41 protein-coding genes (1 of these 41 only partly in view) are annotated in these 46,657 nt (G+C 68.9%); 21 read left to right on the top strand and 20 right to left on the bottom strand.

Features of this window, described 5'->3' with window-relative positions; translation table 11 throughout:
- Positions 1-129: 129 nt before the first annotated feature.
- The gene (locus QM693_RS19345; protein WP_283353159.1) at positions 130-618 is read right to left on the bottom strand and encodes a 2-isopropylmalate synthase; all 489 of its coding nucleotides are present in this window, start codon (positions 616-618) and stop codon (positions 130-132) included.
- Between the two features lie 447 nt (positions 619-1,065).
- Here QM693_RS19345 and QM693_RS19340 point away from each other — a divergent pair, with 447 nt between their 5' ends.
- Both QM693_RS19340 and QM693_RS19335 read left to right on the top strand, forming a co-directional pair.
- Entirely contained in the window at positions 1,066-2,286 is a 1,221-nt protein-coding gene (locus QM693_RS19340) for an MFS transporter (protein WP_283353158.1), read from the top strand.
- Between the two features lie 215 nt (positions 2,287-2,501).
- Entirely contained in the window at positions 2,502-3,032 is a 531-nt protein-coding gene (locus QM693_RS19335; RefSeq protein WP_005240947.1) for a GNAT family N-acetyltransferase, read from the top strand.
- Positions 3,033-3,041: 9 nt separating this feature from the next.
- Here the strand turns inward: QM693_RS19335 and zapE are convergent, their stop codons facing one another.
- Positions 3,042-4,058: a cell division protein ZapE gene (gene zapE / locus QM693_RS19330; protein ID WP_283331884.1), complete on the bottom strand. Its 1,017-nt coding sequence runs from the start codon at positions 4,056-4,058 to the stop codon at positions 3,042-3,044.
- A gap of 34 nt (positions 4,059-4,092) precedes the next feature.
- Between zapE and QM693_RS19325 the strand changes: the two genes are divergently transcribed.
- The 4 genes from QM693_RS19325 to msrB are packed head-to-tail and all read left to right on the top strand — an operon-like array spanning position 4,093 to position 8,329.
- Positions 4,093-4,881 (top strand): pyrimidine reductase family protein, encoded by a 789-nt coding sequence (locus QM693_RS19325; protein ID WP_283353162.1) that lies wholly within the window; start codon positions 4,093-4,095, stop codon positions 4,879-4,881.
- A 23-nt stretch (positions 4,882-4,904) separates the two neighbouring features.
- Positions 4,905-6,461, top strand: coding sequence for an alpha/beta fold hydrolase (locus QM693_RS19320; protein ID WP_502942654.1), 1,557 nt, complete (start codon positions 4,905-4,907; stop codon positions 6,459-6,461).
- Between the two features lie 34 nt (positions 6,462-6,495).
- Entirely contained in the window at positions 6,496-7,833 is a 1,338-nt protein-coding gene (locus QM693_RS19315; protein ID WP_283353156.1) for a glycosyltransferase family 87 protein, read from the top strand.
- A 58-nt stretch (positions 7,834-7,891) separates the two neighbouring features.
- The gene (gene msrB / locus QM693_RS19310; protein WP_009480111.1) at positions 7,892-8,329 is read left to right on the top strand and encodes a peptide-methionine (R)-S-oxide reductase MsrB; all 438 of its coding nucleotides are present in this window, start codon (positions 7,892-7,894) and stop codon (positions 8,327-8,329) included.
- Here msrB and QM693_RS19305 read toward each other — a convergent pair.
- The 4 genes from QM693_RS19305 to hemE are packed head-to-tail and all read right to left on the bottom strand — an operon-like array spanning position 8,289 to position 13,778.
- The gene (locus QM693_RS19305) at positions 8,289-10,637 is read right to left on the bottom strand and encodes a molybdopterin guanine dinucleotide-containing S/N-oxide reductase (RefSeq protein ID WP_283353155.1); all 2,349 of its coding nucleotides are present in this window, start codon (positions 10,635-10,637) and stop codon (positions 8,289-8,291) included. The two genes, msrB and QM693_RS19305, sit on opposite strands and share 41 nt — an antisense overlap.
- A 15-nt stretch (positions 10,638-10,652) precedes the next feature.
- Positions 10,653-11,348 carry a hydrogen peroxide-dependent heme synthase gene (hemQ, locus tag QM693_RS19300; protein WP_105414618.1) on the bottom strand — a complete coding sequence of 232 codons (696 nt, stop codon included), beginning with the start codon at positions 11,346-11,348 and terminating at the stop codon, positions 10,653-10,655.
- Positions 11,349-11,352: 4 nt separating this feature from the next.
- The gene (locus QM693_RS19295) at positions 11,353-12,714 is read right to left on the bottom strand and encodes a protoporphyrinogen oxidase (protein ID WP_283353154.1); all 1,362 of its coding nucleotides are present in this window, start codon (positions 12,712-12,714) and stop codon (positions 11,353-11,355) included.
- Positions 12,711-13,778 (bottom strand): uroporphyrinogen decarboxylase, encoded by a 1,068-nt coding sequence (gene hemE, locus QM693_RS19290; protein WP_283353161.1) that lies wholly within the window; start codon positions 13,776-13,778, stop codon positions 12,711-12,713. The genes QM693_RS19295 and hemE overlap by 4 nt, the downstream gene beginning before the upstream one ends.
- A 161-nt stretch (positions 13,779-13,939) precedes the next feature.
- Here hemE and QM693_RS19285 point away from each other — a divergent pair, with 161 nt between their 5' ends.
- A complete protein-coding gene (locus QM693_RS19285; protein ID WP_037240540.1) occupies positions 13,940-14,533 on the top strand; it encodes a DUF3000 domain-containing protein in 594 nt (197 codons plus the stop codon).
- Here the strand turns inward: QM693_RS19285 and QM693_RS19280 are convergent, their stop codons facing one another.
- Positions 14,534-15,784, bottom strand: a complete 1,251-nt coding sequence (locus QM693_RS19280; RefSeq protein WP_283331890.1) for an alpha/beta hydrolase — start codon at positions 15,782-15,784, stop codon at positions 14,534-14,536.
- A 168-nt stretch (positions 15,785-15,952) separates the two neighbouring features.
- Between QM693_RS19280 and QM693_RS19275 the strand changes: the two genes are divergently transcribed.
- The 4 genes from QM693_RS19275 to QM693_RS19260 all read left to right on the top strand — a co-directional run bounded on the left by QM693_RS19275 (position 15,953) and on the right by QM693_RS19260 (position 22,150).
- Positions 15,953-17,347 (top strand): WS/DGAT/MGAT family O-acyltransferase, encoded by a 1,395-nt coding sequence (locus tag QM693_RS19275; protein ID WP_283353153.1) that lies wholly within the window; start codon positions 15,953-15,955, stop codon positions 17,345-17,347.
- 49 nt (positions 17,348-17,396) lie between these two features.
- A complete protein-coding gene (locus QM693_RS19270) occupies positions 17,397-18,683 on the top strand; it encodes a ribonuclease D (protein WP_280783333.1) in 1,287 nt (428 codons plus the stop codon).
- A gap of 149 nt (positions 18,684-18,832) precedes the next feature.
- Positions 18,833-20,041 (top strand): thiolase family protein, encoded by a 1,209-nt coding sequence (locus tag QM693_RS19265; protein WP_283353152.1) that lies wholly within the window; start codon positions 18,833-18,835, stop codon positions 20,039-20,041.
- Entirely contained in the window at positions 20,042-22,150 is a 2,109-nt protein-coding gene (locus QM693_RS19260; protein ID WP_283353151.1) for a 3-hydroxyacyl-CoA dehydrogenase NAD-binding domain-containing protein, read from the top strand.
- A gap of 51 nt (positions 22,151-22,201) precedes the next feature.
- Here QM693_RS19260 and QM693_RS19255 read toward each other — a convergent pair whose 3' ends face one another.
- The 6 genes from QM693_RS19255 to QM693_RS19230 are packed head-to-tail and all read right to left on the bottom strand — an operon-like array spanning position 22,202 to position 28,984.
- The gene (locus QM693_RS19255) at positions 22,202-24,901 is read right to left on the bottom strand and encodes a fumarate reductase/succinate dehydrogenase flavoprotein subunit (RefSeq protein ID WP_283353150.1); all 2,700 of its coding nucleotides are present in this window, start codon (positions 24,899-24,901) and stop codon (positions 22,202-22,204) included.
- Positions 24,901-25,680, bottom strand: coding sequence for an ABC transporter ATP-binding protein (locus tag QM693_RS19250; RefSeq protein ID WP_280783329.1), 780 nt, complete (start codon positions 25,678-25,680; stop codon positions 24,901-24,903). Before QM693_RS19250 ends, QM693_RS19255 begins: the two co-directional genes overlap by 1 nt.
- The gene (locus QM693_RS19245; protein ID WP_280783328.1) at positions 25,677-26,537 is read right to left on the bottom strand and encodes an ABC transporter permease; all 861 of its coding nucleotides are present in this window, start codon (positions 26,535-26,537) and stop codon (positions 25,677-25,679) included. Before QM693_RS19245 ends, QM693_RS19250 begins: the two co-directional genes overlap by 4 nt.
- On the bottom strand, positions 26,534-27,964 hold the full coding sequence (locus QM693_RS19240) for an ABC transporter substrate-binding protein (protein ID WP_280783327.1): 1,431 nt from the start codon (positions 27,962-27,964) through the stop codon (positions 26,534-26,536). Before QM693_RS19240 ends, QM693_RS19245 begins: the two co-directional genes overlap by 4 nt.
- A gap of 16 nt (positions 27,965-27,980) precedes the next feature.
- Entirely contained in the window at positions 27,981-28,208 is a 228-nt protein-coding gene (locus tag QM693_RS19235) for a 4Fe-4S dicluster domain-containing protein (protein WP_005240903.1), read from the bottom strand.
- Positions 28,205-28,984, bottom strand: a complete 780-nt coding sequence (locus QM693_RS19230; protein WP_280783325.1) for a GntR family transcriptional regulator — start codon at positions 28,982-28,984, stop codon at positions 28,205-28,207. Before QM693_RS19230 ends, QM693_RS19235 begins: the two co-directional genes overlap by 4 nt.
- A 294-nt stretch (positions 28,985-29,278) precedes the next feature.
- Between QM693_RS19230 and QM693_RS19225 the strand changes: the two genes are divergently transcribed.
- Both QM693_RS19225 and QM693_RS19220 read left to right on the top strand, forming a co-directional pair.
- Positions 29,279-30,295, top strand: coding sequence for an iron-siderophore ABC transporter substrate-binding protein (locus QM693_RS19225; RefSeq protein ID WP_280783324.1), 1,017 nt, complete (start codon positions 29,279-29,281; stop codon positions 30,293-30,295).
- 96 nt (positions 30,296-30,391) lie between these two features.
- Positions 30,392-31,789, top strand: a complete 1,398-nt coding sequence (locus QM693_RS19220) for a sugar porter family MFS transporter (protein WP_280783323.1) — start codon at positions 30,392-30,394, stop codon at positions 31,787-31,789.
- Between the two features lie 62 nt (positions 31,790-31,851).
- Here QM693_RS19220 and dxs read toward each other — a convergent pair whose 3' ends face one another.
- Complete coding sequence (gene dxs, locus QM693_RS19215; protein ID WP_283353149.1) at positions 31,852-33,801, bottom strand: 1-deoxy-D-xylulose-5-phosphate synthase; 1,950 nt, start codon at positions 33,799-33,801, stop codon at positions 31,852-31,854.
- A gap of 249 nt (positions 33,802-34,050) precedes the next feature.
- On the opposite strand from dxs, the gene glsA reads away from it, so the two are divergent.
- The 4 genes from glsA (at position 34,051) to QM693_RS19195 (ending at position 38,412) form a co-directional block, all read left to right on the top strand.
- Complete coding sequence (glsA, locus tag QM693_RS19210) at positions 34,051-35,859, top strand: glutaminase A (RefSeq protein WP_283353148.1); 1,809 nt, start codon at positions 34,051-34,053, stop codon at positions 35,857-35,859.
- Between the two features lie 98 nt (positions 35,860-35,957).
- Positions 35,958-36,920: an ATP-binding cassette domain-containing protein gene (locus tag QM693_RS19205; protein WP_283331901.1), complete on the top strand. Its 963-nt coding sequence runs from the start codon at positions 35,958-35,960 to the stop codon at positions 36,918-36,920.
- A complete protein-coding gene (locus tag QM693_RS19200; protein ID WP_280783319.1) occupies positions 36,917-37,756 on the top strand; it encodes an ABC transporter permease in 840 nt (279 codons plus the stop codon). Before QM693_RS19205 ends, QM693_RS19200 begins: the two co-directional genes overlap by 4 nt.
- Positions 37,753-38,412 carry an SIMPL domain-containing protein gene (locus QM693_RS19195; protein WP_317567526.1) on the top strand — a complete coding sequence of 220 codons (660 nt, stop codon included), beginning with the start codon at positions 37,753-37,755 and terminating at the stop codon, positions 38,410-38,412. Before QM693_RS19200 ends, QM693_RS19195 begins: the two co-directional genes overlap by 4 nt.
- On the opposite strand, the gene QM693_RS19190 is transcribed toward QM693_RS19195, so the two are convergent.
- The 3 genes from QM693_RS19190 to QM693_RS19180 form a co-directional block, all read right to left on the bottom strand.
- The gene (locus QM693_RS19190; RefSeq protein WP_005240874.1) at positions 38,409-38,867 is read right to left on the bottom strand and encodes a MarR family winged helix-turn-helix transcriptional regulator; all 459 of its coding nucleotides are present in this window, start codon (positions 38,865-38,867) and stop codon (positions 38,409-38,411) included. The genes QM693_RS19195 and QM693_RS19190 overlap by 4 nt on opposite strands.
- A 77-nt stretch (positions 38,868-38,944) precedes the next feature.
- Complete coding sequence (locus QM693_RS19185; RefSeq protein ID WP_283353147.1) at positions 38,945-40,213, bottom strand: class I SAM-dependent RNA methyltransferase; 1,269 nt, start codon at positions 40,211-40,213, stop codon at positions 38,945-38,947.
- A gap of 13 nt (positions 40,214-40,226) precedes the next feature.
- Positions 40,227-42,221 (bottom strand): APC family permease, encoded by a 1,995-nt coding sequence (locus tag QM693_RS19180; protein ID WP_025432406.1) that lies wholly within the window; start codon positions 42,219-42,221, stop codon positions 40,227-40,229.
- A gap of 162 nt (positions 42,222-42,383) precedes the next feature.
- Between QM693_RS19180 and QM693_RS19175 the strand changes: the two genes are divergently transcribed.
- From QM693_RS19175 to QM693_RS19165, 3 genes are read left to right on the top strand one after another with little or no spacing between them, the layout of a single operon-like run.
- On the top strand, positions 42,384-43,049 hold the full coding sequence (locus QM693_RS19175; RefSeq protein WP_005240869.1) for a potassium channel family protein: 666 nt from the start codon (positions 42,384-42,386) through the stop codon (positions 43,047-43,049).
- A gap of 48 nt (positions 43,050-43,097) precedes the next feature.
- On the top strand, positions 43,098-43,757 hold the full coding sequence (locus QM693_RS19170; protein WP_105414597.1) for a potassium channel family protein: 660 nt from the start codon (positions 43,098-43,100) through the stop codon (positions 43,755-43,757).
- A gap of 35 nt (positions 43,758-43,792) precedes the next feature.
- Positions 43,793-44,092 (top strand): GNAT family N-acetyltransferase, encoded by a 300-nt coding sequence (locus QM693_RS19165; RefSeq protein ID WP_105414639.1) that lies wholly within the window; start codon positions 43,793-43,795, stop codon positions 44,090-44,092.
- Between the two features lie 68 nt (positions 44,093-44,160).
- On the opposite strand, the gene QM693_RS19160 is transcribed toward QM693_RS19165, so the two are convergent.
- On the bottom strand, positions 44,161-44,841 hold the full coding sequence (locus QM693_RS19160; RefSeq protein ID WP_105414596.1) for a DUF3159 domain-containing protein: 681 nt from the start codon (positions 44,839-44,841) through the stop codon (positions 44,161-44,163).
- A 28-nt stretch (positions 44,842-44,869) separates the two neighbouring features.
- Positions 44,870-45,247: an OB-fold nucleic acid binding domain-containing protein gene (locus QM693_RS19155; protein ID WP_005240856.1), complete on the bottom strand. Its 378-nt coding sequence runs from the start codon at positions 45,245-45,247 to the stop codon at positions 44,870-44,872.
- A 136-nt stretch (positions 45,248-45,383) separates the two neighbouring features.
- On the opposite strand from QM693_RS19155, the gene QM693_RS19150 reads away from it, so the two are divergent.
- The gene (locus QM693_RS19150; protein ID WP_283331906.1) at positions 45,384-46,097 is read left to right on the top strand and encodes an alpha/beta fold hydrolase; all 714 of its coding nucleotides are present in this window, start codon (positions 45,384-45,386) and stop codon (positions 46,095-46,097) included.
- A gap of 24 nt (positions 46,098-46,121) precedes the next feature.
- On the opposite strand, the gene QM693_RS19145 is transcribed toward QM693_RS19150, so the two are convergent.
- Positions 46,122-46,657, bottom strand: partial view of a DUF3710 domain-containing protein gene (locus QM693_RS19145; protein WP_283353146.1) — the 3' portion only. Its footprint extends 325 nt past the window's final position; only the last 536 of its 861 coding nucleotides appear in the window; its start codon lies off the right edge, out of view — the gene reads right to left on this strand; the stop codon is at positions 46,122-46,124.

The raw sequence follows: 46,657 nt of genomic DNA, 5'->3' as shown, positions 1-46,657 counted from the left end.
AGAGCGCTTCCCTGACACGGAAGAGGTCACTGGTTCAATCCCAGTATCGCGCACCAGTTCACTTTCAACCGAACTGTTCACGACAGTCAGCCCCGGTCCCTCGACCGGGGCTGAACTGTTGTCCGGGTGTCAGGCGGGCTGGAGCCGGTTGGCGCCGGAGATCATCGCGCGCAGAGTCGATTCCGTGTGGGATTCACCGATTCCCATCGCCCAGCGCCGGATGCCGTCGCGCTCGCAGAGCAGGAATGTCGCGGTGCGGTGCCCGATCTCGTGCTGATGAAAAGACAGGATCTCCATCGCACACCCCGCGTCGTACAGCATCGAGGTCATGGCGGCCACCGGGCCGGGCGCGCTCGCAGCGGTCTTGCAGATCGATTCGCCGATACCGAGTGTCGCTTCGAAATCCCACATCCCGGGGCCGGTCTTCGTTTCCGACCAACTGCCCAGACGGAACGGTCCGGTGGACGGCGCGTAGACGGCCTCGAACGCGGACCACGCCATTCCGGCGGATTCGGTGCGGAGTTCCCGTGGCAGCGACTTTCCGTGGCGCGCGGCGAATGGATCGACGGCCGGTGTCGACGAGGGGAAGGATGAAGCGAAAGAAGTGGTGGTACTCATTCTCGTGGTCTTCCTGAAAGAAGGGAGGACCAACGCGTAGCTCAACGACCCGCAGCGAGGGGTCGGTCCGTATCAGACCCCGCTACGGCGGAGAACTACGAGAATGCGCTGCATGGATGACACTGTAAGCGACAACCGTCCGCAGAGACAACCCCGGTTCACGGTGTCGCGCCGACCACCGGTGACGGGCGGGTGACGAAATCGTTACCACTGCATATGGAACGTGAGGAATTCCTCATGTATCGTCGAACTTGCCATCCACCCCCCCGATGGCAATGAGCCCCAGCCATGACCCCCCATCCAAGGCTGGGGCTCAGTCTTGTTCCGGGCCCCTCACACCCCACTTTCGGACATTTCGCCCGCCGCCTCGGAGAACGCTGCACATCCCCGCAAAGTATTGGACACTCGCCCAATCGATCGGATGTCCTCTACCGAAGGCCGACTCCCATGACGGATTCACCACGCGCAGACGTGCCCGCGGACCACCGCCCGGCACGGATCGCCGCGGCGGGCGCATTCGGCCTGCAGGGTTTTCTCCTCGCGGCCGTCCTCACACAACTGCCGCAGTACCAGGACCGATTCGGGTTCGACGACACGGTCATCGTGGTCGCGGTCGTGACGGTGTCCCTCATCGCCGGGGCGGGAAGCGTCCTCGCCGAGCACCTGGCCCGCCGATTCTCCAGCAGACCGGCGCTGCAGCTCGGGCTCGCGACCATCGCGGTCGCCGGTGGCGCCCTCTGTTTCAGCCCGAACACCGCGGCGTTCTTCGTCTGCCTGTCCGTGTACGGCGCCGGGCTGGGCATCGTCGACGCCGCCGCCAACATGCAGGCGGTGTCGATCCAGCACGCGTACGGCCGTTTCATCCTGTCGTCGTTCCATGCGGTGTGGAGCGTCGGCGCGATTGCGGGTGCACTCTTCGTCGCCGCCACCTCCGCCCTCGACGTCAGCGTGGCCGGCGCGCAACTGGTGGCGGCGCTCGTCGTGGCCGTCGGTCTCGCCGTCTGCGGCCCCCGGCTCCTCGCCCGTCAGGAGCCGGTGAGCAGCGCCCCGCCGGCGACCGGCCCTGTGTCCGTGCCGGTTCCGATTCGGCCGCTGCTCGCGCTCGGCACCGCGATGGCGTTGTTCTACGCCATCGATTTCGGTGTCGGCAACTGGTCCGCCCTGTACGTCCGGAACGTTCTGCTCGCGGACGCCGGCACGGCCGCCCTGGCACTGGCCGCATACCAGTGTGCGGCTCTGGTGTCGCGTCTGACCGGCGACTTCTGGGTGGCGAAGTACGGCGAGATCGCCGTCGTCCGTGCGGGTTCGGCGGTCGGTGTCGCCGGATTGACGGTCGTCGTGCTGGCCCCGTCCCCGGCCGTCGCGATCGCCGGATTCCTCGTCGTTGGCCTCGGCGTGCCGGTCGTCGCTCCCCTGTGTTTCAGCGCCGCCGGCCGGCTGGCACCCACCGGCCAGGTGGACGACGCCGTGGCGCGGATCAACCTGTTCAACTACGTGGGCACGCTCGTGGGCGGGGCGATCGTCGGCGGCGTCGCCGCCGCGACCAGCCTGCGGATCGGGTTCGTGGTCCCGCTCCTGTTCGCGGTGGGGCTCGTCCTGCTCGCCCCCGCATTCGCCCCGGACCGGGACCGCGACAGGCAATCCGCGTGGACCCCGGATCGCGACTGACGGCAGATGTTCTACTTAGGACATGCCGACTCGGGGATGGTTCGTGATCACCGCGGCGATCGTCTACGTCGCGGTTCCGGTCTCGGCACGGTCCGCTCGTGGCGGCTCGCACACCCCAGGACGAACGAGTCGATCAAGACCGTTGCGGCAATCACCCTGCTGCGGGACAGTACGGGAATGACACTTCGGGAAGCGAAGGACGCGGTGGATCAGCTGTGACTGTCGAGATAGACCCGGCGGGGATCTGGGATTCCGAGGCGATTGCCGACGTCGCCGCGGCAACGTTCCCTCTTGCGTGCCCGCCCGGCGCGACGCAGGACGACATCGCCGCCTTCATCGACGACGTGCTGTCGGCCGAACGGTTCTCGGAGTACCTCACCGACCCGAACCGCACCGTCCTGAAGGTCACCCACGGCGGGGCGATCGTCGGCTACGCGATGCTGATCGACGGTGAACCCGCCGACCCGGATGTCGGCAGGGCCGTGACGCTGCGGCCGACCACCGAGATCAGCAAGCTGTACGTGCTACCCGGTAATCACGGGACCGGGGTCGCGTCCGCGCTGATGGACGCCATCGTCGAACGCGCCGTCGCCGCCGGGTGCGCCGGGCTGTGGCTCGGCGTCAACCAGGAGAATGTGCGCGCCCAGCGCTTCTACGCGAAGCACGGATTCACGCAGGTCGGAACGAAAACCTTTCTCGTCGGCACCCAACTGCACCACGATTTCGTGATGCAGCGGGCGCTGTGACGAGCTGGGTCAGCTCGCGGCGACCTCGAAGCGCGACAGCGCGAGCAGGCGCGACGTGGCACGCAGGTACTTCTTCCGGTACCCACCGGCCAGCATCTCCGGAGTGAAGATCGCGTCGAGCTTGGCCCCGGCCACGGTGACCGGGATGCTCGCGTCGTACAGGCGGTCGGCGAGGACCACCAGGCGCAGCGCGACCGACTGGTCCTCGGCAGGGTGCACGCCGTCCAGGAAGACGGCCGGGATGCCCTCGACCAGCTTGTTGTAGCGGGACGGGTGCAGCGTGCTGAGGTGCTTGCACAGCGCGTCGAAGTCGTCGAGCGTGGCGCCGGGGATGCTGTCGGCGCGCTCGGCGAGCTCCGCCGAGGAGATCGGGTCCGGGGCCGGCGGCAGGTCGCGGTGCCGGTAGTCGGGGCCGTCGACGCGGATCGTCTCGAAGATCGAGCCGAGCTTCTTGATCTCGCGCAGGAAGTCCTGTGCAGCGAATCGTCCTTCACCGAGCTGGCCGGGCAGGGTGTTCGACGTCGCCACGATGGACACGCCGCGCGCCGACAGTTCCGACAGCAGGCGGGACACCAGCATGGTGTCGCCCGGGTCGTCGAGTTCGAATTCGTCGATGCAGAGAACGCTGTGGTCGGACAGCTGCTCGACGGCCTTGTTGAAACCGAGGGCACCGACGACGTGCGTCAGCTCCACGAACGTGCCGAACGCCTTGGGCGACGGGACGCTGTGGAAGATCGAGGCCAGAAGGTGGGTCTTGCCGACGCCGAAGCCGCCGTCGAGGTAGAGACCGGCGCCGGTGGCCTGCGTCTTCTTCCCGAACAGGCCGCGTCGTCCGCCGCTGCGGATCTTTACGACCTTCTTCGCGAACTCCTCGGCCGTCCGGACCGCGGCGGCCTGGCTGGGTTCTGCGGGATCGGGGATGTACGACGCGAAGCTCACCTCGTCGAACATGGCCGGGGGCACCATCTGAGCTACCAACTGATCAGCCGGTACCACGGGGCTGCGATCGACAAGACGTGCATGCATACAAGCAGGGTATCCACGTGTTGTGATCACCAACATGCACCGTGTACATATTGCGACATTTTTCACACCGGACAGCCCGCCTGCCCGCGAGGAGTCCAGTGAATCGACCGCGAACGCGCTGCGCGACCTGTACGCGTACCCGGCGGAGACCCCGCGGCCGTGGGTCCGGGTCAACTTCGTGAGCAGCATCGACGGCGCCGTCTCCGTCGACGGGGTCAGCGGGGCGCTCGGCACACCTGCGGACAGGCTGGTCTTCGAGACCCTGCGGGAGTTGGCCGACGTCGTGCTGGTCGGGGCCGGAACCGTCCGGGCGGAGAACTACGGCGGGGCGCGCATCGACACCGAGGGCAGGCGACGGCGGGTGGCGTCGGGGATGCCGGAGGTCCCGCCGATCGCCGTCGTGTCGGCGCGCGCCCACCTCGACCCGCGGTCACGCCTGTTCACCGACACGGAGGTGGCCCCGATCGTCGTCACGTGCACAGACGCCGACCCGGCGCGGGTCCGTGCTCTCACGGACGCGGGTGCGCGAATCGTGACGGCCGGCGACGGGCAGGTCACCGGCGACGGGCTGATCGCCGCCCTCGAGCATCTCGGACTGCGCCGTGTGCTCTGCGAGGGTGGCCCGAGCCTGTTCGGGCAGCTGACCGCGGACGACGCCGTCGACGAGGTGTGCCTGACCACGGCACCCGTCCTCGTCGGCGGAACCGCGGGTCGCGTCGCCACCGCGCCTGGGGCCCGGATCACCGCGATGACTCCCGCGCACATCCTCACCGACACCGACGGCACCGTCCTCACCAGATGGGTGCGGCTGCCCCGGCCGTAGGGGAACCTGGCAGGGTGGTCGCCATGCGCAGATCGGTGTTGCTCGCAATGGTTCTCGTGGTGTGCAGCGCGTGCGGAGCCGGACCGTCCAACCGGCCGCACGTGGCGGTCGAACGCGAGGGCGGCGGCAGCGAACCCACCGCGACCGAGACCGAGAACGCCGACGCTCCCCCACCCGTGTTGCAGACCCCGAAGAACGATCTGGCGTGGACCGACTGCACGCAGAGCACCCTCGGCGCCCTGGGCCCGGGAACGACGCCGCCCGCCGGGTTGATCTTCGAATGCGGCTCGTACGAGTCAGCCGTCGACGAGAGCGGCACCCTGCCCGGCTCCTTCACGATGGGTGCGATGCGGGCACGCCTCGCCGACACCCCCGAGAACGCGGCCCCGCTGGTGCTCACGTCGGGATCGGACCGGTCGTCGACCGCAACGCTCGCCGCGCTGAGCACCGGCGGTCTCACGTCCCTGCTGTCGACGCGACCGGTGGTCGCGGTGGACCGCCGCGGCATCGCCTCCTCGCAGGAGATCGAATGCCTCACCCCGGAGCTCCGCAGCAGCCTCGCGAATCTCGGGCAGTTCGATCCGGGGACGGGCGACCAGGTCGACAAGGTCACCGCGCTGGGCCGCGACGCCACCATCGCGTGCACCGACTACCTGCAGCCACAGGAACTCGCGTTCGACAGCACCCACGCCGCCGACGACATCGAGGAGCTGCGCCGCACCTGGGACGTCGATGCACTCGGGATCCTCGCCACCGGCAACGGCAGTGCGGTCGCGCTCAGCTACGCCGCCAAGTACCCCGATCGGGTCGGCCGGCTCGTCCTCGACTCCCCCGCCGTCACCACGGTGGATGCCGCGACCGCCACCGAACAGCAGGTCGCGGGTCAGGAGGCGGCGTTCGACGCGTTCGCCCGCCAGTGCACCGCCCTGAACTGCTCCCTCGGCGCCGATCCCCGCGCCGCGATGACCGACGCCGTCACCCGCGCCGCGAACGGCCAGATCCCGCGGGTCTCCGCGAACGCCCTCCTCACCGCGGTGTCCGGGTCGCTCGCCGCGGCGGGCGGCGACCAGCAGGGCCGCGTCCGCGCCCTGTCCGATGCGGTGTCCGCCGCCCTCGCCGGAAACACGGCGCCGATCCTGGCGGCGATCGCGCAGGCCGAGGCGGCCTACGAGGGCGACGGCCAGTTCATCACCCGCTGCACCGACGGCCAGCAGTGGCCCGCACCCGACCGCGTTCGCGAACTGCAGAAGCTGTGGGGCGAGCGGTTCCCGCTGTTCGGACCGAACGCCGCCGTCGGACTGCTGGCGTGCACCTCCTGGCCCGCGACCGCGCCGCCCGCCCTGCCCGGCGAGCTGACACTCCCGGTCCTGGTGCTGAGCGGCACCGCCGACCCGGTCGTCGGGAACGCCGGGGTGGGGACGGTGACGGGTGCCGTGTCGAGCGCAGGCGCCGCGACGGCGACCCTGACGTGGCACGGCAGCGGCCACCCCGCCACCCATTCGGACTGCGCGCAGAAGTCGATCGTCACCTACGTCACGGACGGCGCGCTGCCCCCGGACGGCAGCGCCTGCCCCGCCTAGCCGACGTGTTCCGCCCGACACCCACAGGGGGTGCGTGACCGCACGTCAGAGCTTCTCGGTGTACCGTGCCGTGGTGTTCCTTCGACAACTCGAACCGCGCACCGGGCGGACTGCCAACGAGGTAATCAACTTCGCGCTGTGGCCGATCGCCGTCATGACAGTGCTGCATCGAGTGGTCGTCAAGGCGGTCAACGGGTACATCACCGACGACTTCCGGCCGGTCTACAACGCGGCGCTGGCCTTCCTCAACGGCCGCCCCGTCTACGCCGCCAACTTCAACTGGGTCGATCCGCATTACCTGTATCCGCCGTCCGGCACCCTGCTGATGGCGCCGATCGCGGTGATCGACCCCGAGAAGTCCCGGTGGTTGTTCATCATCGCCAACGCGATCGCCATCGTGATCGCGTTGTACCTGCTCCTGCGGCTGTTCGGTCTGGGATTGAACTCCATCGCGGCCCCGATCCTGCTGCTCGCCACGTTCTCCTCCGAGACCGTCACCAACACCCTCGTCTTCACCAACATCAACGGTCTGGTCCTGCTCGGCGAGATCGCGTTCCTCGTGTTGCTGATGAAGCGCAAGGACATGTGGTCCGGTGTCGCCATCGGGCTGACGTTCGCGGTCAAACCGATCCTCGCCCCACTCCTGCTGCTGCCTCTGGTGCGCGGACAGTGGAAGGTGTTCGTCACCGCGATCGGCATTCCCCTGATCCTCACCGCCGTGGCGTGGCCGCTGTCCGCGGACCCGATGGACTTCGTGCGCCACACGGTGCCGTACCTGATGGAATCGCGCGACTACTTCAACAGCGCGATCGTCGGCAACGGCAAGTACTACGGCCTCCCCACCGCCCTGATCTGGGCCCTGCGCGGCGTCTTCACCGCCATCGTGCTCAGCTCCCTGTGGCTGCTCTACCGCTACTACCGCCACGACGAGCTGTTCTTCGTCGTCACCACGTCCGGGGTTCTGCTGACGGCGTCGTGGCTGCTCGGCTCGCTGGGCCAGATGTACTACTCGATGATGCTGTTCCCGCTCCTGATGTCCGTGGTACTGAAGAATTCGGTGATGCGGAACTGGCCGGCGTGGCTGGCCGTGTACGGGTTCATGAGTTACGACAGCTGGCTGTCGAGCCGGTTCATCGAGGCCGGCCGGACCGCCGAGTACATGAAGACCACGCTGGGATGGAGCCTGATGCTGCTCGTGGTCTTCGGCGTGCTGACCGTCCGCTACGTCTCGGCGCGGCGCGAGGGGCGACTCGACCGGGGCATCGACCCGGCGTTCCTCCTCGAACCGCACGAGAAGGCCCCCGACATCTCGCCGCGGGAACCGGAACCGGACGAGCAGCCGCAGGTCGAGTCGGCCACCGCCAAGACCTAGGCCCCCGTCCCGCGCGGGCGTCGCGGCCGGAATCGGCGAAACGTATTAGCGTGGAGCCATGAGTTCGCAGCAGCAGGATCCCACGCAATCCGCCCCGAAGGTTGCTCTCTCCGACAGCGAGTGGCGCGAGAAACTGACTCCCGAGGAGTACGCCGTGCTGCGCCAGGCCGGTACCGAACGCCCCTTCGTCGGCGAGTACACCGACACGAAGACCGAAGGCGTCTACCACTGCCGGGCCTGTGGCGCCGAGCTGTTCCGCAGCACGGAGAAGTTCGAATCGCACTGCGGGTGGCCGTCGTTCTTCGATCCAGCCGACTCGGACGCCGTCATCCTCCGCGAGGACACGTCGCTGGGGATGCGCCGCGTCGAGGTGGTGTGCGGGACGTGCCACAGCCACCTGGGCCACGTCTTCGAGGGCGAGGGCTACCCCACCCCCACCGATCAGCGGTACTGCATCAATTCGATCTCGCTGACCCTGGAACCGACCGGCGAATGATCGTCGGTGGATCGAACGCCCGGATAGGCGGAAGCGCACCCTCGTAGCGTTCGATCTCGACGAGCACGTGCTGGCCCGTGCAGCCGTGGGCCAGTGAGGACGTGCCCACGTCCGGGGTCAGCACGTTGGGGTTCCCGTGCACGCAGAGGGAATCCGGGTCGGTCGCGTCGAGCGGGTCGTACCAGGCTCCCGTCGACAGCTGGACCACACCGCGCCGGACGCCCTCGTCCACCACCACACCGGCGAGGCAGGCGCCGCGGTCGTTGAACACGCGGACGACGTCGCCGGCGGTGAGTCCGCGGTCGGCGGCGTCGTCCGGATGGATTCGGAGCGGTTCGCGGCCCCGGATCTTCGATTTCTGGCTGGTGCCGCCGTGGTCGAGTTGGCTGTGCAGGCGGGTGCGCGGCTGGTTGGCGATCAGGTGCAGCGGGAACTGCCGTGCCCGCCGGCCGCCCAGCCATTCCTCGGGCTCGTACCAGCGGGGGTGTCCGGCACAGTCGTCGTAGCCGAATCCGTCGATGTCGGCGGAGAAGATCTCGATCCGCCCGCTCGGGGTGGCGAGGGGGAATTTCACCGGATCGGTCCGGAAGTCGCCGAACAGGATCAGGTCGTCCTCGGTCCGCATCCGCACGTGGCCCTGCGTCCAGAAGTCGTCGAAACTCGGGGCGGGACCGCCGTCCGCGCGGACGAAGTCTCGCCACTGCCCGTACAGGTGCTCGAGCCACTGCTCGGACGAGCGGCCCTCGGTGAACTTCTCCCCGACACCCAGTTTCCGGGCGACGGCGGCGAACGTGTCGTAGTCGTCCCGCGCGTCGGCGTAGGGCCCGACGGCGGCGTGCATGGCGACGAGCAGCGGGTCGTTGCGGGTGCAGCTGAGGTCGGCCCGCTCGAGCGACGTGGTGGATGGGACGACGATGTCCGCGTGCCGGGCCATCGGCGTCCAGTAGGGGTCGTGGACGACGATCGTGTCGGGCCGGGCCAGCGCCCGGCGCAGACGGGGAATGTCCTGATGGTGGTGGAACGGGTTGCCGCCCGCCCAATACAGCATCTTGATGTCCGGGTACGTCAGCCGCTGACCGTCGTAGTCGAACGGTGCGCCCGGGTTCAGGAGCATGTCCGAGATCGCGGCCACGGGGATGAAGTCGCGGACGGGGTTCAGCCCCTGGGGAAGCGTGGGCAGCGGGTACGGGACGGGGGCCAGCCCGGGTTCGTTCATGGAACCGTAGCCGTGGCCGAAACCGCCACCGGGTAGGCCGATCTGGCCCAGCATCGCGGCGAGAGTGACCCCCATCCACGGGGCCTGCTCACCGTGCCGCACCCTCTGCAGCGACCAGGTGACGGTCACCATCGTCCTGCCCGCCGCCATCCGCCGGGCGAGGGCGACGAGGTCCGCTGCGGCGATACCCGAGATCTGCTCGGCCCACGAGGGCGACTTCGGGACGCCGTCGGAGCGGCCGAGGAGGTAGTCCTCGAAGCGGTCGTAGCCGACGCAGTGGCTGCCCAGGAATGCCGTGTCGTGCAGGTCTTCCGTCGCGAGGACGTATGCCAGGGCGAGCATGATCGCGACATCGGTGCCGGGCACCGGGGCGTGTCGTTCGGCGGCGCCGTGCACGTCGTCGTGCAGCGGACTGAACGACACGATGGATCCGCCGCGGCGCCGGAAGGCGTCGAGTGCGTCGCGGGTGGGGTGGTCGCTGGTCCCGCCGTGATTGACGCCGGTGTTCTTGAGGGGGACGCCGCCGAAGCACACCATGAGATCGGTGTGCTCGGCGATGATCTTCCAGGACGTGGAGCGGGCGAACATCTTCCAGTGTGTGCCCACCACCCGGGGCATGATGACGCCCGTCGCGCCGAGCGAGTAGCTGTGCACCGAACGGGTATAGCCACCGAGCGTGTTCAGGAACCGGTGGACCTGGCTCTGGGCGTGATGGAACCGTCCGGCGCTGGCCCAGCCGTACGAACCGCCGTAGATCGCGCTGTTGCCGTGCGTGTCGACGACCCTGCGCAGTTCGTTCGCCAGCCGCTGGGTCAGCTCCTCCCAGTCGACCGACACGAACTCGTCGGACCCTCGGGAACTGCTGGGTCCCGGGCCGTTCTCGAGCCACCCGCGGCGCACCACCGGGCCGGTGATCCGCGCCTTGCTGCGGACCGACCCGGCGATGTTGCCCAGCACCGGTGACGGATTCGCGTCACCGGTGTACGGGTGGGCGGCGACGACGTCGCCGTCGGCGACCTCGGCCTCGAACATGCCCCAGTGCGACATGTGCTGGTAGCGGGGCGCGGTGCGCGCCCCGTCGGCGTCATTCATCGGTGCTGTGTCAGATCACGGCAGAGCGGTGATGAGCTTCTCCACATCCACCCGCGGGCCGGTGAAGAAGGGCACCTCCTCGCGGACGTGCAGACGGGCCTCGGTGGCACGCAGATCGCGCATCAGGTCGACGATGCGGTACAGCTCGGGCGCCTCGAACGCGAGAATCCACTCGTAGTCGCCGAGCGCGAACGAGGGCACGGTGTTGGCGCGGACGTCCTTGTACGTGCGGGCCGCCATACCGTGGTCGGCGAGCATCTTGCGCCGCTCCTCGTCGGGCAGCAGATACCACTCGTAGGAGCGGACGAACGGGTACACGCAGATGTAGTTACCCGGGTCCTCACCGGCCAGGAACGCCGGAATGTGGCTCTTGTTGAATTCGGCGGGACGGTGGCACGCGACGTTGCTCCACACAGGCTTGCTCGCGCGGCCCAGTGCGGTGGTGCGGCGGAAGTCGGCGTAGGTGGCCTGGAGGGCTTCGATGCTCGCCGAGTGCGTCCAGATCATGAAGTCGGCGTCGGCTCGCAGACCGGCCACGTCGTAGAGCCCGCGCACCACGACGCCCTTGTCGGCCTGACCTTCGAAGAAGATCCGCGCCTCCTTGATCACAGCTTCCCGGTCGTCCCCGAGTACACCGGGTTCCACCTGGAACACCGAGAACATGAGGTAGCGGATTTCAGAGTTCAATGCGTCGAAGTCGAGGCGTGCCATGGGTCTATCGTGCCACTCGCCCGGCGAGCCGTGCAGCCGCCGTCGTCGCAGCGGCCACACACGCGGGAACACCGACCCCGTGGAGGAGTGCCCCGGACACCTCGAGACCGTCCAGACCTGCGACTTCCTGCTCGATCACCGCCACCCGGTCGAGATGGCCGGGACCGTACTGCGGCAGGCCGCCGTGCCAGCGCTGGACGTGTACCGCGACGGGCTCCGCGGTCACCGCTGTGACGGTCGCGAGATCCTGCCGGGCGGCGGCGATCAACTCGTCGTCGGGTGTGTCGACGACGGCGGCGTCGCCGAACCGTCCGAACGAGGCCCGGACGAGAGTCACCTCCCGCTCGGCGAGGTGCGGCCACTTGCGGCTCGACAGGGTGAACGCTTTCGCGCCGAGCGCGGCGTCGGTGGCGACGAGGATCCCGGAGTTCTGCGGGAGGTCGACCCGGATCGGCAGCGCCAGCGCGACGACCGCCGAGGAGGCCAGTGGGATGTCCGCGGCGGCCGCCGACGCGCGGGGGGCGATGCCGGCGAGCAGGTCGGCGAGTTGCGGGGCGGGCACGGCGAGGACGACCCCGTCGACGCGGCCCACGGGGTCTGCCGACCAGCCGTCGCCGTCCCGGCCGAGTGTCCGGATCCGCTCGTGCACGATCTCCGCCGACGCGGCCTCCGTCAGGGCGCGCAGCAGGACGCCGTAGCCGTCGCGCAGCGCCCCGAACACGGGCCCGGGGGTCGGGGCGGGGAGGGCGTCCGCCACGGCCGCGGACAGGCTCGTGGCGCCGCGGTCGAGCGCCGCCGCGAGAGTGGGCAGGGCGGCGCGGACGCCGATGGTGTCCGCGAGACCCGAATAGACCCCTCCGAGAAGCGGATCCACCGACCGCTGGACCACCTGCGCGCCGAACCGGTCGCCGACCAGTGCACCGACGGCGATGTCCGCGCCCGGTGTCCAGTCGAAGGGCACCGTCCGCTCCCCCGCCATGCGCGCGAGCGTCCGGTCGTCGACAAGACCGCGCAGGCTGTTTCCGTCCGCCGGGATCCCCATGAGGGTGTCGGCGGGCAGCGGGTGCAGCGCGTCCGCGGACCAGATGAGCGGTCGCAGTCCCGCCGGATACACCAGCTGGTCGGAGAGGCCGAGTTCGCCGAGCAGGGCCGGGAGTTCCGGTCGCCGCGCGATGAAGGCTTCCGCCCCGACGTCGACGGGTTCCCCCGCCAGGTCCACCGTGCGCAGCTTGCCGCCGAGCCGCTCCGCGCCGTCGGCGAGGATGATCCGGGCATCGGCGCCGAGCCGTTGCCGCAGCCGGTAGGCGGCGACGAGCCCGGAGATGCCGCCGCCGACGACGAGAACGTTCGGCGACGACCCGGTCACAGGGAGTGCACCAGCTCGACCAGCGCGGTCAGCGCGCCCGGGTCGGTGTCGGGCAGCACGCCGTGCCCGAGGTTGAAGATGTGTCCCGTGGCGCCGGCGGCGAGGGCGGCGTCCGCTTCCGCGGTGATGCGGCGGACCTGCTTCTCGACGGCCGCCGGTCCCGCGAACAGCACCGCGGGGTCGAGGTTGCCCTGGAGCGCCTTGCCCGGGCCGACCCTGCGCGCCGCCACGTCCAGGGGGATGCGCCAGTCGACACCCACCACGTCGGCGCCCGCTTCGCCCATCGCGCCGAGCAGTTCACCGGTTCCGACACCGAAATGGATGCGCGGCACCTTCGCGCTCTCCACCTCCGCGAACACCCGCTCGGAGTGGGGCAGCACGAATTCCCGGTACTCGGCGAGGGACAGCGCGCCGGCCCACGAGTCGAACAGCTGGATCGCGTCGACGCCGGCGCGCAGCTGGGTCTGCAGGAAGGTGATGGTGGTGTCGGCGAGGGTGCCGAGCAGCGCGTGCCACGTCCGGGGGTCGGAGTGCATCAGCGCCTTCGTGCGCTCGTGATTGCGGCTCGGACCGCCCTCGACCAGGTACGAGGCGAGGGTGAACGGGGCTCCGGCGAAGCCGATCAGCGGCGTCGAGCCGAGTTCCGCGGTGAGCAGCTGCACGGCCTGCGCGACGGCGCCGACCTCTTCCGGCACGAGGCGCGGCAGGGCGGCGACGTCGGCGATCGACCGGACCGGGTTCGCGACGACGGGACCGGTGCCGGCGACGATGTCGAGATCGATCCCGGCGGCCTTGAGCGGCACCACGATGTCGGAGAACAGGATCGCGGCGTCGACGCCGTGCCTGCGCACCGGCTGCATGGTGATCTCGCAGACGAGTGCCGGATCGAAGCACGACTCGAGCATCCCGATCCCCGATCGGATCTCGCGGTACTCGGGAAGCGAGCGGCCCGCCTGCCGCATGAACCACACCGGGCGACGGCCGGGGGTACGGCCTTCCGCGGCCGCCAGGAGGGGCGCGTCGCGGAGCACCCGCCTCGCGGCGTACGTCGCCCGTTCGCTCATGCCTGCATTGGTGCTTTCCAACCCGCTCATCGGTCCTCGCGCTCTCTGCCTGCTCGAATTTCGGCAGCTCTCATGCTGCCATGCCGGGACTCCGCCGCCGATCGGCCCTGCTCGGCGCGCCTCCGACGAGATGTGTGGGTCCGGGTCTAACGTCCCGAGCTGTGACGACTTCGGGATCGCCCGCCGAACCGGCCGAGTTCCGCGCCGCGGTCGAAGCGATGAATTCCGCGCAGGTTCGCGCGGACATCGAGCTGGGCCCCATCCGGCCCCCGCAACGGCTCGCGCCGTACAGCTACGCCGTTGGCGCAGAGGTCGTGCACGAGGACACCGGGGTCGTCGCCGAACAGAGCGAGGGTGACGCGTTCGGCAGGCTGATCCTCCTGTTCGACCCCGAGGGTGACGAGGCCTGGAACGGCACGATGCGGCTGGTCGCCTACATTCAGGCCGATCTCGACGCCGCCGTGGCGTCCGACCCGCTGCTTCCCGAAGTGGCGTGGAGTTGGCTCGTCGACGCACTCGAGTCGCGCCACGAACCTCTCAACGCGCTCGGCGGGACGGTGACGGCGACGACGTCGGTGCGCTACGGCGACATCGCCGGTCCCCCGCATGCGCATCAGCTGGAACTGCGCGCGTCGTGGACGGCGACATCGGTCGAACTGGCGACGCACGTCGAGGCGTTCTGCGAGGTTCTGGCGTATGCGGCCGGTCTGCCGCCCGCCGGGGTGTCGCAGCTGCGGACGCTGGGCGGCAAATAGTCAGGCCGATTCCGTGCCCGCCGCGGGCACGTCGGTGGTGGCGCTGCGCGACCATTCCAGGAATCGCCCGACCGCCTGCGTGACGGAGATGCTGCGGATCGAGGGGAACACGTCGAACGCGTGCTGAGCGCCCTTCAGTTCGGCGTAGACGACGGGGTTGTCGGACACCTGCCGGAGTTCGTCGACGAAGATCCGCGCCTCGGCGACGGGGATCAGCGAATCGCTCGTGCCGTGGATCACGAAGAACGGCGGTGCGTCCGCCCGGAGGTGCGCGAGCGGGGACGCGGCCCGGTAGTCGTCGGGGAAGGTGGCGTGCTTGCCGAGCACCATCGGCATCAGTCCGGAGTGCACGCGCTGGAGGACGGCCTTGATTCCGGTATCGCCGGCGATGTCGTAGACCCCGTAGTACGGCACACACGCCTGAACCGATGTGTCGACGTCCTCGAAGCCCGGCTGCAGGTGACTGTCGTTCGCGGTGAGTGCCACCATGGCGGCGAGGTGGCCACCCGCGGAACCACCTGTGACGGCGATGAAGTCGGGGTTGCCGCCGTATTCCTCGACGTGCTCCCGGAGCCAGGCCAGCGCCTGCTTGATCGCGATCAGGTGTTCGGGCCATTTCGCCTTCGGCGACAGCGGGTAGTTGACGGCCGCGCACACCCACCCCCGCGAGGCCATCTCGAGCATGAGCGGCAGACCCTGTTGATCCTTGTTCCCGATCACCCATCCCCCGCCGTGGATCTGCAGGAGGACCGGGCTCTTCGACGGCAGATCCTGCCGGTGATAGATGTCGAGGCGGGCCCGCCGCCCGCCCGGCCCGTACGCGAGGTTGCGGACCCGGGTGACCGCCTTGTTGCGCATCCAGAACGGGTTGAGGAGTTGGCGCCACACCGGTCGCCCGGGGTGTTCGATGGCTGCGTCGCGGTCGGTGTAGTTCTCGCCGAGCGTGTCGACGAGAGCGGATTCGGCTTCCGCTCCGGCGCCCCGGCCGGTGGCGATCACGGCGGCGAGCCCGGCGGCGGATGCGGCGGCCAGCGCGAGGCCGACACGGTCGCTTCGGGTTCGTGTTCCGTGACGCGCGGCGTGCTGGGCGGCGTCGGCCGCGGTCACGGCGAGCAGGTGCGGCGCGAGTTCGGTGGTGAGCCACCCCGAGAAGAACGCGACCACCGACGTGGGCGCACCGGGCAGGGGACGCAGGGCGTTGGCGGCGAGTGCGGCGCCGACGGCCTGCCGGAGAACGAAGCCTCGGGTCATACCCCCAACCGTAGAACATGTTCTAATCGATCGGTTGCCCACCCCAGCCGGCGGACGCCGGATCGAGAACGAGACGGAGCCGCCAATCGTGGGTTAGGCCACGGCGTCGACCTCACACTTTCACGATTCAATGGACCACAATCTAGAACGTGTTCTAGTATCGGGAGCATGCAGCGACTCAGCGGTCTCGACGCGTCCTTCCTCTACCTCGAAACGTCGACGCAACTCCTCCACGTCTGCGGAGTCATCATCCTCGACGCGTCGACGGTTCCGGGCGGCTACACGTTCGCCCAGCTCAAGGCGGAACTCGGCGCGCGCACCGAGGCGATTCCCTCGTTCCGGCGCAAGCTGCAGGACTCGAAGTTCAACCTCGACCACCCCGTGTGGGTCGAGGACACCGACTTCGACATCGACCGGCACTGCCATCGCGTCGCGCTCCCGGCGCCCGGCGGCCGCGACGAGCTGGCCGAGCTGTGCGGTGACATCGCAGGCATTCCCCTCGACCGCGCCCGGCCGCTGTGGGAGATGTGGGTGATCGAGGGTCTCGAGGACGGCTCCGTCGCCGTCATGTCGAAGATGCACCACGCCGGGGTCGATGGCATCACCGGCGCCAACATGATGGCCCAGCTGTGCGGCCTCGAACCGGACGCACCACGCCCCGGCCCCGACGACTCCGCCGAGAGGGCGGGACAGGCCAGCACACTCGACATCGCCGTCGGCGGGCTGCTCGCCGTCGCGTCCCGGCCCGCGAAACTGCTGAGGATCGTCCCGCAGAGCCTGACACTGCTGCCCCGCTGGATCGGCCGGGCCCGCCGCGGCGCCGCCATGCCCGCGCCGTTCACCGCGCCGCGCACGTCCCTGAACGGCACGTTGACCAGTCACCGCAATCTCGCGTTCACCCAGCTCGACCTCGAGAAGGTCAAGACGGTCAAGGACGCGTTCGACGTCAAGGTCAACGACGTGGTGCTCGCACTGTGCTCGGGCGCACTGCGCAAGTACCTGCAGAACCGCCGGGAGCTGCCCGACAAGTCGCTGGTCGCCATCGTCCCGGTCTCGGTCCACGGAAAGTCGGACCGGCCGGGCACCAACCAGGTGTCCGGCATGTTCACTCAACTCGGCACCCAGATCGAGGATCCGGCCGAACGCCTGCTCGCGATCGGCGAGCACAACTCGACATCGAAGGAGCACAACGAGACCCTCGGCGCGAGCCTGCTGCAGGACTGGTCCCAGTTCGCCGGGCAGGCCGTGTTCGGCACCGCCATGCGCCTCTACTCGACCCTCGGCCTGGCGGAACGGCATCCGGTGGTCCACAACCTGGTGATCTCCAACGTGCCCGGGCCGTCGGTCCCGCTGTATTTTCTGGGCGCCCTGATCAAGGCGATGTATCCGCTGGGCCCGATCTTCCACGGCGCCGGGCTCAACGTCACGGTGATGTCGCTGAACGGTCAGCTCGACGTCGGCCTGATGAGCTGCCCGGAACTCGCACCCCACCTCTGGGACCTCGTCGACGCGTTTCCCGCGGCGTTGGACGAGCTCGTCGAGGCAGCGGGGAACCGGTCGTGAACCCGCCGGTGCGCTGCGGGAATCCCGAAGCGACGTAGAGTCAGCTGTCATGTCCGAAGTCACCGACGACGCCTCGTCACCCGGCCCCGCCGAAGAGCCCGGCCGGCAGATCGTTCCCCTGCTCGCACCCCGGGACGGCGTGCCCGACGTCGTGACCACGGCGGAAGGTGTCGCGAAGGCCGCGGCCGCGCTGAGCGAGGGCACCGGGCCGCTGGCCGTCGACGCCGAGCGGGCGTCCGGCTTCCGCTATTCGGCGCGGGCGTATCTCGTGCAGTTGCGCCGGGAGGGTGCGGGGACGGTGCTCCTCGACCCGATCCCCACCGCCGCCGATCTCGCCCCGCTGGCGGAGGTGATCAACCCGCTGGAGTGGATCCTGCACTCCGCGGACCAGGATCTGCCGGGGCTCGCGGAGATCGGTCTGGCTCCGGCGACACTGTTCGACACCGAACTGGCGGGGCGCCTCGCCGGGTTCGAACGGGTCGGTCTCGCCGCGATCGTCGAGCGGACGCTGGGCCTCGAACTGCGGAAGGGTCACGGCGCCGCCGACTGGTCGAAGCGGCCGCTGCCCGATTCCTGGTTGAACTATGCGGCCCTCGACGTCGAGGTTCTCGTCGAGTTGCGGAACGTGATGGCCGCGGAACTCGACGGGCAGGGCAAGAGCGAGTGGGCTGCACAGGAATTCGAGCACATCCGGCTCGCGGGGCCCCCGAAGCCCAAGGCCGACCGCTGGCGGCGGACGTCACACATCACGTCGCTGAAGACGCAGCGGCAACTCGCCGCCGCCCGCTCGCTGTGGCAGGCCCGCGAGGACCTCGCCCGCAAACGCGACGTCTCCCCCAGCCGGGTCCTGCCGGATGCGGCGATCATCGACGCTGCGACGAAGGACCCGCGGAGCATCGAGGCACTCCGGGCGCTGCCCGTCTTCGGCGGTCCCCGTCAGCGGCGGCACTCCCGGATCTGGCTGCAAGCGCTCGAGGATGCCCGGGCGCTGCCGGACACCGAACTGCCACCGAAGACCCCGCCGTTCACGGGACCGCCGCCGGCGAGCCGGTGGGCGCGGCACGACCCCGACGCCGCCGAGCGGCTGACGGCGGCCCGCGCCGCGCTGGCCGCTCTCGGCGAGGAGGTGTCGGTGCCGGTGGAGAACCTGGTGACCCCGGAACTCGTCCGCAGGTTGTGCTGGGACTGGTCGGCCCCCGAGGGCGGCGACGTCGAGTCGGCGATCGACCGGGTGCTCGACGCGGGCGGTGCCCGCCCCTGGCAGCGGATGCTGACGGTGCCCGTGCTGGCGAGCGCGCTGCTCTCCGCCGCCGAGCAGAAGGGTTCCGGCGACTGATCGACTGCACCGACGCGCGGGGTGAGCGCGTGAATTCCCGATGAGGTACCCATTAAGTTACCCGCGAGTAACGGTAGGGGTACGCTGGTCTGGAGGCCGGACGCCTGGCCGTGATCCGGAACCAAACTGCTCCATCAGGAGGAATTCGCGTGGCTCCATCCACCACAACCCAACGCAACGTCGTGTTCGTCGACGGCATCCGCACTCCGTTCGGCAAGGCCGGCCCCAAGGGCATCTACGCGGAGACCCGCGCGGACGACCTCGTCGTCAAGACCATCCGCGAGCTGCTTCGCCGTAATCCGCAGCTCGACCCCGCGCGCATCGACGAGGTCGCCATCGCCGCGACCACCCAGACGGGCGATCAGGGTCTCACCATCGGCCGCACCTCCGCAATCCTGGCCGGGCTCCCCGAGACCGTCCCCGGTTTCGCGATCGACCGCATGTGCGCCGGCGCCATGACGTCCGTCACCACCACCGCGTCGGGCATCGGCTTCGGCCAGTACGACGTGGTGATCGCGGGCGGCGTCGAGCACATGGGCCGCCACCCGATGGGCGAGGGCGCAGACCCGAACCCCCGGTTCCTCGCCGACCGCCTCGTCGACCCCAGCGCGCTCGTCATGGGCAACACGGCCGAGAACCTGCACGACCGGTTCCCGACCATCACCAAGGACCGCACCGACGCGTACGCCGTCGCGAGCCAGAACAAGTACGAGGCCGCCCGCAAGGCCGGCTTCATCGCCGACACCCTCGTGCCCGTCGCCACCCGCTCCGCCGCGGGCTGGGGCCTGGCCACCGAGGACGAGCCGCCACGTCCGGGCACCACGCTCGAGGACCTCGCCAAGCTGAAGACGCCGTTCCGCCCCGCGGGCCGCATCACCGCGGGCAACGCGGCCGGTCTGAACGACGGCGCGACCGCCGCCCTCCTCGCCGGTGAGGACACCGCGCTCGAACTCGGACTGCCGATCGGCATGCGCATTGTCGGATTCGCGTTCCAGGGCGTCGACCCCGCCGTCATGGGCATCGGCCCGGTGCCGGCCACCGAGAAGCTGCTGGCCCGTACCGGCCTGAAGATCGAGGACATCGGCCTGTTCGAGATCAACGAGGCCTTCGCCGTTCAGGTCCTCGCGTTCCTCGAGCACTACGGCATCGCCGACGACGATCCGCGAGTCAACCAGTGGGGCGGCGCCATCGCGTGCGGCCACCCCCTCGCGTCCTCCGGTGTCCGCCTGATGACCCAGCTGTCCCGCCAATTCGCCCAGCGCCCCGACGTCCGCTACGGCCTGACCACGATGTGCATCGGTCTGGGCATGGGCGGAACCGTGATCTGGGAGAACCCGAACTTCGATGGAGCCAAGTAGATGACCGACATTGCAACGGCATTCGCCGACGAGGTCGTGACCAACGCGTACACCAAGATCGTCGCCGTACCCGGCATCGAGGGCCCGGTCGCGCTGATCACCCTCGACAACGGTTTCGACCACACCAAGCCGTCGTCGTTCGGCCCAGGCGGCCTGAAGGCCCTCGACGCCGCACTGGACGAGGCGTTCGCCGCCCACCCCGTCGCGATCGCGATCACCGGTAAGCCCTTCATCTTCGCCGCAGGCGCGGACCTCAAGGGTGTTCCGAGCATCACGAACCGTGAGCAGGCGCTCGAACTCGGCCGGCTCGGGCACAAGGTGTTCCGCCGGCTGCGCGAATCGTCGGTGCCGACGTTCGCGTTCGTCAACGGCGTCGCACTCGGCGGCGGGCTCGAGGTCGCGCTGCACAGCCACTACCGCACCGCATCCGAGAGCGCGGGCGCACTGGGTCTGCCCGAGACGTTCCTCGGACTGGTTCCGGGCTGGGGCGGAACGCAGTTGCTGCCCAACCTCATCGGCCCCTCGAACGCCGTCACCGTCGTGCTCGAGAACGCGCTGAACCAGAACAAGACGCTCAACCCGAAGAAGGCCCTCGAACTCGGCGTCGTCGACGCGGTGTTCGGTTCGGCCGACTTCCTCGAGCAGTCGTTCGCCTGGGCCGCGCAGGTCCTGGCCGGCGAGATCACCCCGGCGCGTCCCGAGATCGACCGGGGCAAGGGCTGGGACGACGCGATCGCCCGCGCGAAGGCGATCGTCGAGGGCAAGACCAAGAACAACGCCCCCGGACCGGTCAAGGCCGTCGAGCTCCTCGAGCTGGCCCGGACCACCGATCTCACCGATCCCGCGGCGCTCGACAAGGGCTTCGCCGCCGAGGACGAGGCGCTCGCCGACCTGCTGCTCGCCGACGAGCTCCGCGCGGGCCTGTACGCGTTCGACCTGGTCAACAAGCGTGCCAAGCGTCCCGCAGGCGCACCGGACAAGTCCCTCGCCCGCAAGGTCACCGGCGTCGGCATCGTCGGTGCCGGTCTGATGGCCAGCCAGCTCGCGATGCTGTTCGTCCGCCAGCTCAAGGTGCCGGTCATCCTCACCGACATCGACCAGGAACGCATCGACAAGGGTGTGGGCTACGTCCACGGCGAGATCGACAAGCTGCAGGGCAAGGGCCGGTTGTCCCCGGACGCGGCGAACCGTCTCAAGGGTCTCGTGTCCGGCTCGCTGGACAAGGCCGCGTTCGCGAAGACCGACTTCGTGATCGAGGCCGTGTTCGAGAACCTCGATTTGAAGAAGAAGATCTTCGCGGAACTCGAGGAGCACATCGCCCCGGAGACGATCCTGGCGACCAACACGTCCTCGCTGTCGATCACCAAGATGGCCGCGGACCTGAAGCACCCAGAGCGGGTGGTCGGCTTCCACTTCTTCAACCCGGTCGCCGTGCTGCCGCTGCTCGAGGTCATCAAGGGCGAGAAGACCGACGACGCCACCCTGGCAACGGCATTCGCCACCGCCAAGGCGCTCAAGAAGTCGGCCGTCGGCTCCGCCGACCTGCCCGGGTTCGTCTTCAACCGGCTCCTGATCCGCACCCTCGGTGAGGTCATGAACGCGGTTGACGAGGGCACCCCGTTCGAGGTGGCCGACAACGCCATCGCCGAACTCGGCATGCCGATGACCCCCTTCACCCTGCTGGCCCTCGTCGGGCCTGCGGTCGCGCTGCACACCGGCGAGACCCTCGCCGAGGCGTACCCCGAGCGCTTCCACAACTCCCCCGGACTCGAGGCGCTGGTCGAGGCCAAGAAGTCGGCGGTGTGGAGTTACGGTGCCGACGGCAAGCAGGTCGTCGACCCCGAGGTCGCCGAACTGTGGAAGCAGGGCGACAAAGCGTCCACGTCCGAAGAGGTTCTGGAGCGCACGCGTCGCGCGTTCGCCGAGGAGATCCAGATCATGCTCGACGAGGGTGTCGTCGCCGCGGCCGAGGACATCGACCTCTGCCTGATCCTGGGCGGCGGATTCGGCTTCTGGAACGGTGGCATCACGCCGTACCTGGACCGCACCGGCACGTCCGAGGCCGTCAACGGCAAGCGGTTCCTGGCACCGGGCGTCGCGAGCGTCTGACCCGGAGGTGAGTGGCAATGTGTGCCCCGGCACACATTGCCACTCACCTGCTCAGGACACGGGGACGTGATCGGCGGCGACGAGCGCCTGGCGGGCGTACGCCCGCACGTCGGCGTCCGTGTCCTCGAGGGCCGTGGTCAGCGCGCCGACGGCGGCGCGGTCGCCGGACCACCGGCCGAGCGCGAGGACGGCGGCCTTGCGCACGTCGAGGTGCGCATCCGTCAGGGCGTCCGCCAGCGCGGGCACCGCGAGTTCGGGGTCCGCTCCGGCGAGTGCCCGTGCGGCTCCCTGCCGGATCTGCCAGGCCGACTCCCGTAGCGCCGCCGTCGCGACGGTCACGTCGTCACCGTCGCAGCCCAGACTCGCGAACGCCGTGAGCGCGGCAGCGCGCACCAGCGGGTCGCGGTCGCCGGCCAGTGCGCGCACGGTGTCGACACCACCGATCCCGATGGTGGCCAGGCCGTGCGCGACGGTGATCCGCACTTCGCGGTTCTCGTCGTGTGCCCCCGCTGCCACCGATTCCCACCGGTCCAGCGAGACCAGCGCCCGCACCGCTTCGATCCGGACGTGGTGATCGCCGTCGGACAGCGCCGTCAGGAACTGCTCCGCCGAACCGGCGTGCAGCGCGCGTAATACGTCGACCACGGCGGCCCGGACCACGGCGTCACCCGACCCCAGGTGGTCGGCCAGTCCGTCCGCGGACGGCAGCACCTCGACGAGTTCGCGCAGGCCGTCGGCGGCAGCGCGGCGCACCGTCACCGCACCGTCACCGAGGGCGTCGACGAGTGCCGCCCCGAATCCGTCGGGGGTTCCTTCCGTCAGCACCGAGAGGGCCGTGACGCGGACCTGCGGGTCGGCGTCGGCCAGATACGGTGCGAGTTCGGCGACACTCGGCGCGTCGAGTCCGAGGACCGCGACGATGGCCGGTGACGACGGCTCCTGCCGGACCGGCGACGCGATGCGCGAGCGCTCCTCCACCGGGGCACGCCCCCCGACCAGCGGCGGCTGCGCGACGGGTACGACCGTCCGGTCCACCGGCGGAAGGGAATCGAGTCCGGGCACCGGCACGAAGTACGGCTCCACCGGGCGCTTGAGGAATTCCATGTCGCCGTTCTCGCCGCGCCGCAGATTCAGGTGGTATCCCCATTCGTCGTCCCGCTGCTCCGGGAGATCCGCCCGTTCGTGGTAGAGCCCCCATCGACTTTCGGTCCTGGTGAGGGAGCTGCGGGACGCCATTTCCGCGCAGTCCCGGATGAACGTGACCTCCGCGCAGCGCATCAGCTCGTGCGGGGTGGTCGCGCCCATCCCGGCGATCTCCCCCGCCATCCGGTCGAACGCCTCGACGGCGATCGACAGCTTCGTCGCCGTCTTCGGCGGCGCGACATAGTCGTTGACGAAGCGGCGCAGCTTGTACTCGACCTGCGGCTGCGGCGGCCCGTCCGGGTTGCGCAGCGGCCGGTAGATCAGCTCGTGCGCGGCGGCCAGTTGCTCCGCGGGCAGCGCCGTCGGCGCCTCGACGCCGGGCAGGGTGCCGGTGGCGTGCGCTCCGGCGAGGTCGCCGTAGACGAAGGCGCCGATCATGTAGTTGTGGGGGACGCACGCGAGGTCGCCTGCCGCGTACAGGCCGGGGACGGTGGTCGCGCCGTGCTCGTCCACCCACACCCCGGACGCGGAATGTCCGCTGCACAAGCCGATCTCGGAGATGTGCATCTCGATGTCGTGGCTGCGGTAGTCGTGGCCGCGGTTCGCGTGGAACGTGCCGCGGGTGGGGCGTTCGGTGGTGTGCAGGATCGATTCGAGCGTGTCGAGGGTTTCCTCCGGGAGGTGGCTGACCTTCAGATAGATGGGACCGCGGGCGGATTCGATCTCGCTCTTGACCTCGCTCATCATCTGCCCCGACCAGTAGTCGGAGTCGACGAACCGCTCCCCCTCGGCGTTCACCTGGTAGCCGCCGAACGGGTTCGCGACGTACGCGCACGCCGGACCGTTGTAGTCCTTGATCAGCGGGTTGATCTGGAAGCATTCGATGCCGCTCAGTTCGGCTCCCGCGTGATAGGCCATCGAGTAACCGTCACCGGCGTTGGTCGGGTTCTCGTACGTGCCGTAGAGGTACCCCGACGCGGGGAGCCCGAGCCGGCCACACGGACCGGTCGCGAGGATCACCGCCTTCGCCCCGACCGCGACGAACTCGCCGGTGCGGGTGTTCAGCGCCGCGGCCCCGACGGCACGGCCGTTCTCCGTCAGCACCCGGACGGGCATCAGGCGGTTCTCGATGCGGATCTTCTCCCGCATCTTCCGCTGCCGCAGCACCCGGTAGAGGGCCTTCTTCACGTCCTTGCCCTCGGGCATCGGCAGCACGTACGAGCCGGAGCGGTGTACCCGGCGGACCGCGTACTCGCCGTACTCGTCCTTCTCGAACTTCACGCCGTACTTCTCGAGGCGCTGCACCATCGCGAATCCGCGGGTCGCCGTCTGGTACACGGTCCGCTGGTTGACGATTCCGTCGTTGGCTCTGGTGATCTCGGCGACGTAGTCCTCGGGTTCGGCCTTGCCGGGGATGACGGCGTTGTTGACGCCGTCCATTCCCATTGCGAGCGCGCCGGAATGGCGCACGTGTGCCTTCTCGAGCAGGAGCACGTTCGCGCCGTTCTCGGCGGCGGTCAGCGCCGCCATCGTGCCGGCGGTGCCGCCACCGATCACGAGCACGTCGCAATCGAGACGGACGGCGTCGGCGAGGTCGGGGATGTCCATCAGGTCTCCGAAGTGTGGTTCAGTGCGGCGAGCACGTCGGCGCGCGCGGCACGGGTGTCGGGGTGGTCGAGGTGGTCGCGGTCCCGGGGGTGCGGGATGTCGACGAGCGCCCGCAGCGGCTCACCGGCCCGGCCGAGCACCGCGACGCGGTCGCCGAGCAGCACCGCCTCGTCCACGTCGTGGGTCACGAACACCACGGTCGTCGGGTGGGTGCTCCACGTGTCGACGAGCAGTCGCTGCATGACGCCGCGGGTCTGGGTGTCGAGGGCGCCGAACGGCTCGTCCATCATCACGGCCCGCGGCGCCCCGGCGAGGCCGCGCGCCAACTGCACTCGCTGGCGCATGCCGCCGGACAGGTTCTTGGGCAGGAAGTCGCCGAACCCGGTCAGACCTACCTCCGCGATCCAGCGATCGGCGGTCTCACGGCGTCCCTTGCGGGGTTCGCCGCGGAGTGCGAGGGCCAACTCGATGTTCGAGCGCACCGTGCGCCACGGGAGTAGCGCGTTGTCCTGGAAGACGACGGCCCGGTCCCGGGACGTCGACTCCACCGCCGCGCCGTCGGCGACGACGCGGCCCGAATCGGGCGGCAGCAGACCGGCCAGTGCGCGCAGCACGGTGGACTTGCCGCACCCCGAAGGTCCGGTGAGCACGAGGATCTCGCCGGGAACCACGGTCAGCGACAGCGAACGGATGACGGGGTTCCCCGTGTAGGACAGGGTGACGTCGTCGAGGACCAGCGCCATGCCGGCGGCAACGGACGCTGTTGCGGTGGCGGTCATGCGCGCTCCCCTCGTGGCAGCCAGCGGGTGACGCGCCTGCCGAGCAGTTCGACTGCGCCGGACGTCGCGAAACCGAGGATGCCGATGGTGATCATGCCGACGAAGACGCCGGGATAGTCGACGATCGTGTACGCCTGCCAGGTGCGGTACCCGACTCCGAGCCTGCCGGAGATCATCTCGGCGGAGATCACACAGATCCACGCCACCCCGATCCCGACGGACAGTCCACCGAAGACGCCCGGCAGGATTCCGGGCAGCACGACTCGGGACAGCACGTCCCAACGTCCGCCCCCGAGCGTGCGCACGGAGTCCTCCCACAATGTCGGGAGGGCCCGGACGGCGTGCCGGGTGCTCACCATGATCGGGAAGAACGCGGCGACGAACGTGATGAACACGATGCCGGCCTCGTCGCTGGGGAACAGCAAGATCGCGACGGGCACCACCGCGATGGCAGGGATCGGACGTGCGAGCTCCGTCAGCGGACCGAGGACGTCGGCGAACAGTTCCGATCTGCCGAGGGCGATTCCGGTGGCCACACCGACCACCGTCGCGAGTCCGAATCCGCTGAGGATGCGAATCAGCGACTGCCCGAGGTCGAGGTAGAACAGGTCGCTCTGCAGCTGGGTACCGAACGCGGACACGACGTCGGTGACGGTGGGGAGCGTGTCGAACCGCAACCACACCCGCACGTCGTTGGCGGTCAGCACCTGCCATGCGACGATCGCCACGATCACGGACGTGATCCGCACGAGGCGTGACCGCCACGGCGAGGTTCGTCGGCGCGTCGATGCCGGATCGTGTTCTTCGGCAGCGACTTCGGTGTCGACCAGGACCGTCGGCTGGTGCAGGGTGGTCACTGCCGCACCTCCTCGACCGCGCGGTCGTACGTGATCACGGCGCCCGTGGGGTGTGCGCGCAGGTACCGGTCTGCCGCGGCACCGGTGGTGAAGGGCAGGAAGTTGTCGCCGTCGCGCACCCACACCGATTTGTCGGCGAACCACCGGGTGCCCAGTTCGGCGTCGGGGACGTACGCGGCGCGGACGGTGCGGCCCTCGGCCCGGGCCTGTTTCACCGCCCGGAGCAGGCACGTCGGGTTCGCGGCCGGTTGCGTCTCGGTGGCGCCGTCGAACCAGACCTCCCCGGCCAGCGCCGGATCGCCCGGGGCGGTGGCGCACACGGGATCGGTGCCGGTGACCGACGTCGGGTTGGCCGTGGACGCGAGCGCGGCGTCGTAGTCCTGCCCGTCGGCCTCGAACGCGGACCGGAGCGGAGCGTCGTTCACGAAGCCGTCGACGTCGAGGTCGGCGAAGTCGCCGATCGACTTCAGGTACGGCACATCTTTCTTCAGCGCACCGATCAGGCCCGGCTTGAGCGTGGTGTCGAACGAGGTGCCGCCCGGACCGTTGTACAGGTACACGACCTCCTGGGGCAGGCCGCTCGCGTCGGCCACGATCCGCGACGCCTCGAGCGGTTGCGTCTGGACGAACCGCGTGGCGTCGAGCTGTGCCCGGAGGAACGCGTCGAGAACCTCGGGGTGTTCGTCCGCGTACGCCTCACGGGCCACCACACCGTGCAGAGTCGGGGTTCGGAGTTCGGCGCCGTCGTACAGCAGCTTGGCCTTGTCCTGGAAAACGAGAAGCCCTGGCCAGGCGACGAACTGCGACAGCGCCGCCACCTGACCGGATTCCAGGGCCGAGGATCCGACCTGCGGCTGCTGATTGAGCACCTCGACGCCGGTGCCCGGGTCGATTCCGGCGCGGTCGAGGGCCTGGACGAGGGTGCCGTGGCCTGCGGAGCCGACGCTCGCGGACACCTTCGTGCCGGCCAGGTCGCCGAGTGTGGTGGCCGGTGAATTCGGCGGCACCACCACCATGTTCAGTGCGCCGTTCGGGTTGTAGCCGGTGACCGAGACGATCTCCGTCTTCGAGCGCGGGTTCGCCTGGGTGCGGGAGCCGTTGATCAGCATCGGGTAGTCGCCCATCGATCCGATGTCGATCTTCTCGGCCACCATCTGGGCGGTGATCGGCGCACCGGTGTCGTAGTCCTGCCACTCGACGGAGTACTTCGTCCCGGTCTGCTCCGTCACGTCCTGCAGGCGTTGTTCGAGGTATCCCTGTGCGCGCAGCAGCGTTCCGGCGGTGACGGTGTTGATCGTCTTGGACTGGTACCCGATCACGAGCGTGACCGCGTCACCGTTGTCGGCCGACGGTTCGAGGGAGCAACTCGTGGCCACGAGGGTCAGTGCCGCGGCGGCGATCGCGAGGGTGGAAGAGCGTCGCTTCATCTGGGTGGTCTTTCGCTCAGCGGAGGAGGTACGGCATGTTCACGGTGACCGCGCCGGTCGGGCAGCGGGCCGCGCAGGGACCGCAGTACCAGCATTCGTCGACGTGCATGAAGGCCTTGCCGTTCTCCGGGTTGATGGCCAGCGAATCGAGCGGGCAGATCTCGACGCACAGGGTGCAGCCCTCGATGCACAGCGACTCGTCGATGGTGACGGGTACGTCTGCTCGTTGATTGACCAAGGTCATGAGGTGAGCTCCCAGTTCGTGATGTCGGGTCGGCGGACGAGGCTGCTGCGCATGGTGATTCGGTCACCGCGCATGCGGATGTATTCGAGGTCGACGGGACGTCCGTCGACGAGCCGAGTGAGGCGTTCGAGCAACAGGAGCGCCGCACCCTCGGGCGTCTGGAGGTTCGCGGCGGAATGGGCGTCGGCGTTTACGGATTCGATCGCCAGATCGGCGGAGCCGAGGGGCTGACCGCAGACTTCCTCGATCAGCGCGAACACGTCGTTGGTTTCGAGGTCGTGACCGAGGATTTCGGCTCCGATGTCGGGGACGAGGTAGGTGAGGTCCAGGCTGAGCGGCAGGTCGCCGAGGTACCGCACCCGTTCGATGTAGACGGCGGGTTCGCCCGGCTCCAGCTGCAGGCGGCGGGCGACGGCAGGTGGCGGGCTGATCTCCAGGGCGGCGCGGACGTCGTTGCGGACGTCGCCGTGCCCCTTCAGAGTCTCCTTCAGCCCGAGGAGGGCGTCGAGACCGTGGTCGTACTTGCGCTGCGCCACGTGGGTTCCCACCCGCGGGGCCCGGTCGATGAGCCCCTCCTGCTTGAGCAGTGCCAGTCCGTCGCGTACCGCATTGCGCGACACACCGAACTCGGCGGCCAGCTCCGATTCCGACGGCAATCCGCGCTCGGCGAAGGAGTCCGCGTGGATCTGCTGGCGGAGCAGGTCGGCGAATCTGCGCGCATGGTCCGCGCGGGAACTGCGCGACGCCGTCAGGAGGGGAGTCGGATTCACCACCATGGTTTCCTTCGTCGATAGTGCGTGTGAGCTGGACGAAGACAAACGCTAACGGCAGTCGGCGGGGCCCGGAGTCGCCGCGAACCGCCGCTCGGGGCGCCCCCGCGAATCGGCCGGGTCCGCGCCGGGCCCGAGCCGCCTCACCAGCCAAAACCCGGCAACGACCCGGAAATGCGCCAGGCCGGGCCGGGCCGGGAAGTTTCAATCAGGGTGATTCGAAGTCGCGACGTCCGCCCGGGGAGCACTCGAGTCTAGGTTAGGCTTACCTTCTGTTTTCGTCCCGAAGGAGTCGTTGCCGTGTTCGCACCCACCGCCAGACGTCAGATCGCAGTCGCACTCGCCGTGGCAAGTTCGTCCCTCTTCCTCGCCGCGTGCTCGTCCGGTGACAACGGAGGAACCACGGAAGCGTCCGGTGAAGGGTTTCCGGTCACCATCGAGAACACGTTCGGATCGACCACCCTCGACGGGGCACCCGAACGTATCGTCACGCTCGGATGGAACGCCCAGGACGTCGTCTACGCGCTCGGCGAGACACCGGTCGGCATGCCGAAGTACACGTACGGCGCCGAGGCGAACGGTGTGATGCCCTGGCTGCAGGACCGATTCGATCCGTCCCAGACCACGTTGCTCGACACGGCCACGTCCACCCCCATCGAGGGCGTCGCCTCGCTGGCCCCCGATGTCGTGCTCGCCCCGTACGAAGGGTTCGACCAGGCGACGTACGAGAAGCTGTCGGGAATCGCCCCCACGGTGGCGTACCCGGACAAGGCGTGGCAGACCACGTGGCAGGACCAGACCACGCTGGTCGGACAGGCACTCGGCAAGAGCGCCGAGGCGGAGCAGCTGGTGGCCGGTCTCGACGACACCCTCGCTCAGACCGCCGCCGCGCACCCCGAGTTCGCCGGCAAGACGATCTCGGTGATCAACTTCGACACCGACGCCGCGACGGTCAACGTCTACATGCCCTCCGATCCCCGCGTCCAGGTGCTGACCCAGCTCGGGTTCACCGTGTCTCCCGGTGTGCAGAAGCTGGCCGCTGCCAATGATCCGGACAAGTTCTTCGCCGACATCTCCGTGGAGAACATCTCCGATGTCGACGCCGACGTCGTGGTCGCGTTCGTCCCGGAGAACACGACCGTGGCCGCGAACCCGGCCTACGCGAATCTCGGTGCCATCGGGCGTGGAACCGCGGTCGCGCTGTCGGACACGAAGATCATCTCGGGGCTCAGCCAGACCAGCGTTCTCGCGACCCCGTGGGTTCTGGACAAGCTGACACCTCAGCTGAGCGAGGCCGCCACGAAAGCGGGTGCCTGAACTCCCGCCTGACAGGCGGTGTCGGGCGTAGCGTGATTCGAGACACAAATTTCCGCTGTGCCCGCATCAGGAACGCTCGCCGAAAGCAGGTATGCGATGACGCAGATGTCCGAAAGACACACCGCGAAGGTCATCGGCGTCACCGTCGCCGCCGCGGTCGGTGGATTTCTCTTCGGTTTCGACAGCTCGGTCATCAACGGTGCCGTCGACTCCATTCAGGGCCACTTCGAACTCGGATCGTTCTTCACGGGCTTCGCCGTGGCGATCGCACTGCTCGGATGTGCTGTGGGCGCATGGTTTGCGGGTCGCCTCGCGGACCGCTGGGGCCGCAAGAAAGTGATGCTGCTCGGTTCGGTGCTGTTCGTCGTGTCCTCGCTCGGAGCGGGTCTCGCGTTCAGCGTCCCCGACCTGATGCTGTGGCGCGTCCTCGGCGGTCTCGGCATCGGTATCGCGTCGGTCATTGCGCCCACGTACATCTCGGAGATCGCGCCGGCCCGCTACCGCGGCGCGTTGGCGTCGCTACAGCAGTTGGCCATTACTCTCGGCATCTTCGCCGCGCTGCTGTCGGACGCGGTGCTGCAGAACGCCGCGGGCGGCGCCTCCAACGAGTTGTGGCTGAACCTCGAGGCCTGGCGCTGGATGTTCATCGTCGGTGTGGTCCCCGCGGTCGTGTACGGCATTCTCGCCCTGCTCATTCCCGAGTCACCCCGCTACCTGGTCGGCAAGCACCTCGATCAGGAAGCGGCCGACATCCTCGCGAACATCACCGGTGAAGTCGACCCACACGAGCGTGTCTCCGAGATCCGGCTGACCCTCCGCCACGAATCGACGGCGTCGTTCGACGACATTCGCGGCCCGAAGTTCGGGCTGCAGCCCATCGTCTGGGTCGGCATCTTCATGGCCATCTTCCAGCAGTTCGTGGGTATCAACGCGATCTTCTACTACTCCACCACGCTCTGGAAGTCGGTGGGCTTCACCGAGAACGAGTCGTTCACCACGTCGGTGATCACGTCGATCATCAACGTGGGCATGACGTTCGTCGCCATCCTGTTCGTCGACCGGATCGGCAGGCGCATCCTGCTCATGGTCGGCTCGCTCGGCATGTTCGTGAGCCTGCTCATGGCCGCAATCGCCTTCTCCCAGGCGACGGGCAGCGGCGACGACGTCGTGCTCCCCAGCCCGTGGGGGGCGGTCGCCCTGATCGGCGCCAACCTGTTCGTGATCTTCTTCGCCTCCACCTGGGGCCCGGTCATGTGGGTGATGCTGGGCGAGATGTTCCCCAACAACATGCGCGCCTACGCACTCGGCATCAGCACGGCGGCGAACTGGATCGCGAACTTCACGGTCACGCTGGCATTCCCGCCGCTCACCCGCTCGGTGGGGCTGTGGTTCCTGTACGGGCTGTTCGCGTTCTTCGCGTTGCTGTCGTTCTTCTTCGTCCGGTCGAAGGTCCGGGAGACGAAGGGGATGGAGCTCGAGGAGATGCACACCTGACCCAGGCACATACGGATCCGGCCGAATCACACTGTGATTCGGCCGGATTTCTGTGCAACGGCTCAGCCCTGCTGCTTCTCCGCGCGCTGCGCATCGAGGTCGGCGACGACGCCGTTCTGCTGCTCGGGGCGCAGGTTCCCGAGGCCGGCGAACCATCCGGTGATCTGCCGGGCGACGTCCTGCGCGGTGAGGCCCAGCTCGGCGTGGATCTGCGCGCGCGACGCGTGGTCGAGGAACTGTTGCGGAACACCGAGATCACGACAGGGGACGTCGACCCCCGCCGCCCGCAGCGCGGCGGACACGGTGGAACCGACACCGCCGTGCAGTCCGCTGTCCTCGACGGTGACGACCATCGTGTAGTCCTCGGCGAGCTTCACCAGCGACTCCGGGACCGGCAGGACCCACCGCGGGTCGACGACAGTCGCCGAGATGCCCTGCTGTTCCAGGCGTTCCGCCGCGGCGAGCGCGAGACCGGCGAACGCGCCGACCGACACGACGAGCACGTCGTTCCGCCCGGAGGGGGCACGAAGGATGTCGACGACGCCGTCGAGGCGGCTCACCGCGGGTACGTCGTCGCCGACGGTGCCCTTCGGGAACCGGAGCGCGGTCGGACCGTCGTCGACCGCCAGTGCCTCGTCCAGTTCCTCCCGCAGGGTGGCGGTGTCGCGGGGAGCCGCGACCTTCATTCCGGGGACGATGCCCAGCAGCGACATGTCCCACATGCCGTTGTGGCTGGCGCCGTCGTTGCCGGTGATACCCGCGCGGTCGAGAACGAGGGTGACGGGAAGCTTCAGCAACGCCACGTCCATCAGCAGCTGATCGAACGCGCGGTTGAGGAACGTCGAGTAGACCGCGACCACCGGGTGCAGGCCGCCCAGGGCGAGGCCGGCCGCCGACGTGACGGCGTGCTGCTCGGCGATCCCGACGTCGAACATCCGGTCGGGGTATTTCTCGCCGAACGCGGCGAGACCGGTGGGGCCCGCCATCGCCGCGGTGATCGCCACGATGTCCTGCCGGTGACTCGCCTGATCGATCAGCTCGGCCGAGAACACCGACGTCCAGTCGGCGGACGCCGACCCGGTCGCCTTACCGGTGAGCGGGTCGATCACGCCGGTCGAGTGCATCTGATCGGCGACGTGGTTCTCGGCGGGCGCGTAACCCATGCCCTTGCGGGTGACGGCGTGGACGATGACCGGGCCACCGAACGCCTTCGCGCGGCGCAGCGCGGATTCGAGCGCGGCCTCGTCGTGTCCGTCGACCGGTCCGAGGTACTTGATGCCCAGGTCCGTGAACATCACCTGCGGGGCGACGGCGTCCTTGAGGCCCGCTTTCATGCCGTGGAGGACCGAGTAGGCGGTCCGACCCACCCAGGGAAGTTTCTTCACCATCCGGCGGCCGCTGTCGAGGATGCGTTCGTATCCCGGCTGGAGGCGGAGGGCGGCGAGGTGGTCGGCGAGACCACCGATGGTCGGTGCGTAGGAACGACCGTTGTCGTTGACGACGATGACCACCGAGCGGTCCTTGCCTGCCGCGATGTTGTTCAGGGCCTCCCAGCACATGCCGCCGGTCAGCGCACCGTCACCCACGACGGCGACGACGTGGCGGTCCTGACCGGTCAGTTCGAAGGCCTTCGCGAGGCCGTCCGCGTACGACAGCGACGCCGATGCGTGCGAGGACTCGACCCAGTCGTGATCGCTCTCCGCCCGGCACGGGTACCCGGACAGGCCACCCTGCTTGCGGAGCGAGTCGAAATCGTCCTTGCGACCGGTGAGGATCTTGTGGACGTACGCCTGGTGGCCCGTGTCGAAGATGATCGGGTCGGCGGGCGACTCGAAGATGCGGTGCAACGCGAGGGTCAGTTCGACGACGCCCAGGTTGGGGCCGAGATGACCACCGGTCGCCGCGACCTTCTGCACGAGGAACTCACGAATCTCCGCGGCGAGCTGCTTCATCTCCGCCGAATTCAGCTGACGAAGATCGTCAGGCGTCTGGATACGGGCAAGAACACCCAACGAGATCGCTCCCTCCGTGATGCACGCGGCCTTGCGTGCCTCTGCCGTGGCTTCGTGTCACGTCACAGTGGAACCAGTCTACGGAGCCGCCGGAGTGCGGGACACACGGTAGGGGCCGGTGCGGCCCGGTATCGCGGGCTCGTCCTCGGGCATCCCGGCCACGACCGTGACCGGCTTCACACAATTGTGCCGCCGGACGGGCCCCGCGGAACACCCGACAGCGTCGTGAACAGCCTCTAGGGTCGACTCATGAGCACCGTCGTGGACGCGCTGATCGGGAAAGTCTTCGCCGCGACCCGGGAGAACCGCAGCGGCGAGCTCGCCGACTACATTCCCGAACTCGCCGCCGTCGCCCCCGACTCGTTCGGAATCTGCATCGCCACAGTGGACGGCTACGTGTACGAGGTCGGCGACACCCGCCTGCCCTTCACCATCCAGTCCATCTCGAAACCGTTCACGTACGCCCTGGCGCTGGCCGACCGCGGGTCCGACGCGGTCGCCGAGAAGATCGACGTCGAACCGTCCGGGGAACCGTTCAACGAGATCAGCCTCGACCCGCGGACGGAGCGACCACGCAATCCGATGATCAACGCCGGGGCGATCACCGCCGCGTCGCTGGTGGCCGGCCCGGACCTGGACTCGAGGTTCGAACGGATCCGGGCCGCGTACTCCCGGTACGCCGGACGGGACCTGACGTTCAACCGGTCGGTGTACGAGTCCGAGTCACGGACCGGGCACCGCAACCGGGCGATCGGCCACATGCTGCGCTCGTTCGACATCATCACCGGCGACCCCGACGAGGCGGTCGATCTCTACTTCCGCCAGTGCTCCATCGACGTGACGTGCCGGGACCTGAGCCTGATGGCCGCGACGATGGCGAACAACGGCGTCAACCCCGTCACCCGGGACACTGTTCTCGAACCGGCCCTCGTCGAGCGCGTCCTGAGCGTGATGTCGACGTGCGGCATGTACGACGCCGCAGGCAAGTGGGTGTACGAGGTGGGGTTGCCTGCCAAGAGCGGCGTCGGCGGCGGCATCGTCGCGGTCCTGCCGGGCCAGATCGGCATCGCCGTCTACTCGCCGCGCCTCGACGCGCACGGGAACAGCGTGCGCGGGGTGGAGGCGTGCCGGGCCCTGTCGAACGACCTGGAGCTGCACTTCCTGCACGTCACCCGCGCCGCCCGGTCGGCGATCCGTGCCACGTACTCCGTCGTCGACAGTCCGTCGCGGATGCGGCGCACTCCCGCCGAGCGGGCCGCCCTCGACGACGTCGGCAAGCGCAGCCGGATCTACGAGTTGCACGGGGACCTGCTCTTCGCCGGCGCGGAGTCCGCGGTGCGCGAGATCGGCGGGGTCGAGAACGAGCTCGAGGTCGTGGTGGTCGACGTGCGGCGGGTGGACGACGTCGGCAGCATCGCGCGCCGCATGCTCGAGAGTCTGCGCGACGAACTCACCCGTCGCGGCTGCGCGGTCGCCCTCGTCGATCCCGCGGCCCTGCTCGGCTACACGCATTCGGATCTCACCGGTGCGGGCGGCCGGGTGTTCGCCGACCTCGAAGCCGCATTGCAGTGGTCCGAGGACACCCTCCTCGATCGGCACTGCGCCGCCCTTCGCCAGCCGGCGACCATCGACGTCGCGCACCATCCGGTGCTGGCCGGGCTGCGACCGGAACAGTTGCGGCGACTCACCCGCGACCTCGACATCCGCACGTTCGCTCGCGACGAGCAGATCATCCAGCGAGGCGACCGGGCGTGCGGGCTGTTCCTGATCCTCTCGGGCCGGGTCAGCATGAGGGTCACCGATTCCGGGGGCGCCGTGTACCGGATCATGACCCTGTCGACGGGCATGACCTTCGGCGAGATGACGATGCTGCTGGACCTACGCTTTCTCAATGACGTGTGCGCCGACTCCGAGGTCACCGTCGCCGTTCTCCCCGCGGATCGGTATGCCGACATGGCCGCGACGGAGCCCGGACTCAAACTCGCCCTTCTCGAACGACTGGCTGCCGGCGCCTATGAGCAACTCGACGTGATTCTGCGGTCGCTGCTTCGGCCCTGATCGAGGATCGCCCACGGGAAAATCCGATTGCCCGAACCGGAAAAATCGGACAGGCTGGGGCTCGGAATCGACGACGCTCGAATCGAAAGCAGGGTGCAATGCTCACAGCGACAAAGCTGGCCATCGAGACGACGGGACTCGTCAAGACGTTCGGATCCACCCACGCTGTCGACGGCCTGGATCTGGCCGTCCCCCTCGGCGGCGTGTACGGCGTCCTCGGACCGAACGGCGCGGGCAAGACCACCGCGATCCGGATGCTGGCCACGCTCCTGCCCCTCGACGGTGGAACGGCCACCGTGCTGGGCCACGACGTCGCGAGCGAGCCGGACGCCGTGCGCAGCAAGGTCTCCCTCACCGGACAGTTCGCCTCGCTCGACGAGGATCTGACGGGCAGCGAGAACCTGCTGCTGCTCGGCCGGTTGTACGGGTACTCCCGCGCGGCGGCCCGCACCCGGTCCGAACAGTTGCTGACCGCGTTCGGGCTCGACGAGGCGGGCAACCGGCAGGTGAAGAACTACTCCGGTGGTATGCGCCGCAGGCTCGACATCGCGGCCAGCATCATCGTCACTCCCGAGATGATCTTTCTCGACGAGCCCACCACCGGTCTCGACCCGCGCAGCCGCAATCAGGTGTGGGAGATCGTCCGCGCGCTGGTGGCCGGCGGAACGACGGTGCTGCTGACCACGCAGTACCTCGACGAGGCCGATCAACTCGCCGACCGGGTGGCCGTCATCGACCACGGCAAGGTCATCGCGGAGGGCACCACCGGCGAACTGAAGGCCTCCGTCGGATCCGGGGCCCTGCACGTGCGGGTCACCGACATCGCCACCCGTCCCGCCGCGGCGGCGCTGCTGCGGGACGTGCTCGAGGTGCCGATCGTCGAAGAAGCCGACCCGGCCGCCCTGACCGCCCGTATCGACGACCCGGCCCGGGTCGCGCGGGCGCTGCCCGCACTCGACGACGCCGGAATCGCCGTCAGCACATTCGCGTTGGGGCAACCGAGCCTCGACGAAGTCTTCCTCTCCCTCACCGGCCGACCCACCGAGGAGCATGCGTCATGACCTCCACCACCGACCGGACCACCGACACCGCCACCGCGGTCGCCGACGTCCTGAAGATGCCCGGCCCGAGGCCCGCGAGACCCACCGCGTGGTCCACCTCGCTCTCGTTCGGCTGGCGAGCTCTGCTCAAGATCAAGCACGTCCCCGAGCAACTGTTCGACGTGACGATGTTCCCGATCATGTTCACGTTGATGTTCACGTACCTCTTCGGGGGTGCGCTGGCCGGTTCGACCAGCGCCTACGTCCAGTTCCTGCTGCCGGGCATCCTGGTGCAGACGGTCGTCATGATCACCATGTACACCGGCCTGACGCTCAACAAGGACATCGAGAAGGGGGTGTTCGACCGGTTTCGGTCGCTCCCGATCTGGCGTCCGTCTCCACTCGTGGGCGCGTTGCTCGGTGACGTCGTCCGCTACACGATCGCCTCGATCATCGTCCTGCTCCTGGGGCTCGTCCTGGGGTTCCGCCCGGACGGCGGGCTCGTCGGTGTGGTGGCGTCGATCGGCCTGCTGCTGCTGTTCTCGTTCAGCCTGTCCTGGATCTGGACGATGTTCGCGATGCTCATGCGTACCGAGCAGGCGGTCATGGGGGTGTCGATGTTCATCCTGTTCCCGCTGACATTTGCCAGCAACATCTTCGTCGACCCCGCAACGATGCCGGGCTGGCTACAGGCCTTCGTCGGCGTCAACCCGATCAGCAAGCTGGTGACGTCCATTCGCGGGCTGATGGCCGGGACGGTGGAGATGGCGGATCTCGCCATCGTGTTCGGGTGGTGCGCCGGGTTCGTGGTGATCTTCGGACCCCTGACGATGCGCCTGTACAACCGTAAGTCCTGACGGTGGCGACGGATCACGCCGAGAGATCGGTGACGGTACGCGGATCCGGAATCGTGTCGGCGATTCCGGATCTCGTGCGCGCCACCGTCACCGTGACCGCGACACGTCCCGCGGTGGCCGATGCGTTCGAGGCCGTCGCCCGGTCCACCACGGCGGTCACGGACACCCTGCGCGGGTACGGCGTCTCGGGGCCCGACCTCGCGACCACCGGCCTTTCCGTGCACTCCGAGACCACGTGGACCGAGGGCCGGGGCAGCGAGGTGACCGGCTACACCGCCGCGACGACGCTGCAGATCACCGTCCGCGAGGCCGGGGCGTCCGCGTCGTCGTCGGCGCAGGTGGTGGCCGCCTGCGTCGGCGCGGGTGGCGACGACATCCGGCTCGGCGGACTCGAATTCGACTTCTCCGACCCTGCCGCGCTGACGGCGTCCGCTCGGGACCGGGCCTGGGCCGATGCCCTCGCCAAGGCGGAGCAGTATGCCTCGCTGTCACGTCGTGCACTGGGCGAGGTGCTCGACATCTCGGAAGTCGACACCGGGGACGTGCCGCCGCGGCCGGTCGCGAAGGCGTTCGCGGCGGCCGACTCCCCGATCGCCGTCGAACGCGGCGAGAAGCCGACGCGCGTCGACGTCCGGGTGCGGTGGCGTCTGGTCTAGACCCGCGGGCCCCGCTGCTGGACCGACGCGGCGAACGTGTCGTTGAGCTGAGTCAGCGACGTCACCGCCGCGAGTGCTTGTTCCTGGGACCAGCCTTCGAGCATGCCGCGCAGCCGTTCGGCCCGGCGCTCGGTGGTCTCGCGCAGAATGTCCATCCCGTTCGGCGACACCCGAATGCGGGAGGCACGCTTGTCGTGGGGGTCGGCGGCGCGCGACACGTATCCCGCGTCGACCAGTTCGGAAATCTGCCTGCTCAGCGAGGACTGACTGACGCACAGGTCGGCGGCCAGTTCGTTCTGGCGGCACTCCCCCCGGGCGGCGAGCACGAAGAGCACGCTCGTCAACGCGGGCGGGATCGGGGTCTCGCCGCTCGCGGAGACGACCGCCCGCAACGACCGCCCGAGTGCGAACACCGCATCGACGAGCGCTTGCGCAGTATCTGCCTGTACCGACATCCAGTCCCCGTCCCACACACCCACTACCTGCGGGCCGACTATAACGTTTTGTTGCGTTCGGTAACGATGCGCCGCTGTCAGCGCGTCAGCAACGCGATGCACTCCACGTGGTGGGTGAGAGGGAACGCATCGAACGCGCGCAGCTCGTCGACATGATATCCCTGCGCGAGGTACAGACCGATGTCGCGGGCGAACGACGCCGGGTCGCATCCCACGTGCACGACCCTCTCGGCGCCCGCGGCGGCGACCGCGTCGATCACGTCACGCCCGGCACCCGCACGCGGCGGATCGAGCACCACGACCTGCGGCGGGGAGGCGAGCCCGGAGACGGCGCGCTCTACCCGGTCGGAGTGGAACCGCACCTGCGGGAGGTCGGAGAGCGCGGCCTTCCCGTCCGACACGGCCTGGCGTGAGGACTCGACGGAATCCACGTGTCCGGACGGCCCGGCATCGCCGGCGAGGGCGGCGGCGAACACACCCACTCCCCCGTACAGGTCCCATGCGGTCTCGCCCGCGGACATCCCGGCCCATTCGGCGACCACTGCCGAATACGTTTCCGCGGCCCCGCGATGCGCCTGCCAGAACCCGGTGGCGGCCAGCGCCCATTCCCGGTCGCGCACCCGCTCCACCGGGCGACCCGATCCGACGACCACCCGCTCGGCGCGTGGCGCACCGCTGGCGGCGCGGCGAGCCATGGCACCGCGGCGCCCGGGACTCGTGCGGCCGGTCCGCGACACCTTCGGCGGAGCGATCTCGACCACGTGCCGCTCCCCCGCGCCGTCGAGGACGATCTGCACCTCGCTGCCGGGCTTCCAATCGTGCTCGCTCACACCGTCGTAGGCGGCCGGCTCGATCTGCGGGCACGCCAGGTCCGTGACGATCCCGGAACTGCGGTGCCGGTGATAGCCGGGGCGGCCGTCCGGGTCGACGGCGAGCCGTACCCGCGTGCGCCAGCCGGTGCCGTCTCCGGTGCCGGGCAGTTCCTCGACGTCCACGTCCCGCTGCACACGTGCGAGCCGCGCCAACTGCTCGGCCACGACCTGCGCCTTCATGTCCCGCTGCACGTGCAGGCTCGCGTGCGAGAAGTCGCAACACCCCGCGCCGCCCGGACCCGACACCGGGCACACCGGGGTGACCCGCTCCGGGGACGCGTCGAGGATCTCGATCGCGTCGGCCCGGCAGTAGGACCCGCCGCGATCCTCGGTGACGAGGGCGATCACCCGCTCGCCGGGCAGTCCGTGCCGCACGAAGACCACGCGGCCCTCATGGCGGGCGACGACGAAACCGCCGTGCCCGGGATTTCCCAGCCGCAGTTCGAAGCGGCGGTCCGACCAGTTCTCACTCAACGCTTCTCGCCCGTCACTTGTCGTCGGGTTCGTAGCCGCGGCGTGACGCCCCGGCCGTGTATTCGATGTTCAGTGTCTTCGCCTTCTCGGACGAGTTCAGTTGCCACGGAACGCTGGTGACCATCACACCTGGCTGGAACAGCAGGCGGCTCTTGAGCCGCAGCGCACTCTGGTTGTGCAGGATCTGCTCCCACCAGTGCCCCACCACGTACTCGGGGATGAACACGGTGACGACGTCCCGCGGCGAATCCTTCCGGACGCGCCGCACGTAGTCGAGCACGGGTTTGGTGATTTCGCGGTACGGCGACTCGATCACCTTGAGCGGCACCGCGATGTCGGTCTTCTCCCACTGGCGCACGAGCGCCCGGGTGTCGGGTTCGTCGACGTTCACCGTGATCGCCTCGAGTGTGTCCGGCCGTGTGGCCCGGGCATAGGCGAGCGCCCGCATCGTCGGCATGTGCAGCTTGGAGACGAGGACGATGGAGTGAGTCCGGCTGGGCAGCACCCCGTCCCATTCCTGTTCCTCGAGCTCCCGCGCGACGCTGTCGTAGTGCTTCCGGATCATCTTCATCACGACGAAGATGGCGACCATGGCCACGATCGCGATCCAGGCGCCTGCCGCGAACTTCGTGATGAGCACGATGATCAGGACGGCGCCGGTCATGGCGAGGCCGATGGAGTTGATCACCCGGGAGCGGTGCATCCGCCGGCGCTGAGCCGGGTCGTTCTCGGTCTTCAGGTGCCGGGTCCAGTGCCGGATCATGCCCGTCTGGCTCAGCACGAACGAGACGAACACGCCGACGATGTACAGCTGGATCAGCTTGGTCACCTCGGCGCCGAACAGGACGACGAACGCGATCGCCGCCCCGGACAGGAACAGGATGCCGTTGCTGAACGCCAGGCGGTCGCCGCGGGTGTGCAGCTGCCGGGGCAGGTAGCGGTCCTGCGCGAGGATCGAGCCGAGCACGGGGAACCCGTTGAAGGCCGTGTTGGCGGCGAGCACAAGGATCAGGGCCGTCACGATCGCGATGAAATAGAAGCCGATGGGGAAACCGCCGAACACCGTCTCCGCGATCTGCGCGATCAGAGTCTTCTGGTGATACCCGGCGGGGGCGCCGATCAGCTGTTCGGCCGGGCTGTGCGCGTACACGATCCCGATCTTCTGGGCCAGGATGATGATGCCCATCAGCAGCACGATGGCAATCGACCCCAGCAGCAGCAGCGTGGTTGCCGCGTTGCGGGACTTGGGCTTCTGGAAGGCGGGAACACCGTTGCTGATCGCCTCGACACCGGTCAGTGCCGCACAGCCGGAGGAGAAGGCCCGCGCGATCAGGAACGCGAACGCGATCCCGTACAGGTGGGAGTCCTCGGCTTCGAGTTCGAATCCGGACGATTCGGCGCGCAGGTCGTCGCCGAGGACGAAGATCTGGAAGAACCCCCACAGCAGCATCAGGGCCATGCCGGCGATGAACGCGTATGTCGGGATCGCGAAGGCTGCACCGGATTCACGGATGCCACGCAGGTTGATGGCAGTCAGCAGCACGATGGCCGCGACCGCGAACAGCACCTTGTGCTGGGCCACGAACGGCACCGCCGAACCGATGTTGGACGCGGCCGACGAGATGGAGACCGCGACCGTGAGGACGTAGTCCACCAGTAGGGCGCTGCCCACGGTCAGACCCGCGTTGGGACCGAGATTGACGGTCGCGACCTCGTAGTCGCCGCCGCCCGACGGGTAGGCGTGCACGTTCTGCCGGTAACTGGCGACCACCACCGCCATCACCGCGGCGACGGCAAGTCCGATCCAGGGGGTGTAGGCGTAGGCGGAGATGCCCGCCACCGATAGTACGAGGAAGATTTCCTCGGGGGCGTAGGCCACCGACGACATCGCATCGGAGGCGAAGACCGGGAGGGCGATCCTCTTGGGAAGCAGCGTGTGCCCGAGCTTGTCGCTCCGGAAGGGTCTGCCTAGCAGTAGCCGCTTTGTGGCGGTCGAGAGCTTTGACACTGCCAAAGCGTAAGCCGTCCGCAGAAAACCTGGACCCTCACCCACCAATGTGTCCGGATTGCGATCTCTGTCTCGGTTGCTCTTCCGCCTGGGCACTGTACGGTTCGATTCGGTACGCACGTACTCGAGACGTGACGTAAGAGCCCATGAACGGAGTACAAGGTGTATGTGGTCATCATGGGATGCGGCCGGGTCGGCTCATCCCTCGCTGGCTCGCTGACCCGGATCGGCCATGAGGTCGCGGTCATCGATCGCGACCCTGCCGCATTCCTACGTCTCGAACCCGACTTCCCCGGACGCACCGTCGTCGGCATGGGATTCGACCGTGACGTGCTGGTCAAGTCCGGTATCGAGCGCGCAGAGGCGTTCGCCGCGGTGTCGTCCGGAGACAACTCCAACATCATTTCCGCGCGCGTGGCCCGGGAGACGTTCGGCGTGGAGCGCGTCGTCGCCCGGATCTACGACGCCAAGCGTGCCGCCGTGTACGAGCGGCTCGGGATCCCCACTGTCGCCACCGTCCCGTGGTCCACGGACCGCTTCCTGCACACTCTCACCCGCGACAGCCAGACCGCCAAGTGGCGCGATCCGTCCGGAACCGTCGCGGTCACCGAGTTGTCCCTGCACGAGGATTGGATCGGCAGGCCGGTCGCCGAACTCGAGGCGGCGACGAATTCGCGTGTCGCGTTCATCATCCGCTTCGGCACCGGCGTCCTTCCCGACCGCAAGACGGTCTTCCAGGCCGACGACCAGGTGTACATCGCGGCCGTGTCGGGAACGGTGGCCGAGGCCGTCGCGCTCGCGGGCAATCCCCCGCCTTCGGACAACTGAGACGGCAGTGAGAATGTTCACGATCGACCACCCGAACGGAAGCAATCGATGAGAGTCGCAATCGCAGGAGCCGGCGCAGTCGGACGCTCGATCGCGCGCGAACTGGTCCGCAGCGAACACGACGTCATGCTGATCGAACGCAAGCTCGAGCACGTCGAGCAGGAGTCGGTGCCCGAGGCGACCTGGGTCCACGCCGACGCGTGCGAGCTGAGCAGCCTCGAGGCCGCATCCCTCGAAACCTACGAGGTGGTGATCGCGGCCACCGGTGACGACAAGGCCAACCTGGTCCTCAGCCTCCTCGCGAAGACCGAGTTCGGGGTCAGTCGTGTGGTCGCCCGCGTCAACGATCCCCGCAACGAGTGGTTGTTCGACGAGTCCTGGGGAGTCGACGTCGCCGTCTCCACCCCCCGGATGCTCGCCTCGCTGGTGGAGGAGGCGGTGTCGGTCGGCGATCTCGTGCGGCTGATGACATTTCGCCAGGGGCAGGCCAACCTCGTCGAGGTCACGCTGCCCGACAACACCCCGCTCGCCGGGAAGCCCGTCCGCAAGCTGCAATTGCCCCGCGATGCCGCGCTGGTCACCATTCTCCGCGGCGGACGGGTCATCGTGCCGCAGCAGGACGATCCGCTCGAGGGCGGTGACGAACTGCTGTTCGTCGCGTCCGTGGACGTCGAGGACGACCTGCGAGCGGCCGTCGGGCTCTCCTGACCCGGCGGGGACCGATCGACACCCGGGAGGATCCGATGGGTACCACCGCAACACCCGAGAGCATCGTCGTCACCGACAGCCCGCAGCAGAGCCGGTACGAGATCCACGCCGACGATGAACTCGCGGGAATCGAGCAGTACGAAGTCGACGGGGACGTACACGTTTTCGTTCACACCGAGATCTATCCGCAGTACGAGGGACTCGGACTCGCCCGGACGCTCGTGGGTGCGGCCCTGGACGATCTCCGCCGCCGTGGGCTGCGGGTGCGCCCGGTGTGCCCGTACGTCGTGAGGTTCGTGTCGAAGCATCCTGAGTACCAGGACCTCGTGGCCTGATCGGGTCGGCGACTTCGTCTCCGGCACAACCGGTCAGGGCCGACGCGGTCCTCGGCGTGGGGCTGCGCTCAGGTGCGGCCGGGCTCGTCGCGGGGGCCGCCCGCTTCCGTGTCGTCCGTCGGTTCGCCGGCGTCGTCCGACGGTGCCGGTTCGACGATCCGGTCTGCCCGGCGCACAGCCCAGATCGTCACCAGGAGAGCCAATCCCGCCAACGGCCAGCCCATCGCGATGCGCGCGAACGCGAGCCAGCCCGTCTGGTCCGAATCGTAGAGTTGCGACTGCACGAGGTACCGGGCCGCGAACACCAGCGCCCAGGCTGCGGTGGCCACGTCATAGGCACGTACCGCACCGCGATGGCGCCGCCAGAGGTTGCCGTGGCCGTTGAGGAATCCCCAGATCAGGCCGACGATCGGCCAGCGCACCAGAATCGAGATCAGGAACACCGCCCCGTAGGCGAGGCTCGTGTAGATCCCGAAGAGAAAGTATCCCTTGGCATCGCCCGTGCGGTACGCGATGAACGCGGAGATGCCGACGCCGACGAACCCGGACACCGCGGGCTGGATGGGGCTGCGGCGGACGAGGCGCCAGACGAGAATGGCGACGGCGACGCCGAGGGCCGCCCAGATAGCCGGACCCAGGCCCCACACACCGTTGACCGGAACGAAAACCAGGATGGGCAGGGTCGAATAGACCAGCCCGCTGAGCCCACCGAGCTGTTCGAGTATGGATTGTTGCTTCGTTTCGGTCACTCAACGAGAGTGCCACACGAGAGGGCCGCTACGATTCGCCGCGCAACTCGTAATACGGGTTGAAGATCACCTTCTGGCCGTCGCGTTCGCCGACACGTCCGCGAACCAGCAGGGTCTTGCCCGGCTCGATGCCCGGAATCCTCCGCCGGCCGATCCACACCAGCTTGATCTGTTCCGTGCCGTCGAAGAACTCGGCTTCGATGCTGGCGTTCCCGGACTTCGGACAGGCTTCGACACTACGGAGCCGCCCCAGCATGGTGACCTCTTCGCCGCGGCTGCAGTCGCAGGCACGTTGTGCGCCGGACGCCTGAGACGTCTCGGCCATTTCCTCGGCGTCCAGCTGCTCGAGGTCCTCGGTGAGCCTGCGAGTCAGCCGACGAAAATATCCTGCCGTGGCGGGTGCCATTGCGCGCTCCTGGAGCATGTGCGACGCGAGATCTTCGCGCCGCTCGTAGGGCTGTGTATTCGCCACTGTAGACCCATTGGTTCCCGGCAACCACACCACCGGAAGAGCGCTGTGACAGACGAGGCAGGATCATCACATGCCCTCTGATAGTCGGCCTTGCGTGGCCGTTGTGCTCCCGGGTACGGGATCCGACGCGGACTTCGTGGCCCGCGCCTTCACCGAGCCTCTGACCTGCCGTGGAGTGCGCACGGCCGCAGTCGAACCCGATCCCCGGCGAGTCGTCGGAAGCTACGTCGACGCGCTCGACGCCGCGGCCGCGCAGCACGGACGCATCCTCGTCGGAGGGGTGTCCATCGGGGCCGCCGTGGCGCTGCAGTGGGCAGGATCACACCCGGATCGCGTCGCCGGCGTCCTCGCGGCGCTGCCCGCGTGGACCGGGACCGCCGCGGACGCTCCCGCCGCCGCCAGCGCCCGGTACACCGCGGCCCGGCTGCGGGCCGACGGCCTCGAACAGGTCACCGCCGAGATGATCGCGTCCAGCCCGCCGTGGCTGGGCCGGGAACTGGCGAAATCGTGGCGATCGCAGTGGCCGCACCTTCCCGCCGCACTGGACGAGGCGTCCGAGTACCACGCCCCCGGCGCGGGCGACCTCGAGCGCATCACGGTACCGGTGGGGATCGCCGCCGCCACCGACGACGCCGTGCATCCCCTCGAGGTCGCCCGGGAGTGGTCCGAACGACTACCGCACGCGGGCCTCGTCACGGTGACGCTGGACGAGATCGGCGCCGACCCGGCGATTCTCGGCTACGCCAGCCTCGATGCGCTCGATTCGGTCCTGCACACGATCTGAGCGCCACATCTCCGGGACCGGGATTCAGCGACCGAGTTGCTGCATCGCCGAACCCGATTCGCCGCGACGCTGCTGCGGCTGCGCCGGGGCCTCCGCGGGGGGCGCCTGCGGCTCGCCCTGCGGACCCGCCGGAGCCGGCTGCTGCGGCGCGGGCTGCTGCGGAGCAGCACCCTGCTGCTGCGCCAGCTGCTGCTGGTGAGCGGCAGCCAGCTGCTGCGCGAGGGCCTCGGGCAGGACCACCGGCAGCGGTGTCCGCACCGGGTTCGGTTCGTTGCCCCGCTTCACGACCGTGTCGCGCAGGATCGCCCTGGCGGTCGCGACGAGCTCCGAGTCGGCCGTGTTGCCACCGCTCGGTCCCGCGACCACGCAGCGCACCATCCACCGGTAGCCGTCGACGCCGATGAAGCGCAGGTCGGCGTTCGGGGTGACGGCGAAGACCTCGCGTCCCCACGGTCCGCTCTCGACGCTCACCGTCGCGTTGTCGTTGCGCAGCGATTCGGCGAGGTCGCCCGCGACTTCCCGCCACTGGCCCGGCGACTTCGGGGCGGCATACGCCGCCA

This window comes from Rhodococcus sp. IEGM 1305 (genome assembly GCF_030058635.1).
GTDB classification, from domain to species: Bacteria; Actinomycetota; Actinomycetes; order Mycobacteriales; family Mycobacteriaceae; genus Rhodococcus_F; species Rhodococcus_F opacus_D.
Note: the sequence above shows the minus strand (reverse complement) of the source record. Positions and strands in the feature narration are given on the sequence as shown.

Excerpts from the sequence above, each read along its gene's own strand:
- QM693_RS19345 (WP_283353159.1), bottom strand. The coding sequence starts at position 618 with ATGAGTACCACCACTTCTTTCGCTTCATCCTTCCCCTCGTCGACACCG.
- QM693_RS19340 (WP_283353158.1), top strand. The coding sequence starts at position 1,066 with ATGACGGATTCACCACGCGCAGACGTGCCCGCGGACCACCGCCCGGCA.
- zapE (WP_283331884.1), bottom strand. The coding sequence starts at position 4,058 with ATGCATGCACGTCTTGTCGATCGCAGCCCCGTGGTACCGGCTGATCAG.
- QM693_RS19325 (WP_283353162.1), top strand. The coding sequence starts at position 4,093 with ATGCACCGTGTACATATTGCGACATTTTTCACACCGGACAGCCCGCCT.
- QM693_RS19320 (WP_502942654.1), top strand. The coding sequence starts at position 4,905 with ATGCGCAGATCGGTGTTGCTCGCAATGGTTCTCGTGGTGTGCAGCGCG.
- msrB (WP_009480111.1), top strand. The coding sequence starts at position 7,892 with ATGAGTTCGCAGCAGCAGGATCCCACGCAATCCGCCCCGAAGGTTGCT.
- QM693_RS19305 (WP_283353155.1), bottom strand. The coding sequence starts at position 10,637 with ATGAATGACGCCGACGGGGCGCGCACCGCGCCCCGCTACCAGCACATG.
- hemQ (WP_105414618.1), bottom strand. The coding sequence starts at position 11,348 with ATGGCACGCCTCGACTTCGACGCATTGAACTCTGAAATCCGCTACCTC.
- hemE (WP_283353161.1), bottom strand. The coding sequence starts at position 13,778 with ATGAGCGAACGGGCGACGTACGCCGCGAGGCGGGTGCTCCGCGACGCG.
- QM693_RS19280 (WP_283331890.1), bottom strand. The coding sequence starts at position 15,784 with ATGACCCGAGGCTTCGTTCTCCGGCAGGCCGTCGGCGCCGCACTCGCC.
- QM693_RS19275 (WP_283353153.1), top strand. The coding sequence starts at position 15,953 with ATGCAGCGACTCAGCGGTCTCGACGCGTCCTTCCTCTACCTCGAAACG.
- QM693_RS19270 (WP_280783333.1), top strand. The coding sequence starts at position 17,397 with ATGTCCGAAGTCACCGACGACGCCTCGTCACCCGGCCCCGCCGAAGAG.
- QM693_RS19260 (WP_283353151.1), top strand. The coding sequence starts at position 20,042 with ATGACCGACATTGCAACGGCATTCGCCGACGAGGTCGTGACCAACGCG.
- QM693_RS19255 (WP_283353150.1), bottom strand. The coding sequence starts at position 24,901 with ATGGACATCCCCGACCTCGCCGACGCCGTCCGTCTCGATTGCGACGTG.
- QM693_RS19250 (WP_280783329.1), bottom strand. The coding sequence starts at position 25,680 with ATGACCGCCACCGCAACAGCGTCCGTTGCCGCCGGCATGGCGCTGGTC.
- QM693_RS19240 (WP_280783327.1), bottom strand. The coding sequence starts at position 27,964 with ATGAAGCGACGCTCTTCCACCCTCGCGATCGCCGCCGCGGCACTGACC.
- QM693_RS19235 (WP_005240903.1), bottom strand. The coding sequence starts at position 28,208 with ATGACCTTGGTCAATCAACGAGCAGACGTACCCGTCACCATCGACGAG.
- QM693_RS19230 (WP_280783325.1), bottom strand. The coding sequence starts at position 28,984 with ATGGTGGTGAATCCGACTCCCCTCCTGACGGCGTCGCGCAGTTCCCGC.
- QM693_RS19220 (WP_280783323.1), top strand. The coding sequence starts at position 30,392 with ATGACGCAGATGTCCGAAAGACACACCGCGAAGGTCATCGGCGTCACC.
- glsA (WP_283353148.1), top strand. The coding sequence starts at position 34,051 with ATGAGCACCGTCGTGGACGCGCTGATCGGGAAAGTCTTCGCCGCGACC.
- QM693_RS19205 (WP_283331901.1), top strand. The coding sequence starts at position 35,958 with ATGCTCACAGCGACAAAGCTGGCCATCGAGACGACGGGACTCGTCAAG.
- QM693_RS19200 (WP_280783319.1), top strand. The coding sequence starts at position 36,917 with ATGACCTCCACCACCGACCGGACCACCGACACCGCCACCGCGGTCGCC.
- QM693_RS19190 (WP_005240874.1), bottom strand. The coding sequence starts at position 38,867 with ATGTCGGTACAGGCAGATACTGCGCAAGCGCTCGTCGATGCGGTGTTC.
- QM693_RS19170 (WP_105414597.1), top strand. The coding sequence starts at position 43,098 with ATGAGAGTCGCAATCGCAGGAGCCGGCGCAGTCGGACGCTCGATCGCG.
- QM693_RS19165 (WP_105414639.1), top strand. The coding sequence starts at position 43,793 with ATGGGTACCACCGCAACACCCGAGAGCATCGTCGTCACCGACAGCCCG.
- QM693_RS19155 (WP_005240856.1), bottom strand. The coding sequence starts at position 45,247 with ATGGCACCCGCCACGGCAGGATATTTTCGTCGGCTGACTCGCAGGCTC.
- QM693_RS19150 (WP_283331906.1), top strand. The coding sequence starts at position 45,384 with ATGCCCTCTGATAGTCGGCCTTGCGTGGCCGTTGTGCTCCCGGGTACG.